Raw genomic sequence first — 57,671 nt, forward strand, 5'->3', positions numbered from 1 at the left:
CTTACGCAACAATCTCTTCGACCTGAGACGCCATGCCGCCATGCTGAACCTCGAGGTAATCCAGCGTCGCAGCGACATGGCCAACGCCGCGTAGTTCCTGGGAGGATCGAACCGTTCGGCGCTCTAGCGCTTTGAAGTGACGCGCCGCGAGTTTTTCGATCTTCGGATCGATCTCATCCTGCCGATTCCAGGGCGCTCCCTGGCAACGCTCCCGCGTCCCGTGCTTCAACTCGGGAGCGTATCGCTTGCGGCACACGTAGTAGCCTGCATGCTTGTTTTTCTCGCTCGCGGGGTGCGACGTGATCATGGAGCCGCAAAGGGAGCACCGGGCGAGCCCTCGGATCAACCATTGTGCCGTGATCGTCGTCGTGCTCGCCTTGCGCCCGTAGCTGCGGCGCCCTGACAGTGCATGCTGCGCCGTGTGCCACATTTGCAGGGTGACGATCGGTTCGTGCGCGTCGACCCATTCAGCGGGCTTCTGTGTCAACTGGCGGTTTTTGTCGGGCCTTACAGGGGTCGTTGCAATCTGTCCGGCGTACATGCGGTTTTTAAGCAATGCCAGGATCCAACGAGAGCGGAAGGCGGAGAGGCCCGGATAGGTGGTTTGGCAATGTCGCGCGATGTCGTTCGCGCTGTGCCCTGCGATGCACATATCGAACATCTGACGCACGATCGGCGCTTTGATCGGATCGATCTCCAATCGGCGCGGCTTATCGTGGACGTCCGCCCCCTTGGCCCGCACGTAGCCGAAGGGGGGCTGGCCCTCTACGAACTTCCCCAGGGCGCGCAGCCGCTTCCGGTTGCCTTCCGTGCGCTCGCGGATGCGGGCCCGCTCCATTTGCGCGATAGAGGCCCACAGCGCCATTTGCGTCTCACCCTCCGGGGTAGACGCGTCGAATCGCTCGGCCAGGGACAGGAAGCGCGCCCCCCGCTTGATGATGTCGCGTACGGCGGAGATCGTGAACACGATGTCACGGGAGAACCGATCGAGCTTCGCCACGATCACGAGATCCCCCGGGCGGACTGCCTTTAGCAGGGCGGCGATCTTCTCTCGCTTCTCTTGTGACTCGACGCCGCCCGATTCCGTCTCCTCAAAGTCAATCGGACCGGGGAGGCGGGCATATTGGCAGTAACGCCGGATCTCCTCGTCCTGCGCGTCGAGCGACGTCCCGGATCGCATTTGCTCCATCGTGGAGACGCGCCGATAGGCGAGGACTCGCGCCGTCCCTGCGTGCGGACCGTTGACCGTGAAAACACGCTTGACCGCGGAAGGATCTTCGATCGTGGGCCCTGCGTTCACGACCGCGGGCGCGTCGGGTGCGGCGTCGAAGAAAGAGACTTCTCCCGGGGGGCTCACGTGCGCGCCCTTCTGCGCCGTGCCGCGCGCCTTGCTGCCCTTGCTACCCTTGCCGCCCATGCCGGGCATGATGCCGTTCTTGGGATCCATGGTCGAGACCTCTCTAACGGACAGGCTCGACTACTGAACAAGCGATCAGCTAAAGTACCGGGCCGCGCGTCGCTCTCAGAGTCGCGTAAGTTGTTGTAATCATTGGAGTAGCGGCCTAGGTGGTACGTAGCAAATGGATCCCTGATCGGGAGCGGGCGCGGAGGCGGGAGCGGGAGCGGGAGCGGAGGCGGGCGCGGAGGCGGAGGCGGAGGCGGAGGCGGGAACGAAAACACTTCAATGCGCGAGCAGCCACTGCGCGAGCGGCGCCCACGCGAGCGCGGGCGCATCCTCTGCGTAAAGCAAATCCGCATGGCCGAAGTCCTCGACCTCGCTCGAGGCCGGAAGGCGGCGCACCACGTGCGTGGTCACGTCCGTGGAGGCCACCAGCGTGGTCGTGTAAAGCCCGTGATCGCCGAAGCCGCCCGCGGCGCCGAGATAGAAGAGCGGCACCGAGATGTCGGCGAGGTGATCCGCGAGCGGCAGGGTCCCGGTCCCGCACCACATGGCATCCCGGTCGGCGGTCTCCACCAGCGACTCGTGCGGCGGCGAATGCGCGAGCCAGTCGCTGATGAGCGCCTCCGACGAATAGCGCAACGTGCTCGGAAACCCATTCTTGTACACGCCGGCCACCAGGTGATACTGGGGCTTCGGCTCATAAAGCAGGAACGTCGCCGCCACGAACCCGAGCATCGCCTCCCGGTTCGTGTAACCCTCGAAGATCGGCGAATCGCCCCAGGGTGCGGAAGCCGCGAGCGCGCCCAGCGGCTGGGCGAACGTGCTGTTGTCGCTGTCCACGAACCCCTGCGCGACCCAATCATACTCGTCGGCCGCATTCGCGCAGGCGTAGAGCCTCAGCGACTCGTCCGCCGGGGAGAGCTTGCCGTAGATATCGATGGGCACGATGCCCTTCACGTGCCGCTGCGCCAGCGGCTTCTGGCTCTCCTCGGCCGCATACAGGTACGTGAGCTGCGCGCCGCTGCTGAACCCGCCCAGGAACAGGCGCGCCTTGCCCCCGCCCGTCAGGGTGCGGAGCGTGCGCGCGAAGGACAGCGCGAGGCCCGTATCCGAGACGGCCTGCGCCACCCCCATGCCGGCGAAATCCGAGAAATCGGTCCCCTCCGCGGGCGCCGTCGTCCACCGCCGATCGACGCCCCACACGTCGATCCCGCGCTTGGCCAGGTACACGGCCAGATCGCGATCGGGCTTCGCGGCAGCGCTGATCCGCGACGGCACGAAGTTCGTGGTGAAGTTCGCGAAATCGCCGTGCATGAGCAGGATGGCCTGCGACGTCGGATGCGCGACGTTGGGCGAATCCTCGCGCACGACCCGGTGCACGCGGATGCGCGCATTGGGGGTGTCCCCCACCTTCAGCAGGAAGCTGTAATGGTACACGTCGCCGACGACCTGCTCGCGCTCCACCAAGCCCAGCAGCGTTGCCGACAGGGCGGCGGAAGCCTCGGCGGTGGCCTGCAGAACCTCGCTGTCGTCGACCGGGGCCGTCTCCGTCGTGCATCCGGCGGCGGCGGCGGTTAGAAGGCCCAGCACGACCGGCATCACGGCGAGGCGCTTCGACCTTTTTTGCGCGTGCGAGGGGGCGAGGGGCGCGACGCCGGACGGCACGACGAAAGCAATCTTCTTCATCATCAATCTCCTTGGCCGATGCGCTCAGCACATTGCATGCCGCGCTCGTTCGGGGGCCAGGAGAGGGAATGGCGGATCGATTGCGTGGAGGCGAATTGCGCAATGCTGCACGAACTGCGCAAGCGTGCTCGACTTGTGCATCGCGGCGTGTATGGAGCGACCGCAGGCACGCTTGCTCGAAGCGCCCGATTGCGGAAATTTTCCCATGAGTATCGTCAATGGTGAGATCCAAACCGAAAGATGGGCCCCACGGAGCAGCGCACCGAGACGACTCTTGGGCGCGCTCCGCATGAGCTCGTACTTGTCCCCCCCTCGGAGACCTCCCGAAGGTCATCGATGCGACGTTGATGCCGACGTACCGACCTCCCCGAGCCCTCCAGCTCGAGATGAACGTAGACACGAACACCTCCCCGAGGACCTTTCCTGACGGTTGATGTAGGCGATTTTACCTCCCAGAGGTCTCTCCCTGGGGGTCGATGTAGGTTTACCTACCTCGCGGAAGTCTCCGGGCGGGGGTCGATGTCGGCTTGCCGACCTCGCGGAAGTCTCCGGGTGGGGGTCGATGTCGGCTTGCCGACCTCGCGGAAGTCTCCGGGCGGGGGTCGATGTCGGCTTGCCGACCTCGCGGAAGTCTCCGGGCGGGGATTGATCTCGGCGTGGCCCCCTGCGCGAGCGGTCCGGAGCGCGCTCGGGGTTCAGGTCTGCGCGTTCGCGCCGGGGTCCGCGGGGGGGAACACCTCGCCCGTCTCCGGGTTCACGTCCGGGCGAAGCTCGCACCTGGCGATCGAGCGTGTCGCGGAAAGACGTTATCGTCCCGTCGAGCGAGCGTGATATCGAGCTCACGCAGCCCCGGAACGACCGTCGAACCCTGCGCGCGGCCATTCCACTTCGCTTCGATGACGAGCGTATCTCGATCATGCGCGACGCAAGTATCCGCATGCAAAGCGAGCCCCCCGAAAACAGGGCGTAGGCTCGCCGACATGCAACCGGGCTGTCGAGGGGGAGAGCCGCGGAAGCGGAATCTGCTTGCATACCGTGGTCTTGGCTAAGCGCTCGCTCCGCGCGATGTCCAGGCAGCAGCACCATCGCGTTGGCTTTGACTGCCGGTACGCGTGATCATGGAGGTGCATGATGCACGCCAGGTCGGGAACGGATCTCGTCCACAGCCAGCCGCTCCTCGACAAGGTGGCGCTTTCCGCCAGTCGAGGAGCGGCGCCCCTCTTGGTCGTGAAGAGTCACCTCAGCACCACCGACCCCGACGAGCTGCTCCCCGCCTTCTCCCGCCTCTACCCGGGCGCAATGCTCCGGCCCCTGGCCGGGAACGCCTTCCGGTGTCATTTCGCGGTCACCTCGGCCGGGCCCGTGTCGTTCGTGGCGGGTGACTGGGACCTCGGCGGCCGGGTCGAGGCCGCCGCCCTCGGCGATCGGTACGCGCTGGTGTTCGCAGGGGAAGGCAGCGGCGACGGGGAGGTGGAGATCCGCAGCCGGCGCCTCTCGATCGCTCCTGGAACGCGGGCCGCGCTCTTCGTTCCCGGGCGGCCGGGGAACATCAGGCTGCCCGTGGGTTCGAAGGGCCGGACCGTCACCATCGAGCGATCGGCCCTCGAAGCGCACTTCGCCATGCTCACGGGCCACGCGAGCCGCGGCGCGATCCCGTTCGACCCCGATCTGGACCTCACCACGGGCGGCGGCGCGACGCTCCACGGGATCGTGCGGCTGCTCCGGGAGGAGATCGAGCGCCCCGCGGTCTCGCCGTTCGTCCGGCCGCGGCTCTTCGACGTGCTCCTCACCGCGCTCGTGACCATTCCTCGCCACGAGGGTTTGCGCCTGCTCGAGCTCCCGCCCCCGCGCGTCGCCCCCGCGGTCGTGCGCCGGGCCGAGGAGTACATCGCGGCGCACGCCGGCGAGGCGATCCGGCTCTCGGACATCGTCGCCGCCGCGGGCGCGCCGGCCCGCTCGCTCCAGGCGGCGTTCCGCGCGGCGCGGGGCATGACGCCGATGGAGTTTCTGAAGATCCGGCGGCTCGAGCAGGCGCGCCACATGCTCCTCGCCCCGCGGCCCGAGACGACCGTGTCCAGCGTCGCCGCCGTCATCGGCTTCCGCAACGCGGGGCGGTTCAGCGTCGAGTACAGGAAGTGCTTCCAGGAGAGCCCCTCCGAGACGCTCGCGTGCGGCCGCGCCTCCGCCGCGCGCTGATCAAAAAACGCAAGGCTGCTCGAAAAGCGCAACGATCTCGCCCCGGCTCCGAGACGGACGTCGCCGGAGCGATCGCGCTTCGCTATCGATTCGTCTCCATGACATACGCCTCTCCATTGCCGGGACGGAGGTCGTGGCTCCGCCGCGCCTCCGCCGCCGCCGTGTTGATCCTGCTTGCCGCGTCTTGCAGCCCTGACACCGTCCCCGAGGGCCAGCCGGCGCCGGCCTCCGCCGCCCCGACGCAAGCTTCAGCGCCGTCGTCGAGCGCCGCGATGCCGAAGGACCTGCGCGCGGCGTACATCGCCGCCGTGCAGGCGAAGGCGCCGGAGGCGTATGCCGCGAGGACAGCGCGTCCGGGGAGCATCGTCGCCGAGAACGAGGCCGCGCGGTTCGTGACGACGATGGATCACGCGGGGGCGGTGCTCACGTCGGACGTCGAGCCGTGGTCGGTCTCGGTGCGGACCGCGGGGCTCGGCTGCGAGGGGGCCGTGGCGCCCGTCTCCGAGGCGGAGCCCGTGGCGGAGGGGAACCGGGTCTCGTACCGGCACGAAGGGCTCTCGGCGTGGTACCTCAACGGGCCGCTGGGGCTCGAGCAGGGGTTCGTCCTCGACGAGGCGCCCGGGTGCGCGGGGACGAAGGTCGTGACGATGGAGGTCGGCGGCGAGCTGCGCGCGGAGCTCGACGATGCGGACGGCGACGGGCGCGGCGAGCGGATCCGGCTCGTCGATGCCGAGGGCCGGGTGGCGCTCACGTATGCGGACCTGTTCGTGAAGGACGCCAAAGGGAAGGAGCTGCCCGCGTGGCTCTCGGTGTCGAAAGGGCAGATCGCCGTTCACGTGGAGGACGCGGGGGCAGCGTATCCGGTGGAGATCGATCCGCTCTTCAGCATCGAGCAAGCGAAGCTCCTGGCGAGCGACGGGGCCCCGAGCGACCGCTTTGGCACATCCGTCGCGCTGTCGGGGGACACGGCGCTCGTGGGGGCGTACGGGGACGATGACAAGGGGGACAACTCCGGCGCGGCGTACGTGTTCGTGCGTAGCGGCGGCGCCTGGACCCAGCAGGCGAAGCTCGTGGCGAGCGACGGCGCGGCGGGCGACGAGTTCGGCAATTCGGTCTCGCTGTCCGGGGACATGGCGCTCGTGGGGGCGTACGGGAACGCAAGTCAAAAGGGTGCGGCGTATGTGTTCGTGCGCGGCGGCGACGACTGGTTCCAGGCGGCGAAGCTCCCGGCGAGCGACGGCGCGGCGGGCGACCAATTTGGCTTCTCCGTCGCGCTGTCCGGGGACACGGCGCTCGTCGGGGCGCGATACGATGACGACAACGGGAACAACGCAGGTTCGGTCTACGTGTTCGATCTCTCCACCTTGACCGAGCAGGGAAAGCTCTTGGCGAGCGACGGGGCCGCAGACGACTACTTCGGCACTTCGGTCGCGCTGTCCGGAGACACGGCGCTCGTCGGGGCGAACGGGGATGATGACACCGGATCGGACGCTGGCTCGACCTACGTCTTCGTGCGCAATGGCGGCGTGTGGACCCAGGAGACGAAGCTCTTGGCGAGCGACGGGGCAGAAGGCGACTACTTCGGGTTTTCGGTCACGATGTCGGAGGACACGGCGCTCATCGGGGCGTTAGAAGCTGAGATCAACGGGGCGGGCGTAGGCGCGGCGTACGTGTTCGTCCGGAGCGGCGGCGTATGGTCCCAGCAGGCGAAGCTCTTGGCGAACGACGGCGCTGCATACGACCGGTTTGGCGAGAGGGTCGCACTGTCGGGCGACATGGCGCTCATCGGGGCCAGTGTACACGCCGAAAACGGACCGTACGCCGGCGCGGCGTATGTGTTCGTGCGGAGTGGCGGCGCCTGGACCCAGGAGACGAAGCTCTTGGCGAGCGACGGCGTGGAGAGCGATAGGTTCGGCGTGTCGGTCGCGCTGTCAGGGAACACGGCGCTCATCGGGGCGTATGGCGACGATGATCTTGGGAGCTCGTCCGGCTCGGCCTACGTGTTCGTACTCCTGCCGGGCAACGGCGCATCGTGCTCGCTTGCATCCGAGTGCGGCAGCGGGTTCTGCGTGGACGGCGTGTGCTGCGACAGCGCTTGCGGCGACGGCGATGCGACCGATTGCCAGGCGTGCAGCGTGGCGGCGGGGGCCGCGGTGGACGGGACGTGCGCGCCGCGCTCGGCCGGCACCGAATGCCGCGCGTCCGCGGGCGCGTGTGACGCCGCCGAGACCTGCGACGGCGTGGGCGACGTTTGCCCCGACGATGCCATGGCGGCGCCGGGGACCGAATGCCAACCGGCCACGGGCGAATGTGATCTCGCAGCGAGCTGCGATGGTGCCGCGCCGAGCTGCCCGACGAACCCGAACAAGCCCGACGGCACGGTCTGCACCGGCGGCACGTGCCTCGCGGGCGCATGCATGGACACGGGAGCGGGAGGAAGCGGCGGCGGTGGTGGCACTGGCGGCGGTGGCACTGGCGGCGGTGGCACTGGCGGCGGCGGTGGCACTGGCGGCGGTGGGACCAGCGGCGACAGCGGCGGGTGCGGCTGCGTCGCGGCCGGCACGACCGAACGCGAGGGAGCGGCCGCGTGGGCCGCGCTCGGGCTCATCGGAATGGTCTTCGCGCGACGCCGCCGCCGGAGCTGACCCGCCCCGCGCGCTGATCCGACCTCGCCGCTTCAACCAGGAGATCCATCGATGACTCACCTTTTCCATCCGCCTCGCGAATCCATGCGCCGCCGTTGCGCCGGCCTCGCGGCGACCCTCGCCATGGCCGCCTGCAGCGCGCAAGACCCCACGTCGCTCGAAATTTCCTCGCCGGAGGCGCTTTCGGTGGCGACCTACGTGGGGCTCACCACGGCTCCGCAATGGGAGGCCGTCCCGCAGCATGGCGACGTCCCGACCGCGCTCTGGGAGGCCGGCATCTCGTTCGCGCGCAGTAGCGATCCCGATATCGTCTACCGTTTTGGCGGTCAGATCGGGGCGTTCCCCACCGATTTCACCGTGAACGACTTCTACTCCCTCGACCTCTCCACGATGACGTGGACGAACCTCGGATCGCCCGAGACCCCCGCCCCGCGGGCCGACACGCTGATGATCCCCGGCCCCTGCGGCAATTGCGTGAGCATCGTCGGCGGCCGGGGCCAGTTCCGGACCGGCTCGGATCACATGTTCCCCGAGATGTGGACCTACCACACGAAGAGTCGTCAATGGGAACTGGCCCCGCAAGAGGAGCAGGGAGATCCATTCGCCATGCGCCGCTCGTCCGCCGCGGTCGTGGGGGTGCCGGCGATTGGCCACCCGAAGAAGAAGAAGACGTTTTATGCGTTCGGCGGCGTGGGCAATACGCTGCCGCGATTCGCCACGACGCCCAGCGGTCTGCGCGACGACCTCGCCATGTACGACGCGGAGGCGGGCTGGCAAATCGTCCCGACCCACGGCGAGAAGCCCGCGCCGCGGGCCTGGCCCGCCGGTGCATATGATCCGGCCACCCATTCGCTACTGATCTTCGGCGGCTACCGCCTCGGGGCGGACCAGGGGCCGGACACGCCGCCCGGTGAGCTCTTCGGTCCGACCAACTACGAGAATGACCTCTGGTCGCTCAGCCTCGATACGTTCACCTGGACCCGGCTCCACCCGGAGGGAGATCTGCCGTCACCGCGCGACAACGCCGTGGTCTTCTTCGATACCGCGCACGGCGGGCTCGTCGTCTTCGGCGGGAGCGGGTTCGACAGGGTTTCGAATGATCTCTGGTTCTACTCGATGGCGGCGAACCGGTGGACCGAGATGACCCTCGATCCCATCGCCCCGATTCCCCCGGCGCGCGTGGGAGGCGTCTCCTTCGTGCGCGAGACGAAGGCGGCCTTCGAGCTCTTCCTCCACGGCGGGTCCTCCTCCGATGGCGGCTCGAGCGCGTTCTTCGACGACCTGTGGAAGCTGACCTGGTCGAAGCGCTGAAAAGAAGTCGACGATGATGAGGACCAGAATGACGAAAGCGTCCATCACACCCCTGTTGCTCGTCCTGCTTTCGGGCGGTTCGCTCGGCTGCGAGCTCATCGCCAAGGTCGACCGCAGCCAGATCGACGTCGGCGCCGGCGGGAGCGGCGGCGCTGGCGGCAATGGCGGCAATGGCGGCGCGGGCGGCGGCGAATGCACCCCCGAGGACGACGAGAACCCCTGCACGGAGGACGTCTGCGAGGACGGCGTGCCCACGCACAAGCCCACGGCGGCCGGGACCGCCCTGCCCGATCAGGTGACGGGCGATTGCCAAGAGGCCGTGTGTGACGGCAACGGCGCCGCGACCCAGCAAGCCGACGACGCCGACCTGCCCGACGACATGAACGAATGCACCAGCGACGTGTGCACCGCGGGCGTGCCCTCGAACCCCCCGCTCTCGGCGGGCTCCGCCTGCGGCGCGGGCCTCGTGTGTGACGGCAACGGCATGTGCGTCGGTTGCAACACGCCGGCCGACTGCGCGGGCATGGACGACGAATGCAAGGCGCGCACGTGCGAGGCCGGGGTCTGCGGCGTGGGCTTCACGCCCGCGAACACGCCCGTGGCCATGCAGGCCTCCGGGGATTGCAGCGCGATCGTGTGTGACGGCAGCGGCGACACCACCACCATCGCCGACGACACCGACCTGCCGCCCGACGACGCGGACCCCTGCAAGGTCCCCGCGTGCAGCGCCGGTCAGCCGGCCGTGGCCGACGCGCCGGACGGCACCACCTGCGCGGACGGCGACGCGTGCACGCAAACGGACACGTGCCAGGCCGGCATGTGCCAGGGCGCGGATCCGCTCGTCTGCGCCGTGAACGAGACCTGCACGGCCGGCGCGTGTGCCTGCCCGAGCGGCTACACCCTCGTCGTCACGACGGTCGCCATGGCGCCCCAGAACGCAGACGCCACGACGGCGGATCTGGATGGAGACGGCAAGCTCGATCTGATCACCATCGAGGTCATTACGGGCCCCAACCTCAGCGTGCGCCTCGGCCTGGGCGACGGCACGTTCGGCCCGCTCGTTCAGTACGCCGTGGGGGAGGGCAACGCGGTCGTCCCGGCGGACGTGAACGGCGACGGCAAGACGGACATCGCCGTCCTCGGCTCCGGCAACCCCGGAAACCTGCGGGTCATGCTGAACCAGGGCGACGGCACCCTCGCCGCGCCCGTGAGTTACCCGACAAACGGGATACCGCACGGCCTCGCGGCCGCGGACCTGAACGGCGACGGCGACATGGACCTCGCCGTCGCGTACTTCGGCGTCAACAACGTGAGCGTGTTCCTGAACCAGGGCGACGGCACCTTCGCGGCCAAGGTCGACTACCCGGTGACGACGAGCGGGACCGGGCCCGCCATGCTCAAGGCCGGGGACCTCAACAAGGACGGCAAGCCCGACCTCGCGTTTTCGCGCGGCGGCGGTGTCTACGTCCTCCTCAATCAGGGGGACGGAACCTTCGGCGCATCGATATCGTACCCGATCACCGCCCAGAGGGCTCGCGCGATGGAGATCGCCGATCTGAACGGCGACGAGATGCTCGATCTGGCCGCGGTCTACACCGACAACGTTTCCTCCTCTGGCCTGGACGTGCTCCTGAACCAGGGCGGTGGCACGTTCGCCGCCCCCGTCAATTATCCCATCGTCGCGAACGCCTATGGCGTCGAGACGGGGGACATCGACGATGACGGCGACCTCGACGTCGTGGTCACCTCGAACAGCTCGAACATGTTCTCGGTGTTCTTGAACCCAGGTGATGGCAATCTCGGTGCCCCGACCACGTCCTCCTATTCAGGTGGCACCTACCGCATGACGGCAGCCGATCTGAACGCGGACGGCCGGACGGACTTCATTGTCGGGTGCGAGGGCCCCGTGAACGTGCTCCTCTCGACCTGCGCGCCCTGACGCGCCCCTCCCGGTGGCGCGTTCACGCGCTCGTCGATGGTCAGCGGCACCTTCAGCGGCCGAGAGCAGGCCCAGGTGCAGGCATTCACGATCAACGCGGGCAGCCAGCCCAAGGGCGCGCTGCCCGGGGAGAGCAAGGTCGATAACGACGGTCGGCCGAACGGTCGCCGCTGAAAACTCGACGATGATGGAAGGATCAGAATGACGAAAGCATCCATCACACCCCTATTGCTCGTCTCCCGCCGGTCCTTCGGTTACGGCGGGAGGGAGGTCCCTCTGCTGCTCCACCGCATCCGCCGGGCGCGTTGGGCGTTCGCCGCCAAGCACCGCTCGCTGCGCGCGCCCGCGGCTCGATGACGGTGAGTCTCCGGTACAGCAGGACCGTGAGCGCCCTGCTCCTCAGGTGCGGCCTTCCGCACTCACTCCCGCGGAAGAGCGACGGAATCGAGGCCGCCTCGCGTCCAGGCTCCGTCGCCTGGCGGAGCCGGCCGAGACCGCGTCCACCGAGCACCGCAACACCGATGGCACCAACATTGAATACGGCGACCCGAGACTCACAAGCCAGCGCTGGCCAGCCCGCGCGGCGACCATGGACGACAACGATACCCAAATGACTTCTTCTCTCATCCGTCGTCATCTCAGCGCCCTCGTGCTCCCGGCCCTGCCGATTATGGAAGGACCCAGAATGACGAAAGCATCCATCACACCCCTATTGCTCGTCGCGGCGTCGTTCGGCGGCGCTTGCGGAGGCGAACCGACGACGCAGGAGCTCGGGCCCGCGAGCGCCCTCCGACAACGATTTCCCGATCAAGCAGCTCAGGTGCTCGACCAGGACGCGCTGATACGCGCCACGGACGCGAGCTTCTCGCTTTCGGACACGTCGGAGGCGAGCGCCTCCTCGCGCGCTCCCGTCACCCTGCCGCGAGAGGGTCACGAGACGATCCGCTTCCGCGGGTTCGGCGGGGTCGAGGTGCGTGTGCACGAGATCGGCACGCAAGGGAAAGGCGTGCTGGCCGACCACGCGGTGGCCTATCCACGCCGAGGAGGCACGTCCTTCTGGACGCGCGTCCCGGAAGGCGTGGAGGAATGGCTCCACCTCGAAGCATCCGCGGTGCACGCTGGAGAAGCGGTGGCGGCATGGCAGCTCGACGACATGACGGCGCGGCAACGAGGCGACCGCGTGGAGATCGTCGACGCGCTCGGCGTGGTGCGGCTCTCGGTCACCGCGCCGGTCGCGTATGCGGCCGAGGGCCGGAGCGTGGGCGTGTGGCTCGTCGCGAAGGGGACGAGCTTCGAGCTGCACGTGGACGCCGATGCAGAGGAGGTGCTGGTCGATCCCCTGTGGGTCCCCGCTGCCATGATGAACACCGGTCGAAGGTGGCACACGGCGACCCGGCTGCCGGATGGCAAGGTGCTCGTCGCGGGTGGAGAGAGTTCCGGGACCGCAACGGCGAGCGCGGAGATCTACGATCCAGCGACAAACACCTGGACCGCGACGGGCTCCATGGCGAAGGCCCGCAGTTCGCACACCGCCACGCTGACCGAGTTTGGCTATGTGCTCGTCGCCGGCGGCGAGGCCGCTGGCGCGCCGCTCGCGTACGCCGAGGTTTACGAACCGATGAGCGGCACCTGGTTCTTTGCGGGCGCGCTCAAGGTTGCCCGGACCCGCGCCACCGCGACCCGGCTCCCCGATGGCCGCGTGCTCGTCGTGGGGGGCACCAACTCGCTCATGGGCGGCGCGCAGAAGAGCGCGGAGATCTACGATCCGCTCGTAAACTTTTGGACCGACGCGGCAGCCCCGACCACGGGCCGTTGGAACCACACGGCGACACTGCTTCCGAATGGCCAGGTGCTCGTCGCCGGCGGCAGCGTCTCTGGGCCGGACGGCGTCGAGCTCTACGACCCGGCGGCGAATGGCTGGTCGGCGGCGCCGAGCATGATCCAGCATCGATCGGAGCATACCGCGACATTGCTCGGCAATGGCCAGGTGCTCGTCGCCGGCGGCTTCGGCAGCGAGCCCCTGGCGAGCGCCGAGCTTTACGATCCGGCCACGAACACCTGGTCGGCCGCGGGCTCGTTGAACCAGGCGCGTTATGCGCAGACGGCGACCTTGCTCGGCAGCGGCGAGGTGCTCGCCACGGGCGGCTGGGGTGGCGGGAAGGTCCTCGAGACCGCGGAGATCTTCGACCCTGCAAGCAATACGTGGAAGCCGGACGGCGCGATGACCGCGGCGCGCGAGCACCACTGCGCGACGCTGCTCGCCAGCGACGAGGTGCTCGTGACGGGCGGCCATGGAGACGCGTCGTTCTCGATGACGAGCACCGAGCTCCGTGCCGCACCATTACCGCTTGGCAGCGCATGCGTTGGTGCGGACGAATGCGCGAGCGGCTTTTGCGCCGACGGCGTCTGCTGCGATACGGCCTGCAGCGCCGGCGCGTGCGACGCATGCACGATGGCCGGCGGCGCTGCGTCGGACGGCGTTTGCGCGTTGCTCACCGGAACGACCTGCGACGATGGCGATCTCTGCACGAGCGATGACACCTGCCAGGCGGGCACCTGCGCGCCGGGCAGCCCGGTCGTCTGCCCGGCGCCCGACGCGTGCCACGAGCCGGGCGTTTGTGAGGTGCTGTCGGGTCAATGTGTGGACACGGCCAAACCCGACGGCACGCCTTGCCCCGGCGGCACGTGCCTCGGCGGGGCTTGCATGTCCGGCGGCTCCTCGTCGAGCAGCGGCACCGGGGGCAGCGGCGGCAATGGCGGCGGCGGCAATGGCGGCGGCGGCGGGGCCGGCGGCGGTGGCACCGGCGGCAACGGCGCGGACGACCCCCTCATCGTGGGCGACGGGTGCGGCTGCGTCGCGGCCGGCACGACCGGACGCGAGGGAGCGGCCGCGTGGGCTGCGCTCGGGCTCATCGGAATGCTCCTCGCGCGACGCCGCCGGAGCTGACCTACCCATCACTGACGCATGGCCGGCGCGTCCAGACAGTCCGGTAGAAGGATGCTTCATGATCTACGCACGCTCTCTCGTTCTCCGCAGGACCCTCCCTTTCCTCATATCAGCGCTCGCCCTCGGGCTCGTCGCCGGTTGCGACGACGACAATGGCAGCAGCAGTAGCAATAGCAGCAGTAGCTCTTCCTCGGGAAGCGGCGGAGCCGGCGGTCAGGACGCCGGGTTCCGCCTCTCGGGCTCGCTGTCGTACGAGTACGTGCCCTTCGACGCCGACCTCGAAAAGCTCGATTATGGCAAGATCGAGAAGCGCCCGATCCGCGGGGCCTCGGTCCGCCTGATCGACGCCGACACCGACGCCGAGATCGCGAAGACGACCTCCGACGACGAGGGCGCCTACAGCTTCGACTACACGGGGGCCGCAAAGGTGAAGCTTTGGGTCTACGCCCAAACAGAAGCCCCCTCGTTGACCGTCGAGGACAATACGTCCGGAGACGAGGTCTACGTGATGGAGAGCAACACGGCCGACAGCGCCGAGGACGCGAAGCTCGACGTCCTCGCCGCCACGGGCTGGGACGGGACCGCGTACACCAAGATCCGCGCCGCCGCACCGTTCGCCGTGCTCGATACGGCCTACACGGCGGCGAGGCGCTTCCTCGACGAGGTCTCCCCGCCCCCTGCGTTCCCTCCGCTCAAATTCAACTGGAGCATCAACAATCGCCCCGAGGAGGGAGACAAAGCCATGGGCCAGGTCGGCACCTCCCATTTTGACGGCGAGGAGCTCTACATCCTCGGCAAGGAGGACGTGGACACCGACGAGTTCGATTCGCACATCATCGTCCACGAGTGGGGCCACTGGTTCGACCAGACGCTCGGCCGTGCGGACACCATCGGAGGCACCCACGGCTCCGGGGACATCGAGGACCCGCGGCTCGCCTGGAGCGAAGGGTTCTGCACCGCCTTGAGCGCGATCATCCTCGATCCGGACACCACGTACACCGACAGCTCCGGGCCCGGGCAGGCGAGCGGCTTCGCGAACGATGTCGAAATGAACGACAACAACGCCGAGTCGAGCCCGGGCTGGTTTTCGGAGACGACGGTCCACGGGGTCGTGTACGATCTCTATGACGGGCCGAACGAGCCCTTCGACCAGGTCAGCGTGGGCATCAAAGGCATCTACGAGGCGCACCAGAGCCAGAAGAACAAGGCCTCGTTCACGACGCTCTTCTCGTTCGTGGCCTCGCTCAAGGAGAACGACCCGCAAGCCGCGCCGGGCATCGACGCGGTCACGTCGTTCTACAACGCAAGCGCCGATTTCGGCATCGACCCCATCGAGGACGAGTGGGGGACGAACGAGACGCATTCAGGCGGCTTCCCCGGGAGCCTGCCGGTCTACAAGCAGGGCGTCGTCGGCAATAGCTACACCGTGGATCTGACCGGCGACGGCGAATCCAATCGGCTCTCCCAGAACGTCTACTACCAGATCGAAGGCGACGGGATGCCCATCACCGTCACCTCCACCAGCCCGAGCAACGTCGACCTGGCGGTGTTCAATGCTGGCGTTCTCGTCACGTCCGACGAAAACCCGAGCGGGGAAGAGAGCCTCACGTTCAATTCGGAGGCAGGGACGATCTACGTGCTCAGCGTGCGTGGGTACAACACGATGCCCGTGTCGTACGCGGCCGACATCACCATCTCGCACTGAAAGAGGAATCGATAATGAAATACATCGGCATCGTGGGGATGGTCGTCCTTCTCGCGGCAGCGGCGTGCGGGACCGAGGGAGCGCGGCCTCCGGCTCCTCCCACACCAAGCACGGTCGCGACCGAGAAGGCAGGCCCATCCGAGCCCACAGCGAAGCCCTCCGCTCCCGTGAACGTGACCGCGACGCTAAAGCCAGGCGCGGCCGATCTGGATGTCGTCTTCGGCGCAGACGGCTCGAACATCACCATCGAGGTCTGGGGGGTGGACGGGCTGAAGCTCGAGGGAGGAGCGAGCCCGGTCTCGAAGCCGTCCGTGAGAAACGGGCAATCCGTCAAGGTGTCCGTTCTCTACGACGCGGGGGCGACCGAGAGTAACCTCGCGATCCGCGTCAGCGGCACCTTCAACGGCCGAGAGCAGGCCAAGGTGCAGTCGTTCACGGTCAATGCAGGTAGCCAGCCCAAAGGCGCGCCGGCCGGGGAGAGCAAGGTCGATAAAGACGGTCGGCCGGTCAAGGTGATGAAGTCGCAATAATGCCCTCCCGCCGGGCTACCGCCGTTTCATGGCGCGGGGCAGCTTGCCAACGGCATGATACGCAGCCCGCGCAGCGGCCCGTGCTTTCCTCATCCGCGCATACGCCGTCTTCTCCGGGGGGCGTTCACGGCAGGAGCCCCGCTTCTCGACACTTCCCCTCCAGGACCTGAGCATTGGTCCCATCACGACGCACGTGATCCCCCCAACGGCTCCAGCACTTTCCGCACTTTTCACCAGACGATCCGGCCTCTCAACACATCTGAGCATGGGTCTCATCTGGGAGCCGCTGCGCTGGGGCGTTGCCCCAGGCCCCAGCAGGGGCTGTCCGCCCCTGCACCCGGACCAGCCAGGGGCTGGACCCAGGACGATGAACTGCGCGGTGCGCAGTTCATCGCACAGGCCCGGTCGAGACCGGCGACGTCTCGACGGCCTGCTGGGAGAACTGCGCACCGCGCAGTTCTCCCACAAAAGGTCCAGCGCTTGCGCTGGTCCGGGTCCAGGGGCGGATAGCCCCGGTGGGGCCTGGGGCAACGCCCCAGCGCAGCGGCTCCCAGATAAATCTCATTGTGTGCCGCTCGCGAGGCGAGGAGCAGGGCTCACCCATCGCAGACGGCGGGCCCCGTCTGGCAGACGACGAAGACCGTCCTCAGCACCGACGCCTCCTGCGTCGCCGCGCCGGCAAAGCGGACCATGCGCGGCGAGTCGCTCGGGCAAGACGCGATGAGCGCGGGGTTTCCACGCGGCGGGTCGACATAACACCAGCCGTTCACCGGCTGGTCGTCCACGACGACGTCGTCCTGGAGGTCGACATTCAAGCAGGCCTCGACGTGCGCGGGATCGCCCGCGATCGGCAGCACCTCGCAGACGCAGTCGGAGGCTGCGCCCGCCACCGCGCCGGCGTGCTCCGGCGCGACGGGTGCAAAACCCTGCGCGGCGTCGCAAGTGCACGCGCCGCCCCCAGCGCGCACATCGAGCACGAAGCAGGAGGCGTCGCCCAAGGCATCGAGGTACGGCACCTCGTCGAGACACAGCCCGCCGAGGCTGGACTCGCCCTCGGCGGGCATGGCGGCGCCCAGCTCGATCGAGCGCGTGAACGACGGGGCCTGGCACGAGGAGTCGACTGGCACCTCGAGGCCGGCCTTCGCGCCGCAGCCGGCAGCAAACGAAGCAAAAAAGAGGGTGAAGAGAGTGTAAGTGGATTTCATTGGCCGCATCGGCGAGCAAGCGTGGTGCCCCGCGACGAATCCACGGAATTTCCGGGCAACGTCGCGGTATGCGCCAACCATGGTAGGCTATCTAGCAACCGAGTACAACAATGGCGCTCTGCGGCAGGCGGGAGCGGAGGCGGAAGCGGTGTGATGAAGTGCTCGGCAATCGGCGCGGATTTCGTTATGGCCGCTCGAACACGGCGACCGCGCTCGGGTAGTCGACGGTCACCCGGAAGTCGTGAAGCGCTGACCCGCCCAGCGCGCCGTCCACCCGTTTATCCATCCACTGCGACATCCACTCGTGAAAATTCGCATCCCGCCGCCGCACGAACCAGACCGGCCCAACCTCGTGACCCGCGACCGTGATCCGCGGGACTTCGATCATCGGCTCCCCGCGGGCGCAAAGGTCGGCGCCCTCGATCACACGCCACTCCGGGTGATCCTGGCGCCACCGGTCGAAGGTGGACTGCACGATGAAGCTCGTGGCGCGCACCACAGGCCCGCCGTCCGCGAGCGCCGCTGCCGCCTGATCCGTGAGGTTCACGGTCGCGCCCGTGTCGAAGAGGAGATCCACGGTCTGGCCGTCGATCTGCGCCTGGATGCGCGGGAAGTTGGTCGCCCGCGTGCCGGCTTCGTTCATGGGAAAGCCGAGCGAGACCCGGTGAGACGCGTCGTGCGCTGGCAGATCGCCCGTGGCGCGGAGGAGGAGCCGGCGGCCCGGGTAATCGAAGGTCCACGTGCGGCCCTGGAACCAGGCCTGGCCGAGCATGCCGTCGCTGGTCTCACGTTCACAAGCCTTCTTGTCCTTCGAGGCCACGCCGAGGTGCCCCCCCAGCACGGTCACCGGGGGAATCGAAGCCTCAGGCTTGAAGGGCGGGAGCCGTACACCCTCGGCCAGCCCCTCGTCGCCCGCGATCTGCTCTGTCGGGAGGCCGAGCCGCTCGACGGCGCTGCGGGTGAGGAAGAGTCCGCCGCCGGTATCGGTGTAGAGGAGCAGCCGGGCCCCGCTGGTGGTGATGGGCTCCACGAAGAACCGGTCGGCCATGAAGCGCGTGGGCAGCGGTAACGGTCTGCCGGGCGAGGGGAGCGCAGGTGGAGAAGGGAGGGCGCTCTGCGGGGGAGGCGCGGGGGCGGCCGGGGCGCAGGCGGTCACGCAGGAGAGGAGCAGCAACGAAGCAAGGCGAAGATGCACACGAGGGCTCATAGCATTCCTCCGCCGCGGGCGAAGGAGGCGGGCGGCGTTATCCCTGTGCTCGGAGCGACGCCGACCCGCGGAGCTTGAGGGCGCGCGCGATGCCGCTGCGCAGCGTGCCCATCGTGACGATGCTCCCGAGGTCGAGGCCCAGGCAGATGAGCGTCTGCGCCACCTCGCGGCTGAGCCCCGTCAGCATCGCCTCGGCGCCGAGCAACTTGAGCGCCCCCGCCGTGCGGAGCAGCGTGCTGGCGACGGCCGTGTCCATCACCTTCACGCCCGTGATGTCGATGATCACGACCTCGGCCCGATGCGCCTGCGCGCCTTCGAGCGCCGTCGTGAGCACCTGCTCGGCCCGCTGCTCGTCGATCGCTCCGATGAGCGGCATGACCATGATCCGGTCCGTGATCGGGATCATGGGCGTGGACAGCTCCAAGAGGCGGGCGCTCTGCGCGCGGATGATCTCCTCCTGCAATCGGGCGCGCTCCTCTTCGCCCCGCGCCCGCTCGGAGAGCTCGTTCGAGAGGCGCTCGTTCGCGTCGAAAAGCTCCGCGGTGCGCCGCTCGACCTCGCTCTCCAGCGCCTCGTTCGAGCGCTTGAGCTCGGCGGTCATCTCCTGGAGTTGCTGATAGAGGAGCGCGTTCGCCACGGCGATCGCCGCCTGCGACGCGAGGAGCGTGCAATGCTCCGTCTGGCGCGGCGTGAACGCCTCCTTCACACAGTTGTTTTCCATGTAGAGGATCCCCCCGAGCTCGCCCTTCTGCACCATCGCCAGGCAGAGGACCGATTTCGGTTTTATCTCCGCGATGTAGGGATCGGCCGAGAATCGGCTCTCCGCGCCCGCGTCGCCGAGGACGATGGGCTCTCTCGTCCTCGCGACGTATTGCACGATGGTCCGAGGCAGGCCCGCGCTCTGCTCGAGCGGCGTCGAGAGGCCGAGCTCCACCCGGTCCGGCTCGACCGAGATCGAGGCCGCGATCACGAGTTGTGTGTCGCGCCCGAGGAGCAGGACCGCCCGCTGCGCGCCGCCAATCTCGATGACGAGCTTCAAGACCTGCTCGACCACCTTGTCGAGCACGAGCTCGGCCGCGATGGCCTGAGCGGACCGGACGACGGCCGCGGCCTCGAAGAGCTCGGCGGCGAAGGCCCTCGTCGTGGTCGTCGTCGTGAGGGAGCGGAGGTTCGCGGCGGCCGTGGTGGCGACGTTCGTCGCGGGTAGCGCCGCAGCCGGGGGGAGCAGGTGCGTATATCGTTCGGCGATGTCGTCCGCCTTCGCCGTGGCCCCCCAGCGTAGATAGGCGTAATGCGCGTCGGACATGTAGATGTGCGCGACCCGGGTCTTGCCCTTGGCAAGGTAGAGCCGCGCGCAGAGCTCGTTCGCGAGGGCTTCCAGCGAGGTAAAACCATTCTCGCGGGCAGCCTCGATGGCCGCGTCGTAGAGATCGATCGCCTCGGCGTCCCGCCCCGAAGCGCGGGCTTCTTCGGCCCGCACGAGCAGGAGCTTTTGCCGGAAGTTCTCGGGACAGCTTTCCGCGAGCCGCGCGAGCTTTTCCTGATGGGGAGCGGCCGCCGCCGCGTACCGCGCCCGCTCCTCGGGCGAGGCGCCCAGAGAGAGCGCATGACTCGCCATGCAGAGGTAGAACGAGAGCTCGGTCGCGAAGTATTGGCCCGCGCTGCTGCCGAGCTGCTCGTCCGCGCGCTTGGCCATTTCGAGCGCGGCCCGGGGATCGCCGTGGAGATAAAAGAGCTGGGCCTTCACCGTGTAATACCAGCACGTGATGAAGTGCGCCCCGGCCGCCTCGTGCGAGGCGACGAAGGCGGCCTCGTCGAACGACTCGCTGGCGAGGGAGGTGCGGCTCGCCGTGCGCCCCGTGAGGGCCGCGAGCGTGTGCTTCGTGATCGTCAGGAAGCCGATGGCCATCGCTTCCTTGGTCCGCTGCGTGAGCCCGAGGAACCGGTCGAGCTCCTCGCGCACCACGGCGAGATCCTCGCCGAGGCTCAGCCGGACGATCATCGTGTAGAAGCAGGCGTGCGACGTGTACACGAAATCGCCCGAGACGAGGTCGGACTCGTAGGCGCGCCTGTAATACGCGATGGCCTCCCGGACCGGCCTCGAGAAATGCAGGTACACGCCGAACACCGTGTTCACCATGGCCGTAATCTCGACGCTGCCGAACCTCTCCTGCAAGGCGAGCGCGAGCCGGCCATAACGATGGGCCTCCTCGTACCGATCCATCCCCCCGGCCAGGATGAAGCCATAAAGGACGTAGCCGTAGGCGGACCCATCCGAATGGCCGTATCGAAGGGAGATCTCGACCTGCTTCAGCGCGACGAGGGCGATGAACGTCGGTCCCTCGTAATAGGCCGGCGAGGTGAGGAAGATCAAAAGCTTCTGGACCGCCCTGCGCTCCGGATCGGTCATCTCCGGGGCGTCCACGAGATCCTCGATACGTCGCTCGCCGAGGATCGCGTCCACCTCCTCCATTCCCCGGGCAAGCAACGCCTTTCGCGCCTCCTCGCCTTCGGGGATCTCCACCCCGAAGCGCGCGAGGCCCCGGAGCCCGGCCTTGATGGCCTCGGGCAGCCGGCCGGCCGTGGTGCAGAGGTTCATGCGCAGGCAATCGACGTGCGCGAGCTCGAGCTTCGTCCGGGCGCGGGCGAGGAGCACCTCGAAGAGCGCGTCCGACACGTCCATGCGGCCATTGATGGCCTCGCATTCGGCTTGCTCCACGTGGAGCCAGTACGCGAGCTCAGGGTCCTCGTCCCAGCTCGACGCGGAGAGGAGCGCGAGCCCTGCCCCGAGATAACCGGCGGCGGCCTGGTACGCGGCGGCCGCCTTGGCCCTCCTCCCGGCCGCGAGGTTCAATCGGGCGAGCGTCGATCGTTCAGCGGGATCGGTGATCAGCTCGGCGCCGATGTCGAGGTGGTTCGTGATATCGAAGAGCTCCTCGCCGACCGCGTTCGCGGCGCGGCCCGCGAGCAGGAGCCGGCCAATGCGGAGGTGCGTCTCGCGCTCGCGGCCATCCCCGAGGAGCGCGTAGGCCGCGTGCTGCACGCGATCGTGGAGGAACCTGTAGGAGACGTCGAAGGCCTCGGTCGCCGACGGATCGGCGGCATCGATGAACCGGTCCTCGGTGTCGAGCTGCAGGACGAGGCCCTCCTCGAGCGCCTCCCAGAGGGCCGCGACCGCCTCGGTCATCGATTGCTCGCCGAGCGTGGCGAGCGTGCGCAGGGTGAACCTGTGCCCGACGCACGCCGCGAGCTTCAAGGCGCGCTGCGTGGAGGGCCTGAGCCCCCGCAGCTTGTGCATCATGAAATCGACGACGTTGTCCGTGATGTTCGCCCGCTGGATACGCTCGAGGTCCCATACCCAGGCGCGAGCGCGCGCGTCGAACGCGATCAGGTCTTGCTTGTGGAGGTCGCGCAGGAGCTGATGAATGAAAAACGGGTTTCCGTGGGTCTTCGTGAAGACGAGCTCCGCCAAGGGCGCGCACGCCTCGGCGTCGGACCCGAGGATATCGCCGATCATCTCCCCGACGGCCCGGGGTGAGAGCGGCTGGAGCGTGAGCGATCGGAGCGCGACGCCCTCCTTGCGGAGCTCGTCCAGGGCCGAAAGGAGCGGGTGTCCGGGCTCGACCTCGTTGTCACGATAGGCGCCGATCACGAGGAGGTAGCGGCTCTGCGGGCCGGAGAGGAGGATCCGGAGGAGCCTGAGCGACGCGGGATCGGCCCATTGCAGATCGTCGAGGAAGATGCAGAGCGGGTGCTCTTCGGCGGTGAACACGCGCGCGAAGCTTTCGAAGACGAGGGCGAACCGGTTCTGGGCCTCCGTCGGCGCGAGCTCCGGGAGGCTCGGCTGCGGCCCGAGCAGCAGAGAGAGCTCGGGGATGAGGTCGGCGATGAGCTGGCCGCTCAGCCCGAGGGCCCTCCGGAGCTTGCCCTGCCAGCGCGCGAGGGCCTCCGCGGGCTCGGTCAAGATGCGCCGAACGAGCTCCCGAAAGGTGTGGACGAAGGGGGCGTAGGGCACGCTTCGGTTGAGCTTGTCGAACTTGCCCGCGACGAAATACGCGCCGGGGCGGCGAGCGATGGCCTTGTGCATCTCGCCGACGAGGACCGATTTGCCCACGCCCGCATACCCGGCGACGAGCAGCCCCTCGGCTTTGCCTTCCCGCGCGCGATCCCACGCGGCGAGGAGCGCCCGCTCGTCGTCTTCCCTGCCATAAAGCCTGTGGGGCACGCGCAGCTCGCCGCCGAGGTCGAGCCGGCCGAGCGCCATGGGCCCGATCCACCCGTTCGCCTCCCATTGCCGCAGGCATTCGTCGAGATCGGCCTTCAGCCCGTAGGCCTGCTGATAACGGTCCTCCGCGGCCTTGGCCAGGAGCTTCATGGTGATGTCGGAGACGGCCTTCGGGATCTCGGGCGCGAGCTCGTGCGGGGGCGTGGCCTGCCGCGCGATATGGCTGTGCAAGAGCTCCATCGCGTCGGTCGAGCGGAAGGGCCGGACGCCGGTGAGCATCTCGTAGAGGGTGACGCCGAGCGAATAAAAATCCGTGCGGTGGTCGATCTGCCGGTTCATGCGCCCGGTCTGCTCGGGCGACATGTACGCGTGCGTCCCCTCGATGAGCTCCGAGCTCGCGGGGCGCTGGGTCTCCTGCGAGACGCGCGCGGCGATGCCGAAATCGATGAGCATGACCTCCCGCGTTCGAGGATTGTAGAGGATATTGGAAGGTTTGGTGTCCTTGTGGATCACGTGGGCGCGGTGCAGGGAATCCAGGATTCCCGCGACCGCGGAGGCGATGTGGAGCGCCGTGCCGACGTCGAGCCGCTTCTCCTCGAGGATCGTGTCGAGCGGCTCGCCGCCGCGGTCCTCCATGACGAGCGCGAGGCCGTTGCTGAGCCGCTCGAGGCCGTAGGCCGTGAGGATGCCGGGGATGTGCAGGCTCTTCAGGATGGCGTACTCGTGCCGGAGCTTCGCGATGTCCCGCGGGGTCGGGTGCTCGTGCTTGAGGAGCTTCACCGCGACCGGGGCGTGATCCGCGATTCTGTGGCCCCGATGGATGATGGTGGTGTCGGTCTCGTGAAGGATATCCGACAGGACGTAGCTGGGAAGACTCGAACGCATGGCATCCTCGACCGAACCCCCTGCAATCGTGGCCGTGGTTGCTCAACACGCGACGAACGGGCACCGACGGCATGGGGATCCCGTCCTCGGGTAGACCAATTCAATCGAAGTCTGTCAAGAAGGAAGCGCCCTCGCGATTCGCTCGGATCGCGGCGGAGATCACGGGGAAAGAGCATCGGCCTGTTTTGGCTGGCCGGCGAAGAGGATGTCCGGGTGTGGGGCGGATGCCCCGCGGCGGTAAAGCGCCAGAAATTTGTCAGTTACTCGCACTTCCCCGCGCGGCATGCGGGAGGCGACGGCGGGACACACGGGGGCACGATATGGCGGCACTCTGCAGCCGCAAATGCTGGACACTCGCGGCTTTCGGCCTCTGCGATGGCTGCCTTGACGGCATCGACCCCGGTGACGCTCACCGCGTCCGAGCACGCATCGAAGCAGGCTCCGGCGACGCCCACGAGCGTACAGTCCGTGTCGGTCGTGCAGGCGCGGTTGGCTTCGACGACGGCCTGAACCGCTTGAATGGCTCGATTCGAGCGCTCGGCGCAGCTGTTCGTGCTCTCGGCTCCGGTCGCGGGGGGGCTCGCGGTCCCGGACGAACTGCAGGCGCCGAGGAGCGCGGTTGCGGTGATCAGGGATCCGGCAAGGAGGGTGGAGACTCGCATGCACGCGAGAACGCAAGCAAGGGCTCCGACTTACACCGCCGACGCGCTGCCCCTTGACCCCCTCCCCCACCCCCGCCTACCGTCCTGCCCCGTGACGCCCGGGCCGCGCTTCTTGCCGTTCCTCTTCCCGGCCCTCGCGTTCGTCGCCTCTCCGCGCCTCGCGGCCGCCGACGAGACCCCTTCCCTCGCCGTCGAACCCGCGCCCGCCGGCGATCGCGCCTTCCTCGTCGAGCACGCCGACGTCCGCGGCCACCTCCTCCCCTCGGCGCGCCTCCTCGTCGATTACGCGCGCCGCCCCCTCGTCCTCCGGAACGACGCCGACGAGCTCGACCCGATCGTTTCAGATCAAACCTTCTTCCACGCCCTCGCGTCCCTCTCGCTCTTCTATCGGGCCACCCTCTCCCTCGACGTCCCCTTCTCCATCGCCCAGGCCGGGAGCGCCCCGCCCTCGGGCGACGCCTTCCCCCGCGCCGGCGTCGGGGCATCATTTGGCGACATACGACTCGGCGCCCGCGTCCGCCTCGCGGGGGGACTCGACGAAGCCGGACAGGGCGCTGCCCTCGGCCTCTCCGCGTCCCTCTGGCTCCCGACGGCCACCGACGGATATGCCGGCGACGGCGCCATTCGCGGGCGCTTCGCGCTCGTCGCGGAGGCCACGGGCAAGCGGCTCCACGGCGCCTTTTCCGGCGGCCTGCGCACCCGCCCGGCCGTCGCATTGCCGGGCGTCTTGCCGACGCGCGTCGCCACCTCCCTCACCTTCGGCCTCGCGGGCGGTTTTTTCGTGGATGGCGCGCGCAGCTTGAGCCTCGGCGGCGAGCTCTCGGCCGAGCTGCCTTTCCTCGGCGGCGCGCGCCTCTTCGATCCCCGCGCGACCGTCGCGCATGCGCTCGTCACGGGGCACTACCGCATCACCGGCGGACCGCTCGAAATCGGGCTCGCGATGGGACCCGGCCTCGGGCGTGGCGCGGGCAGCGCCGACGTGCGCGTGCTCGCGCTGCTCGGGTATGCGCCGGAGAAGGCCAAACCCCCGCCGGATCGGGACGAGGACGGCATTCCGGACAAGAGCGACGCTTGTATCGATCTCGTCGGCGTGGAATCGGGTGATCCCTTGCTGCACGGCTGCCCCGAACCTCCGCCCGATTACGACGGCGACGCCATTCCCGACGAGAACGACGCGTGCCCGCGCGCCGCGGGCGAGGCCACGTTCGTGCGCAAGACGCACGGCTGCCCGAAGGACACGGACGAGGACGGCGTGCCCGACAAGAAGGACGCCTGCCCCACGGAGCCGGGCCCGAAGCCGCCCGAGGGCAATGGTTGTCCGAAGCCGAAGGAGCCGGAGCCCCCGCCCGTCGCGTCGCTCGCCGAGCAGGAAATCGTGATCTCGCAGCAGGTGCAATTCGAGACGGGCACGGCCGTGCTGCGGCCGGAGAGCGACGGCGTGCTCGGCGAGGTCGCGCGGGTGCTCACGGATCACCCGGAGGTCACGCGGGTCGAGGTGCAAGGCCACACGGACGACACGGGCAGCCCCGACGTGAACCGCAAGCTCGGGCAAGACCGCGCCGAGAGCGTGGTCGAATGGCTGGTCCGGCGCGGCATCGCTCGCGGGCGGCTCGTGCCGAAGGGATACGGCTCGGACAAGCCAATCGCGGACAATACGACGGAGGAGGGCCGCAGCAAGAACCGGCGCGTCGAGTTCCGGATCCTCGAAAAAAAGCCGGCGGCGAAGGACGAGGCCAAGCCCGCGAAGGGAGGCGCGAAATGAGCCGCGCGAAGTTTTTCGCGATCGCCGCGCTCGCGATCGCCTCGGTTTCGGGCCCGGGCCGGGCCGAGGAGCCGGGCGAGGACCGGGCCGCGATGGGCCCCGAGGTGCTGCACAACCCGACGCTGGAGCGGACGGCCGAGCAAGGCATTCTCCGCGCCGTTCCCATTTCGATCGAGCTCCCCATCGACATCGCGCTCCGCGCGCGCCGCGTGCTCGTGCATTACCGGCTCTGGGGGGATCCGGACTGGACGGCGCTCGAGCTCCGCCGAAACGGCGCGAAATACGAGGGCGCGATCCCGTGCCTCGAGATCAGCACCGTCACGGGGGATCTCCGCTACTACATCCGCGTCCACGACGCCGAGGGCCGCGTGATCGCCACGGGCGCGTCCCGCGCGCGGCCGTACCTCGTGACCATCAAGCACGACACGGTGCTGGAGCCCGGCCAGGGCAGCGGCGCGAAATGTCCCGATCCGGCCGATTGCCCCGCGGGCCTGCTCGGCTGCCCGAGCGAGCGGGTCGTGGAGATCGCCTGCCAGTCGGACGCCGATTGCGAGGGCGGCACGACGTGCAGCTGGCGCGGGTTCTGCGAACGCGCCGATCGGCGCAAGAACTGGTTCACCCTCGGCGTGCAGCAAGACGTGGGCGCTTTCGCCACCGCGGGCGCTTGCAGCCTGTATTCGCAGGAAAACGAGGGGTTTGCCTGTTTCCGCGCGGACGACGCGCAATACACGGGCACGCCGGTCCAGACGAACGCAAAGCTCTCCGGAGGCCTCGGGCCGACGCGGGTCGTCCTCGGATACGAGCGGCTGATCCATTACGACACGACACTCGGCGTCCGGCTCGGCTGGGCCTTCTTCGGCGAGGGACCGACGCCGCGCGAGGGCACGGCGTTCGTGCCGTTCTCCGTCGCCGCCCGCGCGACGCACTGGTTCGGCGACGACCTCTTCGCCCGCTCCGGGCTCCGGCCTTACGCGTTCCTCACCGGCGGATATGCGATGGTCGACGTGAAGGGGAGCACGGTCGTCCGGGAAAACCCGCTCGCTCCGCCGTACCAGGGCGGCAATGACCTGGAGCAGGAGGTCACGGTCTGGAAACGCGCGGGCGACGGCTTCGTCGGCGCCGGGACGGGCCTCGCATTCGCGTGGGAGAGCCGCCGGGCGGCCTTCGTGGAGGTCGCGGCGCATGCCGTGTTCCCGTTCGGCGCGTTCGTGCTCGCGCCGAGCGCGGGGGTTACACTCGGCTTCTGAAGGGAGGCTCGGATTGTTGCAAGCGTTGCTCCGGAACCTCTGTCTCGGGTGGGCGAGCGCCGTCCTCGTGGCCGGCTGCGCGTCGGACGCATTGACCCCGCCCGAGGCCCGCATCGATACCCCCGGCGCCTTCGTGGCCGTGGAGGGATATTACGAGCCGGGCGAGCTCACGCTCGTCCGCATCCTCGATCGCCTGCAATTCGAGGAGGCGCGGCTCTTGTTCATGACGGTCCACGACGCCCGCCCCGAGACCTACGACGAGGCGCGCGAGCTCGCCAAGGACCACGAGCTCCCGATCCGCGAGCTCATTCGCATCGAGCCGGACACCGTGGTCACGCAATCGCCGCACCGTGTCGTCTGGTTCCGGACGCTCACGGCCAAAGAGCAGGAGCGCGTGCCGTGAAATCGCAAAAGCTCGCCCTCGTCGCGCTCGTCGCTATCGCCCTCGGCGCCCTCGCCGCGCCCCTCGCCTGCACCCGGCACGCCGACATCCGCGACGAACCGGATAGCTCGATCATCGACCGTCCCCCCGAGTTCGACGCCGGCGGCATCCCCGAACTCGACAGCGGCCTCGGCAGCGACGCCTATCCGCTCTGCGCGGATCGACCCACGGGCAAATGCGTCGGCTCGAACGATTTTCCTTGCGGATTCGAGGATTGGGTCCTCGCGACGGCGAAGGCCTGCCAGGAGGCCTCGGGCTGCACGACGAACGGCTGGCTCGAGGTGAAGATGGGCTCCAGCGGGTGCGTCGAGCTGATCGGGATGGAGGAGCCGAACGACGAGGTGGTCGCCTGCCTCGTCGCGGAGATGGGCGCCGTGAAGTGCCCGTGCGGCGAGGGGATCACGAAATACTATTTCGGGGCGGGGAACGTCGGGCCGTGCGGCTCGATGTGAGGTGGTTCGTCACTTCGGAATGGCGCCCTCGCCGGGCTCGAGGTTGTTCATGATGGCCCCGACGTCGCACGCCTGAAGATACGTCGTGAGGACCTCCGCGCGGCGCGGCAAGAACACGTCCGTGAGCGCCTCCGAGAGCGTGCCGTTCTCGTCGATGTGGACCTCGCCGAGCGTGGACGGGAACGAGAGCCCGCAGCCGAGCGACCGATCCGGGCCGAGGAAACGCTGCGGCGCGTGGCAACCGGCGCAGGTGAGCGAGGTCGCGCGGTGCAGGACCGCCTCGGGCGTGAGCGGATCCGTCGGGGGGCAATCCTTGCCGAGCTCGTAGATGTCGAGCCCCATCTGGATCTCGGCCGCGAAATCGGCCCCCGCGACGCCGATCCCGCGCGACGCGTAATCGACGGACGCGTCCCCGGAGACGACGCTCTCGCCCATGTTGAAGTGCTTGCCGGTCCGCATGCGGACCTTGGGGAACTCCTTCTGCGCGAGATCCCAGAGGCTGAAATTGACGAACTCGCTCCGGAAGCTCACGGCGGCCTCCGACGCGTTCGCGCTATCGAAGAGCTCCGGCAGGGGGTTGTTTTTGACGGTGACGGGCTGGAACGTGAGCTTGAACTCCATCGACCCCGGCGGCATGCGCTTCAGGTGATACTCGCGCATCTCCCAGGGCTCCTGCATCTGCTGGCTCACGCGCACCTGGCCGTGCGAGGAGCCGTAAGGATCCTCCTCGCTGGAGACGGCGCCGTAATGGTCGGGGTGGACGACGGGCAAGAAGCCCTGCACGCCCGTGAAGAAGAGCTGTTCGAGCGTGTCGGCGACGACCTCCACGTTCGTCTCGGTCGCGAAGCTCCCCCACGCCTCGGCCACGGGACGGCAGGCCGTGACGACGTCGAAGCCCGACGGGTTCGGCAGCGCCGCCTCGAAGATCAAAAACACGCGATTCGCCGGGTCCGTGCGGCCCGAGGTCTTCGCGTACACGATGCGGTGCTCGCCGCAGTTCGAGCCCGACGTGGGCGTGAGGTCGAAGCGGTTGACGATCGCCACGGGCACGAAGGAGTCGGGGTGGCCCGCCTCGAAGAGCCCCGAGCTCGACGCGAGCGCCCCCTCGGCCCGCGGGCAGAAGAGGGCCGCGCCGTTCTTGAACGCGGCGTTGTCCGGATCGTCGCAATGGGGGTTGTCCGCGAAGACCCCATCGGCCGCGGGGTTCTGCGCATCGAAGAGGCGCTTGACGAGCTCCTCGGGCGTGGTCTCTTCCCCCGCGAGCGTGATGATCTGATTCAGGACGCGGTCGAGGCTGAAGCGCGCGAGCACGGCCGGATCCCGCACCACGAGCGCGCGGCTGTCCGCGGCGATGGAGATGTCCGCATTGCAAACGGGGACGTCGGGGTAGTCGACCGGGGGCTTGTCCGGAGGATCGGGGATGGGGAAATCGGGTTGCTCGCCCGAGCTGCTCGGCACGATCCCACCCTCGCTGTGCCCCCCGCAGCCCACGAGAAGGCCGAGGACCGCCGCCACCGCCAATGGCCGAACACCCAAGCACGAAAGCTCGAAAGCCATGAGTCCCTCCACCCTGGAAAGTAACGAGAATCTTTCGAGAGTATCGGGCCCCACGTCGGGGTCAAGAGCGAGCGCGCGTCAGGACTCGGCCGACGAGGCTGCGGTCGAGCTCTCGTCCGGCTTGGACGAAGCGTCGGGGACGCGGCCGCCAATGGAGACGAGCATCTCGGCGACGGCGGCATGCGTGCGGTCGCGCAGATCAACGACACGCGCCGACTCCTTGCCCGTGGTGATGGGATGGATCGGCTTGCCCACGCGCACGCGCACGAGGCGCATGGAGCCGTCGCCGGTATCGAGGGCGCCCTTCTGCATGAGGTTGCCCGCGCCCTCCAGCGCGACGGGCACGACGGGGACGCCGGCGCGCACGGCGGCATAAAAGCCGCCCATCTTGAACTCCTTGAGGACGCCGTCCTCGCTGCGCGTGCCCTCGGGGAAGATGAGCAAGGGTTTTCCGCGCCCGAGGACCTCCTGGAAGCGCTTGATGACCTCGGCCGCGACGCGCGGCCCGCCTCCACGCTCGACCGGGACGTGCCCCGCGAGCTTGAGGTGCCAGCCGAGGAAAGGAATGTTCATGAGCTCGCGCTTGGCGGCCCACTTGTAATCCCCCGGCAGGACCGCGCCGAGGACGAGGATGTCGAGCAGGCTCTGGTGATTCGAGGCATAGACGTACGCGCCGTCGGTGGGCACGTTCTCGAGCCCCGTGGCGTCGACGTCGATGTGCAGCCCCCGCGCGCTCGACTTGCACCAGCGCTTCATTGCCCAGGTGCTGGCGCGGTGATCGTTCGTGACCGGGCCGAGCGTGAGCGAGATCGTCCCATACCCGACGGTGCGAGCGGTGAAAGGAATCCACTGACGCGCGGCGCGAATGGCTTCTCGGAGCTGCATGGATCAGGCTTCCTAACACCACGCGGGAAGCAATTCCAGACCTGCAAAGTGCGCAAAATGATACGCGGTATGGCAGCTCAGAGTGGGTCCATGATGAGGCCATAACCCACGACCTCTGGCTTGCCCGCTCGCTCGAACTTCACGGTGAAGATTCCCGGCTCGTTCTCGCTCTGCATCACGGCGCGGCGCATCGTGCCCGCCCACTCGGCCCATACGACGGCGCCGGCTTTGCCTTTCCATTTGATCGGGATCCGCTGCAAATCGGCCTCGTCGGCGATCAGCGCCGCGCCGCCGAATCCCAGGCAGAACCAGCGCTTCACCCCGCCCGCCTCGAACGGCGAGACGAGCAGCACGTGCCGGTACTCGCCCTCCTGCCGGTGCGCCGCATAGTTCCCGGGCTGGAGCCCTTCGACCTGCTTGACCCAGCGCACCCCCTTCAAGAGCCCCTCGGGCGCGCGCGCCTCCATGTCCGTGTACCGGACCGCGATCCGATCCTTCACGTACCGCCGCACGACGGCGTGCTTCATCACGCCGTTCCACTCCGTCAGCACGACGTCGTTGAGCCTCGGCTTCACGTTGTCCGGCACCGGGATCACGTAGCCCGGGTGGACCTTGTACGACGGGCCGCCGCCCTTCCCCTCGATGACGAGGTCGTCGCCGTCGAAGCCGATCGCCGTGGCCGCGTAGAGCACGAGCGTCGAGCCGATGCGCGCGTTCGACAGCATGGGCTCGGAGAACGTGAAGACGCGGCGCTGCGGGTCGAGCTTGATCTTGCGCGGGGGCAGGCCGAGCGGGTTCGGCTGCGGCGACTTGGGCTGCGGGGGCTGCGTGGGGCTCGGCGCGATGAACGAGCCGAGCGGCGGCGGATCGGGCGATCCGCTCGCAGCGGGCGTCGCCTCGGTGGTCGTCGACGACCCGCTGCTGCACGCGGCGAGCAGGGCCGCGGCGAAGAGGCCGCGGGCCAGGGGTCGTTCGAGGCCGAACATCAGCCGGGATCTTTGCCGCGTCGCGGCCGGTCTGGCGAGCAAAAAGCGACCGGGGAGGCGCTCGAACCGGTCGATTGGAGCACAAACGATGTGGGGCGCGCGCCTCAGTGAAAGTCGCGTGATCGCGTGGGAACGCCGCGTTTGCCGGGCGCGTCGAGGCGATCGAGGGCCTCGGCGAGGAGGTGAACGACTTCACCCTGCCGCTCGACCCGGCCTCGCACGGCCATGATCTTCGCGTATCGCGCGGCTGCGTAGCTCGCCTCGAAGAGGTCCTTGCGCACGATGACGTTGACCACGCCGGTCTCGTCTTCGAGCGTGACGAACGTGACGCCGCTCGCCGTGGCCGGGCGCTGTCGGCCCACCACGAGGCCCGCGACACGCACGGACTCGCCGGTGCGCCGCTCCTTGATCGAGGCCGCCGTCACCGTGCCCTCCTGCTCGAGCCGCGGGCGCAGGTGCCGCAAGGGGTGGTCGTGCAGGGACAAACCCACCCGCCCGTAGTCGAGCACGAGCTGCTCGGCGGGGCGCATCTTCGGCAGGCCCACGTCCTTCTCTTCTTCGAGCGGCACCTTCGCGAAGAGCCCGTCCGGCAGGCGCGGCGCGCGGGCTCGCCAGAGCGCCTCGCGCCGGCTCGGGACGAGCGCTTCGAGCGCGCCCGCCTCCGCGAGCGCCTCGACCTCGTTCTTCTGCAGGCCCGCGCGCCGCACGAGATCCGCGACGCCCGTGAAAGGCGCCTCCGCGCGCGCCCGGAGCACGCCCTCGGCCCCGCCCCAGCCGAACCCTTTTACGAGGCGCATCCCGAGCCGGATCACGCCCGGATCTTCGAGGAAGTGATCCCAGCCGCTCGACACGACACACACGGGCCGCACGATCACGCCGTGCCGCTGCGCGTCCTGCACGAGGGAAGAGGGGGAGTAAAACCCCATCGGCTGGGAGTTCAGGATCGCGCAGGTGAACGCGGCCTGGTGGTGGACCTTGATCCACGCGGAGGCGTAGACGAGCAGGGCAAAACTCGCCGCGTGGGACTCGGGGAAGCCGTACTCGCCGAAGCCGTGGATCTGCTGGTAGAGCTGCTCGGCGAAGCGGGCCGAGATGCCCTTCTCGGAAAAACCGCGCAGGAGCCGCTCGCGGTGCCGCGCGAGGCGGCCGTGCTTCTTCCACGCGGCCATGTCGCGCCGGAGCTGATCGGCCTCGCCGGGCGTGTAGCCCGCGCCGACCATCGCGATCTGCATGACCTGCTCCTGAAAGAGCGGGACGCCGAGCGTGCGCGAGAGGATCTCGTCGAGGCAAGGGTGCGGCGAGATCGGCGCCTCCTGCCCCGTGCGGCGGCGCAGGTACGGGTGCACCATGCCGCCCTGGATCGGGCCCGGACGCACGAGCGCGACCTCGATCACGAGGTCGTAAAACACCTTCGGCTTGAGGCGCGGCAGCATCGACATCTGCGCGCGGCTCTCGATCTGGAAGACGCCCACGGTGTCGGCGCGCTGGATCGCCTGGTAAACGGCCGGATCCTCGGCGGGGATGCGGGCGAGCGCGTCGATCGGGTCGAAGGGTTCGTCCGGGCGCGCGCGCTCGTGGATCATCGCGAGCGTCTTGCGGATCGCGGTGAGCATGCCGAGGGCGAGGATGTCGACCTTGAAAAAGCCGAGCTCGTCGAGGTCGTCCTTGTCCCAGGGGATGACGGATCGGCCGGGCATACGCGCGGGCTCGATCGGGGCGACGTGGTGGAGCGGCGCGGCCGAGAGCACGAAGCCGCCCACGTGGATCGACAGATGCCGCGGCATGCCTTCGAGCGCGTTCGCCAGGAAAATCACCTGCCGCAGGCGCGCGTCGTTCGGGTCGAAGCCGAGCTCGGCGAGCTTCTTCTCGCTCGTGTCGGCCTCGTGGTAGAGCGCCAGCCCGCTCAGCCGATCGAGCTGATCCGTGGTCAAACCGAAGACCTTGCCGACCTCGCGGAGCGAGCTCTTGCCGCGGTAGCAGATGACCTCGGAGACCATGGCGGAGCGGTCGCGGCCGTACATCTCGTAGATGGCCTGGATGACCTCCTCGCGCCGCTCGTGCTCGAAGTCGACGTCGATGTCCGGAGGCTCGCGCCGCTCGGGCGAGAGGAAACGCTCGAAGAGCAGGCTCGATCGCGCCGGATCGACGGCCGTGATGCCGAGGACGAAGCAGACCGCGCTGTTCGCCGCGCTGCCGCGGCCCTGGCAAAGGATTTTTCTCTCCCGCGCCAGAGATACGATCTGCTGGACACTCAAGAAGTACGGGGCGACGTCGAGCAGCTTGATGAGATCGAGCTCCTTCTCGATCTGCGCCGCGACGCGGGACGGCGTGCCCTCGGGGTAGCGGTCGCGGCAGCCCGCGTAGGTCAGGCGGCGGAGCGCGTCGTCGGGGGTCTCGCCGGGCAAACAGAGGCCCTCGCTCGGGAAGTGGTAGCGGATCTCGGCGAGCGAGAAGCGGCAGCTCTCGGCGACCTCGACGGTGCGCCCGACCCAGGCGGGCTCGTCGCGGAACAGGTTCAGCATCGAGGCGGCGCCGCGCAGGGCGGCCTCGGCGTTCGGGGCGAGCAGGGCGCCGGCCTGATCGAGCGTGGTCTTGTGGCGGATGCAGGTGAGGACGTCGGCGAGGGGCTTGCGGCCGCCGTGGTGGAAGAGCGGGCGCGCGGTGGCGAGGACTGAGAGGCCGTAACGAGCGGAGGCCTTCGTGGTGGCTTCGAGGCGGGGCGCGTCGCCGCGGTCGAGGTGGCGAAAGGTGGCGAGGAAGGCGCGCTCGGCGAAGGCGTCGCGGAGCGGCCCGAGGAGCGCCTCGGTCGCGAGCGCGGGGGTCGCGAGCGGGACGAGGGCGAAGAGGCCGCGGTGCGCCTGCGCGACGTCCTCGACCGTGATGCCCGCCGTGCCCTTCTCGTGGGTCGCATGGGCGAGCGTGAGCAGGCGGCAGAGGTTCGAATAACCCTCGTGATCCTGGGCGAGCAGGACGATGCTGCCGCTCCGGACGCCATCCCGCTCGATCGTGAGCTCAGAGCCGACGATGTACGGTTGTTCGAGCTTCTTCGCCTCCGCGTGCGCCCGCGCCGAGCCGTAGAGGCCGTCTCGATCTGCAATGGCAATCGCGGACAAACCGAGCTCGTGCGCCCGCCGCACCATCTCCTCGGGCTGCGAGGCGCCTTCGAGGAACGAGAACGCCGAGCGCGCGCAGAGCTCGGCGAACGCGGGTTTTTCCGCGGGCCCCTCGGGCGGAGGCTCGGGAGAGCCACCGGAGACGACGGAGAGGGCCGGCCTTCGTCGGTTCATTCGCACCAGCCCTGGAGGTACCCTTCCCCGGTCGTCCGGTCCACGAAGACCCACGCGAGCCCGGCCGCCCGCGACGCCCCCTCGGCCTTCGGCCCCGCCGGCCCCTTCCCGCTCGTGGCGCCCGGCACGAGCCAGGCGACCCCGTAATCCCGCGAGGCCGAAGAGCTCGTCCACCACTCGACCCCGTCGAGCCGCATCACGAACCGCAAGGACTCGATGGCGTAGAGACGATTGTCCACGGCGACGACCGCGCCCTTCGTGATGCGGCCGATCGGGACGGGCGTCGGGAAGAGCCGTGTGGGCAGCGGGACATCGCGATCCTCGGCGGCTTCGAGGTCATCGGCTTTCGCGGGGGCGCGCTTCTGGTCGAGATCCCGGACGGGGACGAGCTTCGAGCGCGCTTCGGGCTTGTGGGCGTGCGTCGCTTCGAGCACGCCCACGCGATCCTGGCCGATCTCGGCGGAGAGCTCGGCGAGCAGGGCCGGCAGGGCGTCCGGACGAACGGCCTTGTCGCGCGAGAGGTCGATCTGGACGCGCCGCGCCTCGACGATCTGCGAGACCTCGAGATGGACGCCGACGGCCGGCGCGAAGAGCTCGGCGCGCTCGAGCTTGGCCCGGAGCGCGCGGTGGAGGTCGCCCGCGTCGGAGAGCGCCGAGGGCAGCTCGATCGAGAGCGAGAGGACCGGCTCCTTGCCTGGATCGCGCAGGCTCGCGATGGAGCGATCGAGCGGGATCGTGAGGGAGAGCGAGAGGCAAGCCTCGCCGCGGGCGCCGAGGCGGGCGGCGAAGCGCGAAGTCATGCCGCGGAGGACGAAGAGGATGGGCTCGACGCTTCCGATCGGGTCGTCAAAACTCGTCTCCTCGACGATCGTGCGCGGGGGCGCGTACGGGACGAGCGGCAGATCGTCGCGGCCGGAGGCGAGATCGAGCACCTCGGCGGCGCGCAGGCCGAGCCTCGGCGTGAGCTCGCCGCGCGGGAGCTTCGTCAGGGCCTCGACCGTGAAGATGCCGAGCCGGCCGAAGAAGGCTGCCGTGTCGGCATCGAGCGGCAGCGCCGTGAGCGGCAGCGGGCCGAGGACACGCGCGCCGGGCTTGGCGACGACCGTCGGGTGCGGGGCTTTTCGCACCACGAGGGCCGATCCGCTGGCGAGAACCGGGCTCGCGGCGAACCGGGCGAGGGCGCGGGCGATGCGCGGACCGTCGGCGATCGCGGCGAAGACCTTGTGGCCGAGCGCGTGGATCCGCTCGCAGAGCTCGTCGAGCAGGGCCTCCTCGCCGCCCACGAGGTGCGCCGCGCCCGTGACGTCGAGGAAGACCGTGTCGAAGGGCGCGTCGCCCGCCGGGCCGCGGCGTTTGTCCTCGTCGGGGTGCTCGGGCGCCAGCCGAACGGCCGCGGTCGTCCCGAGGCTCAAACAAACCTCCGCCACGCGACCGAGCGCCGCGTCGACCTCCGTGAACGAGACGTTCTGGATCGTGAGCTCGGCGAGCGTCGCTTGCGCCTCGGCCACGCGCTGGCCGGGGCGGATCCCGTACCGCCATGCGGCCTCGTCGACGAGATCAAGCGTGGCCGTGGCGCGGTCCTCGGCCTCCCCTCCCCCGTCCGGTTTGCCCCGGGAGAACAGCACGGCGAGCGGGCCGTCCGCGTGGCTCTCCTCGTGGGCGCGTTGCCGCGCGAGCTCGCAGCCGAGCTGGGGCAAGACCACCGCCACGATTCGCCGGCCCATCACCCGATCCTCATGCGCCCATCATGCGCTCTTTCCAAGCTCGATCGACTGCGCCCCCGTCACGCGGCCGCGGCGGTCCTTGGCGACCCGCAGGCCGAGCCGATCCTCGCCGAGCCGCTCGAGCTCGATGCGCATCGCGGCCGGCAGCGGCATCGCGCGGGAGGCGGCCGCGTCCGTGAGCAAGAGGACGGTCGTGTCGCTGCCCTCGACGGCGAGGGCGAGGCGGCGGACGATCGTGACCCACCGGTCGAGCCGGGCCTCGCCGCGGCAGCCGGGCACGCCGGCCGTGTCGACCACGACCACGGAGAAGGCGTGGCAGCCGGCGACGCGGACGGCGACGCGGGCGAGGTCGTCGAGGTTCGGCCGGACGACGAGCAGCCGGTCGGGATCGACGCCGGCGCGGCCGAGGGCGGGCGCGAAAAGAGTTTGTGTGGGGTCGAGCCAGGCGCACCAGGCTCCGCGCGTGTCGCTCTCGCCGCGGAGGCGGGCCTCGGCTTGCGCGGAGGCGCAGAGGGACAAGGCGAGCGTCGTCGAGCGGGCGAGCCCCTGGGGCGCCGTCAGCTCGACGACGGCGCCTCGCGGCAGGCCTCCCTCGGGCAAGGACGCGTCGACGGTGCGGAGGCCCAGGGGCAGGGCCTTGGCGCGCCCGGAGAGGCCCTCGATGGCAGGACGAACGAGGGCGCTCTGGAAGAGCTCCTTGTGGCGGGCGTCGGCGTCCGGGGCGAGGACCGTGGCAGCGGCGCGGTGCATACTGAACACCCTACCAGGTACCTGAACGCGGGCCAAGAAAGATGACACGAACCGGGCGCCCGTGACGGACATAAGCTGTCCGAGCACCGGTGAACTTGTCCGGTGAAGACCGAAATCGGCAGGCGGGGCCCCGGTTCGTGTCCTGGACGACGGATCAGCCGAGGACCACTGAACAGACCGGGCGAGGCGGTCGAGGGCAGGTCAGCGGCGCGCCCGCGCCCCGCGCCCCGCGTTTGCTTCCGCTTCCGCCTCCGCTTCCGCTTCCGCGCCTGCTTCCGCCTCCGCCTCCGCGCTCGCTGCCGCGATCCGCTTCCGCTTGCGCTTCCGCGGCGCGGCCGCTTCCTCTGCCACCCGCGCGCCCGGCGACGCCGCGTGCGCCACGTCCGAGAGGCGCGAAAGGAGCTCGCGGTGCTTCCTCGACCGCCGCCGCACGAGCCAGGGGAACAAAAGCCGCGGGATCAGGAACGCGAACATCAAGACGGCGACCCCGGCCAGCGCCGCGGCGAATCCATCTTTCGTGGTGGTCGCAATGGCCACCGCGACGGGCAATCCTCCGCCGAGCCCGAAGCCGAGACCGATGCCCAGGTACAAGGCCGCGGCGAAATTCGTGTATCGCTCCTCCACGCGTACGAGGGTCTTTCCATTGCGCGACCGCACCGTGACCGACAGTTGCCTCGGCTGCGATTGCGGGTGCACCGTGGGCGTCCAGGTCAGGGTTTTTCCCACGATCTGCACCTGCCCCGCGTCGCCCGTCACGCTGCGAATCACGTCGACGATATCCTCGTGCGAATCGGACGTGATTTCACCCTCGATCTCCTCCTCGAACAGCGTCCGCAGCGGCGCGCCGAGCCACCCGCCTCGGGCTTTCGGCTCCTCGGGCGGCGCATGCTCGACCGCCGCGCCTCGAATGGCCGTGCGCGGAATGCCGAGCTCGCCCGCGTGCCGGACGAGCTCGGCCTCGGTCATCGAGGTCTCGACGGCCTGCGTCTCGGCGTCCTGCTCGGCGAGCTCCAGGGCCCGGCGCAGGATGCGGCGCACTTCGGCCGGGGAGAGTCGACGTTCGCGGAAAGGGTCGTCCATGACCGCGGAAGGATACACGGGTTGATCCGGCCGCGCGCGCGAAGCGTGTCGCCATGCGTCGCGAGCAGCCGGACGGCGGCGGGTTCAGGGCTCGACGCCTTCGGCCTCGGCGCCTTCGCCCGTATCGACGTCTTCGCCCCTGGCCGCGTCGGGCTTCCGGAAGAAGGACTCGACCCACGACCTCGGCAGCTTCTTCGCCGTCGCGATCTTGAGCAGCTCCGCGTAGGTCACGGTCCGCAGGGCGTTGATGCCCTCCTTCCATTCGTCGGTCTCGTTCGTGACGAGTTGCCGATTGCCTTTGGCCGTGGTGCGCACGTCGAGCGCCTCGAGCGCGGCTTTGCTGAGCGTGTCGATCGGGGCCGCGAAGGGCGTGAGCTCGTGATTCGGGCCGAGCTTCTTGGCCTCGGGCAGCAGCACTTTGCGCGTCTTCTCGCATTGGTCGCGCAGCCCCTTGCGCACGAATTGCCCCGGGGCCGCGCTGCCGAAGAACTTCGCGAGCAGCTCCGGCACGAACGCGCGCACGGCGGCGGCGAAGCGCTTCGTGAGCGAATCGAGCCGCTCGTTACGGACCGCGACCACCGCCTCGGCCCGGGTCACCTCTCGGCGAGCAGCGCGCTCCTGCGCGAAGAGGCCCTCCCACTCGCCGATGGCCTCGGCGAAGGGCGGGGCGAGCCCGGCGGCGTCCTCGTCGGCGGCGAGGGCAGACTCGGAGAATTCGAGCTCGTCGAGGAAATAAAGCATACCATAGGTGTTCGGAATCCGGCGCATGCGAAGTGCGCTACCGTACCACGCCCCGTCACGTCAAGCGAAAGTTGCCGCGGACGCTTGCCTACCCCCGTGCGCTCCGTGGAGGGACCCGAAACACGCGTCGCCTGGCGGCGTGCACGTCGAGCCGCCGGGGAGGAGACGCGCGATCTACCGGCGAACAGGCCGTGACCACGGGAGGATCACGTCTCGTCTCGGCGAGGGCGGGCCGCGCGCGGGGGAGGATCAGGGGCGTTTTCGCCGGGTGATTTTCGCGGAGCGGGAGAGAGACGGGTTCGTCTGGCTCCGCTCCGCCGGAGAGTGGAGGAGGATCGCGTCTGGGCGCGGGTCGCGCCGCTCTTGCTGGGCGGTTAGACTACCAGACATGGGCTCGATGGCGACGAAGCTCACCACGTCCTTGGGGCTCGCCCTCGGCTTGGGATGCGTGTTCACGCCGCTCGGCTGCGCGAGCGGCCGACGAGGAAGCGGAGAAGGAGCGGTGCAAGCAGGTCAAGCAGAGCTGTATCGTATACTGTTCCGATACGATACTGGACCAAGGGATTCACGAACCGCATTTTACCCGCTGTCCGAGAGTGTTCGGGAAACGGCATGACGTCGAAGAGAACTGCACCGGCGCCCTTCGCAGGCCAGATGTACCTCCGGAGCGTGTACGCCGTCGCCGAGCGTATCCCCGACGAGCCACGTTTCCCGTACACTCTCCCGTTCGTCCGCGGCCTCGACCTCGGGCTCGATCAGCCGGTCACCTTCTTCGTGGGCGAGAACGGCTCCGGGAAATCGACGCTGCTCGAAGCGATCGCGGACCTCTGCGGCCTGCACGTGGGCGGCGGAGCGAACACCGACGTGCTCGCCAGCTATCACGAGAGCGGCTCCGAGCTTGCCCGCGTGCTGCGCCCGCGCTTCCGTCATCGCCCCCGGGACGGCTTCTTCTTCCGCGCCGAGACGCTCGTGAACTTCGCGACGCTCCTCGAGGAACGAAAACGCGATCCGGATTTCCTCGGCGATCCCTACATGTACTACGGCGGCAAATCGCTGCACCTCCGGTCACACGGCGAGGCGTTCCTCACCGTGTTCCAAGAGCGCGTGCACGAGGGGCTCTTCCTCATCGACGAGCCGGAGGCGGCGCTGTCACCGCAACGCCAGCTCACGCTGCTCTATCTGCTACGTGATCGCGTCCTGCGCGGCCGGGCGCAGTTCATCATCGCCACGCACTCGCCGATCCTGCTCACGTTCCCAGGCGCCGTCATCATCGACTTCGACGACCCCGCATTGCCCCACGTCGCATTGCAGGAGACGAAGCATTACCAGATCACGCGAGGCATCCTGGAGCGTCCGGAGCGGTACTGGAAGGTCGACGGCGGCGACGACTGATTTTTCCACCACCACGAACTTGCCCGCGCGCCGACAGCCACGTTAGGAGCCGCTCGCCCGGAAGAACCCACCGAGGAGAGATCGATGAAGACGAAAGGCAAGAAGGCAGCGAAAAAGAGCGAGGCAGGCAAGAAGGGCGCGAAAGCCGCCGCAGCCGCCGCCGCCCTCGAATCGATCGCGCCGCCGCCCGTCGCGCTCGCGCCGGCGCCCGCAGCAGAGCCGGCCGCGATCGACGAGGATTCCAAAGCGCCCGCCGCCTCCGAGCGCAGGCCCATCTCGATCGAGGAGCGCCGCCGCATGATCGCGCTCGCCGCGTATCGCCGGGCCGAGACGATCGGATTCGGGAAGACCAATCCCGTCGAGGACTGGCTCGTCGCCGAGCGCGAGATCGACGCCATGCTCGTCGGCGGGGTCCACATCTGAGCGAAGGGGAAAAACCTCCCCCGGCGCCACCCGCCGCAGCTGATCCGGGCCGGCTGCGCGAGGTGGCGCTCTTGTTAAAGTCGGAATCTCGTTCGCCCGACTTCACCGGTAAATCAAGAGAAACCGGCTGCACGTTTCGACGCACTGCGCTACCGTCCGGCCGCCATGATCGTCATGAAGTTCGGCGGCAGCTCCGTCGCCAACCGCAAGCAGATCGAGAAGGTGCTCGCGATCGTCCGCGGGCGCGCGGCGCGTACGCCGCTCGTCGTGAGCTCGGCCCACAAGGGCATGACCGACGCGCTGCTCTCGGGCGCGCGCGAGGCCGCCCGCGGCGTCTACGCCCCCGAGCGCGTGATCGAGCGCCAGACCGCGATCGCCCGCGAGCTCGGCTGCGACGACGCTCTGCTCGCGCCGTTTTTCGAAGAGATCTCGGCCCTCTACCGGGGCCTGTCGCTCGTGCGGGAGCTCAGCTTGCGCAGCCTCGACTACGCCGCGAGCTTCGGCGAGCGCATGGCCGTGCGGGTCATCGCCGATTTTTTCACGCGACAAGGTCTGCCCGCCCAGGCCTTCGACGTCTGGGATCTCGGCTTCCTCACGGACGCGGCGTTCGGCTCGGCGCGTCCCCTGCCCGGCTACGAGGCCGCGATGCAGCGCGCGGTGCAGGAGCGCGTGCCGGCCGGCGTCGTGCCCGTCGTGACGGGCTTCGTCGGAAAGACCGAGGCCGGCGACATCACGACCGTCGGCAGGAACGGCAGTGATCTCACGGCGACGCTCGTCGGCGCCGCGCTCACCGCCGAGGAGGTCGAGATCTGGAGCGACACCGACGGCGTGATGACCGCGGATCCGAGCGTCGTGAAGAAGGCCCGCTCGATCTCCGAGATGCGCTTCGACGAGGCCGCGGAGCTCGCCTACTTCGGCAGCCGCGTCCTGCACCCGTCGACGCTCGTGCCGGCGATGCAGAAGAACATCCCGGTCCGCGTGCTCAACACGAACCGGCCCGAGCATCCCGGCACGGTCATCCGCGAGAGCGCGCCCGCGAGCGAGCTGCCCGCGACGAGCATCGCCTACAAGGAAGGGCAGCTCGCCGTGACGATCCTGTCGACGCGGATGTTCGGAGCGGCGGGCTTCCTCGGCGAGGCGTTCCAGGCGCTCGGGCGGCACGAGGTCGTGGTCGACATGATCGCGACGTCGGAGGTGAGCGTGTCGTTCACGACGGACCGCCGCGAGCCCTTGGAGCGCGCCCTGCTGGACCTCCAGCGGCTCGGCGAGGTGCGGGTCGAGGCGGGAAAGACGCTGATGGTCGTGGTGGGCCGGAGGCTCGCGGAGCAAGCGGGGCTCGGAGCTGCTATCTTGCAGGCCGTCGCGGACGCAGGTGTGAACGTGGAAATGGTGAGTTACGGCATGAAGAGCATCAGCCTGACGATGCTCGTGGCCGACAAGGACGTAGGCGCGGCGGCCGCGGTGCTGCACGAGAGGCTCTTCGAGCGCGCTTGACGCCGGCCGCCGTGTGGTCGATTGCAAGGCCATGAAGAAGATCGCCCTCTTCTGGCCCGGCGACGCGCGGGCCAAGCCCAACGAGGTCGCCCTCCCCAGCATCACGGCCGCGACGATCCAGATGGAGCGAGCGCTCGAGAAGCTCGGCCATTCGCCCTACCGCATCGAGGGGTTCCTCTCGAAGCCTCACGAGTCGATCGAAAAACTCGGGCCCATCGACGATCCGATGATCGGCGTGTGCGTGCACTGGTTTTACGGGCCACACACGACGGACGGCGTGGTCGGCAAGGAAAACCCCTTGCTTCTGGCCTCGAACTTCTCGGGCCGCTGGCCGGGCCTCGTGGGCCTCTTGAACACGGGCGCCTGCCTGGAGAGCCTGGATCGGCCGTTCTCGCGGATCTGGACGGACGCCGAGGACTGGACCGCGGACAAGGCGTTCATGGATCGGCTCGATACGTGGTGTCGGACGGGCCGGCTCGCCTGGCCCGAGGACGCGATCCGCGAGCCCGGCCCGGTCGCGCCGGCGGCGGAGGCGATCGCGCGGAAGGTGGCCGCGGAGATCCACAAGCGGCGGGTGCTCCTGCTCATGCTCGGTGACACCTCGATGGGCATGATCAACGGGTATTTCGGCCCGCGGCTCCTGAACAAGCACGGGTTCACCGAGCACAAGATCGATCAGGCCTGGATCATCGATCGAGGCCGCGGCATCTCGGAGAAGCGGATCGACGACGCGCTCCGGTTCGTGAAGGATCGGGGCCTCACGTTCCACTGGGGTGAGAACGGCGCGGCCGATTTCGACGAGCGCGCCACGCGCGAGCAGCTCCGCGATTACCTCGTGGTGCTCGACATGGTGAACGAATACAAGGCCGATTGCCTGGGCTGGCAATACCAGCTCGGGCTCATCCCGCTGCGCCCGCCCTCGGACCTCGCCGAGGGCCTGTTCAACTCGGCCTGCCGGCCCGAATCGAACGGGACGACGATCGCGTGCGCGACCGAAGCCGATCAGGGCAACGCCATCCCGATGGAGCTGATGAAGCGGCTCCTGCGGGAGAAAGGCCTGCACGAGGCGGTGATGTTCCATGACGTGCGCTGGGGCGGGGAGCACGACGGGCGATTCTTGTGGGTGCTCCTGAATTCGGGATCGTGCGGCGCATACGCGTTCAATCACGACAAGGACACGCTGCGCGGCGCGCACAGCTACCGGCAGCCCGCGATGTATTTCCCGACGCCGGGCGGCACGCTCGCCGGCGAGAGTTTGCCCGGGGCGATGACCTGGGCGCGCACGTACATCAAGGAAGGCGCGCTCTGGATGGATATCGGCAAGGGCGAAGTGGTAAAACTTCCGCCGGCGGTGCGTGATGCCTGGTGGGAGGGCACGACGCGCGAATGGCCGTTCATGGCGGCGGACATGGGCATCGGCCGCGATACGCTGATGGCGCATTACCTCTCGAACCACGTGGCCGTGGCGTACGGGGACGTGTTCGACGAGATGGTCGCGCTGTCGCGCGAGCTCGGCTTCAAGGTCCGTATCCTCGCCGATCGGGCGGGCTAGGGCGCCGTCCGCCGCGATTCTTGGCGACAAACGATCCGCCCGGTCGGTAGCCTTTCCAGGAATATCGACCGGGCGTGGGCGAGCGAAACGAGAATGCAGTCCTCGTTTGCGAACGTGCTGCCCTCTCGTTAGCCTTGTCGAGGCGGAAGCGCCTCGGTTCCGCCATTCCGAGCGAGGGTCGATGCAAACAGCCGACGAAGGCCGCGACACGCGGCTCGAGGCCCCCCGCAGTGATCATGCCGAGCCGGGGAGGGCGTGGCGCACCTACGGCCTCTCCATGGCCGTCATGCTCGTGATCGTCCTCGTCCGGTTCTCCCTGGAGCCGTGGCTGGACGGCAATGCGCCCCTCCTCGCTTTGCTCTTGCCCGTGGCCATCGCCGCCGCATACGGCGGGCTCTGGCCGGGCATCATCGCCACGAGCCTTGCCGCGTTCGTCGGGCTCCTGCTTTTCCTGAGTCCGCTCGGCAGCCTGACCATCGATACGCTCGCGGATCAGGCGCGCCTCGCCCTGTTTCTGCTCACCGGGCTCGGCATCAGCGTGCTCACCGAGCGAGCGCGGCGCGCGCGAGAGGCCGCCCTTTCGCGGGATCTCGAAGCGCGTATCCGTGCCGAAGCCAATCGCAATGCGGAGCTCGAACGGCGGGTCGCCGAGCGCGCGGCCGCGCTGGAGGCGAGCGAGCGCGAGGTCCGTTCATCCCTTCGGGCCGCGCAAAGGGCCGAGGAGGCGCTGCGGGAGAGCGAGGCCGTCGCGCGTCGGCAGCTCGACGAGCTCGAAGCGACCTATGCCGCCGCGCCGATCGGGCTCTGCGTGCTCGATCGGGACCTGCGCTGGGTGCGGATCAACGAGCGGCTCGCCGAGATCAACGGCATTTCCCCCGCCGCGCACATCGGCCGCTCGGTGCGCGAGCTCCTGCCGAACATCGCGGACCAGGCCGAGCCGATGCTGCGCAAGATCCTGGACACGGGCGAGCCGCAAAAGGACGTGGAGATCGTCGGCGAGACGCCCGCCCAGCCCGGCAAGAAGCGGATCTGGATGGAGAGCTTTTTCCCGCTGCGGGACACGAGCGGGACGATCGTGGGCGTCAACGTGGTCTGCGAGGAGGTCACCGAGCGAAGGGAGGCCGCGGCGGCCCTCGCCGAGAGCGCGGATCGGCTGCAACTGGCGCTCGACGGGGCGAAGGCCGGGTGGTGGGAGTACAACGCCGAGAGCGATCTCTACACGTGGTCCGACGCCCAGTGCGAGCTCTACGGGCACGACATGAGGAACCGCCCGCTCCGGATCGCCGACTGGCGGAGCCGGGTGCATCCGGCCGACCTGGCGGAGTGCGACGCCGACTTGGCTCGGCGCACGGCGCAGCGGATACCGGACTTCACGTACGAGTTCCGCGTCCTGCACCCGGAGAAAGGCGAGCGCTGGATTCACTCGCTCGGGCGCATCACCTACGACGAGGAAGGAAAGACGGTGCGGATCGTGGGGATCAGCCGCGACGTGACCGAGGAGAAGAAGGCCGCGATCGAGCGCCTGTTCCTGCTGGAGAGCGAGCGCGCGGCGCGGGCCGAGGCCGAGCGGGCGAGCCGGATGAAGGACGAGTTCCTCGCGACGCTGTCGCACGAGCTGCGCACGCCGCTGAACGCGATCCTCGGCTGGACGCAGCTCGTGCAAAGGCCCGGGATCCGGCCGGAGCAGCTCGCCAAGGGGCTCGCGGTGATCGAGCGGAACACGCACCTGCAGGCGCAGCTCATCAACGATCTGCTCGACGTGAGCCGGATCGTGGCAGGAAAGATCCACGTGGAGCTCGAGCCGACGCAGCTCACGCCCGTGGTGGAGGCCGCCATCGAGGCCTGTCGCGCCTCGGCGGAGGCCAAGGGCGTGACGGTGCGGGGGCCGCGAGATCCAGCGCGCATGGCGGTGCGCGGCGATCCGGCGCGTCTGCAGCAGATCGTGTGGAACCTGGTCTCGAACGCGATCAAGTTCACGCCGAAGGGCGGGCACGTCGAGGTGTCGATGGCGCAGGAGGGCGAGCGCGCCGTGATCTCCGTGCAAGACACGGGTCAGGGCATCGCGCCGGAGTTCCTTCCGTTTCTGTTCGAACGATTCCGCCAGGCCGACTCGTCGATGGCGCGGCGGCACGGCGGTCTCGGCCTGGGGCTTTCCATCGTGAAGCGCCTGGTCGAGCTGCACGGAGGCGTGGTGCGCGCGGAGAGCGAGGGTCCCGACAAGGGCGCGACGTTCAAGGTGGAGCTGCCCTGCGTGGCCGGCGAGCGCAGTCGCGTGCCCTCGCAGCTGCCCCGGAGCGCGCCCACGAACGATCCACGAAACCTGCAGGGCGTGGCCGTGCTCGTGGTGGACGACGAGGCCGATTCACGGGAGCTCGTGAAGCGGGTGCTGGAGGAGCACGAAGCAGTCGTGTGCACGGCAGCCTCGGCCGCAGAGGCGCTGGACGTGTCGGCGTCGCGGTCGATCGATCTCATCGTGAGCGACATCGGCATGCCAGGCATGGACGGATACGCGCTCCTGCGGGAGATCCGGGCCCGCCGGAACGGGCACGGAAAAGACGTCGTCGCCGTCGCAGTGACCGCATTCGCACGGCCAGAGGACCGAGAACGCGCGCTCGCCGCAGGCTACCGGGCGCACCTCGCAAAGCCGTTCGAGCCCTCCGAGCTGGTGTCGCTGCTCGCAGGGCTGCGCGAGGCGAGTTAGGCAGGCGTTGCGCCGGGGTTTCACCCCGGGCCCGACCAGGGGTTGTCCACCCCTGGACCCGGACCAGCGCAAGCGCTGGACCGGTGGTGCATCGACCGCGATGCGGTCGATGCAAAGGGGAATTCGATTCAGCGTCGTGCCTCGCCCGCGCGCCGCGCGCGATCGAGCGCGACGGCGGTCACGACGATGCCGCCCGTGACGATGTCCTGCACCCAGTTCTCGATGCCGAGGTAGGTCGATCCCGTGCGGATCACGGTCATCAGGAGGGCGCCGAAGAGCGCGCCCGCGACCGAACCTTCGCCGCCCGCAAGGGAGCCGCCGCCGATCACCACGGCCGCGATGACCTCGAGCTCGAGGCCGATCGAGTCCGTCGGATCGCCGACCGTCAACGTCGAAAACTCCATCACGCCCGCGAGCCCGGCGAAGAGGCCGGCGAGCCCGTAGACGAGCCATTTCACGCGCTCGACGCGCACGCCGCAGAGCCGCGCCGTGGCCTCGTTCGACCCGATGGCCACGATGTGCCGCCCACCTCTCGTGTACACGAGCATCGCGGCCACGAGCGCGGAGGTGGCCAGCATGATCCACACGCCCGGTGGAAACAGGGCCCATCCATAACCAGGCGGGAGCGGCGCGACGAGGGCCTCGATACCCGAGGCCGGCGCATCGATCTTCTGCTCCTCCGCGAGCCCCTTCGCGAGGCCACGCAGCGCCCGCATCGTGCCGAGCGTCACGATGAACGGCGTGATCCGGAGCGTCGTCACGAGCGCGCCATTCAGGAGCCCCGCGACGAGCCCGCTCGCCATGGCCGCCGCAACGGCGAGGATCGCGGGCGCGCCCTCGCGTAAGCAGAGCGCGCAGACGACCGTGGAGAGCGCGACGTTCGACCCGACGGAGAGATCGATCCCGCCGAGCAGGATCACGAGCGTCATGCCGCTCGCGGCGATCCCCACGACCACGGTCTGGCCGGCCATCGTCGTGAGGTTCTCCGCCCGCGTGAAGGAGCCGCCCGCGACGATCGCGAAGATCACGTAGACGACGACGACGGCCACGAGCGGGCCGAGGAACGGGTACTTACGCAAGTACTTCATGAGGCGCCTGCTTGCTCCAGCATCACCGCGCGGACGTCGAGCTCACCGACCGGCCGCGCCGGGCCGAGCTCGCCCTTGTGCATGACCGCGATGCGGTCCGCGATCCCCACGAGCTCCTCGGCCGAGCTCGACACGACGAGCACGGCCTTGTTCGATTCACACGCGAGTCGGTCGATGAGCGCGTAGATCGCGGCGCGCGCGCCCACGTCCACACCGCGCGTGGGCTCGTCGAGCAGGAGCACGTCGACGTCGTGGTAGAGCAGTCGAGCGAGCGCGACCTTCTGCTGGTTGCCGCCGGAGAGCGACGAGGTGGGCGCGTCGGGCCCCGCGCAGACGATGCCGAGCTTCTCGATGAAGCGCGCGGCCGCCACGCGCATGCGAGAAGGCGCGACGAACCCGAGCGGGCCGAGGCCGAAGAGCCGCGAGAGCGTGACGTTGTCCGCGATCGTGAGCCCGAGCGCGAGGCCTTCGCCGCCGCGATCTTCGCTGAGGAGGCCCACGCCCTGCGCGAGCCGGGCCGCGGGCGAGGCCGGGCCGACGTACGCGCCCACGCGGACCTCACCGCGGCGCACACGTTCGAGGCCGAAGATCGCGCGAAGAAGCTCGGTGCGGCCCGAGCCGACGAGGCCGGCGATGCCGAGCACCTCGCCGCGGCGAAGCTCGAAGCTCGCGCGCACGGGCAAACCCGCGCCCGCGAGATCCCGCGTCGAAAGGACGACGTCGCCGGGGACACGCGGCGATCGGGGGTAGAGCTCCTCGATGGATCGACCGGCCATCATGGTCACGATGTCCGCGGGCGTGGCCTCGGCGACGCGGCCGGTCCCGGCCGTGCGGCCGTCGCGGATGACCGTGAAGCGGTCGGCGATGCGGCGGATCTCGTCGAGGTGGTGCGAGATGTACACGACGGCGAGGCCGGCTTCGCGGAGGCGCGTGACGACGGAGAAGAGGGCCTCGACGTCGTCGGCGCCGAGGCTCGACGTGGGCTCGTCGAGCAGGAGCAAGCGGCAACGCGGCTCGGTGATGGCGCGCGCGATCTCCACGAGCTGCCGCTCTCCCGGGCCGAGGTCGCGCACGAGCGCGTCGGGCCGCAGGCGATGTTTCTTCGCGCCCGAAGGATCGATCGCGAGGAGCGCGCGCGCCGCGATCGCCCGCGCTTCCTCGCGCCGGAGGACGCCGAGCCGCGTGGGCTCGCCGCCGAGCAGGACGTTCTCCTCCACGGTCATGTGCGGGCAAAGCGCGCGCTCCTGGCTGACGAGGCGCACGCCGGCCGCGCGGGCGGCGGCGGGATCTTTCGGCGCGTAAGGCGCGCCGTCGAGCGTGAGCGTCCCGCCGTCCGGCCGCACCGCGCCGGCCAGGATCTTCACGAGCGTGCTCTTGCCCGCGCCGTTCTCGCCGAGCAGCGCGTGCACCTCGCCCGCGCGGACCTCGAAGTCCACCCCCGCGAGCGCGACCGTCGCGCCGTAGGCCTTCGCCACGCCGCGCGCGACGAGGCCGCTCACTTGCCGAGCCACGGCGCGAGATCGGGCGCGACGATCGCCTTCGTCTCCGGGTTGTCGAGGTTCGCCTTGTCGACGACCACGGCGCCCGTGTCGATGCGCGGCGGCACGGGCTTGCCCGCGAGGACGTCGGCCATCGTGCGCACCGACTCGTAGCCGATCTTGAAGGGATCCTGCACGACGAGCGCGTCGACGTGCCCGTCCCGGAGCGCGCTCACGAGCTTGTCCGACGCGTCGAACCCGACGAACTTGATCTTCCCGGCGAGGCCCGCCTTCCGGAGCGCGAGCAGCATTCCGAACGTGGTCGACTCGTTGGGGCAGAAAACACCGTCCACGCCGCCGCTGCCGGCGTTCTGCGCGGCGAGCAGGCTCTCGGCCTTCTTGAAGGCGCTCTCCGTCGTGGCGCCGCCGTACTGGTTGTCACTCACGACCTGGATGTCCGGCATCTTCCGGATGGCCTCGAGAAAGCCCTCCTCGCGCTTCTGCGTGCTGGCCGAGCCCTCCTGGTAGCGGAGCACCGCGATCTTGCCCTTCTGCCCGAGCAGCGCGGCGAGCTTCTCGCCGGCGAGCCGGCCGGCCGCGAGGTTGTCGGTCGCGACGAAGCTCTTGTGCGAAGTGCCCGCGAGATCCGAGTCGAAGATCACCACGGGGATGTTCGCCTTCACCGCGCCCTCGACGGGCTTTTCGAGCGCCTTGTCGTTGAGCGGCGCGAGCACGATGCCGCTTACGCCCTGGGCGACGAAGCTCTGCACGACATCGATCTGCCCCTTGAGATCGTCCTCCGCGAGCGGGCCCTTCCACACGATCTCCACGCCGATTTCGCGCGAGGCTTTGACGGCGCCCGCGTGCACGGCCTTCCAGAACTCGTGCGTCGTGCCCTTGGGGATGACGGCGATCTTCTTCGCGCCTCCCTCCTTGCGGCTACACGAGAGCAGGAGCAGCGTCGCGACGAGCACGAGGGCGAAACGAAGGGTCCGGCCAACCATGGGCGCGGAGTATAATCGGCCAGGATGCAAGACCGTCACTATCTCGGGATCGACGTGGGTACCGGCAGCGTACGCGCCGCCCTCTTCGACGGCCAAGGACGCAAGCTCGGGATCGGCGTGCGTCCCATCTCGCTGCACCGCCCCGCGCCGGACTTCGTCGAGCAGTCGTCCGACGAGATCTGGACGGCCGCCTGCGAGGCCACGCGCGCGGCGCTCCGCGAGGCGGGCGATCGTCCCGAACTCGTGGTCGGCGTCGGGTTCGACGCGACGTGCTCGCTCGTGCTGCTCGACGGCGAAGATCGCCCCGTGACCGTGAGCCCCACGGGCGACGATCGCTGGAACGTGATCGTGTGGATGGATCACCGCGCGATCGAGCAGGCCGCGCGCATCAACGCGGGCGGCCACGAGGTCCTGCGGTACGTGGGCGGCGTGATCTCGCCGGAGATGCAGACGCCGAAGCTCGTCTGGCTCCGGGCGCACCTCGCGGCGAGCTACCGGCGCGCGGCGCGCTTCCTGGATCTGCCGGATTTCCTGGCCTATCGCGCCACGGGGAACGACGTGCGATCGCTCTGCACCACGGTGTGCAAGTGGACGTACCTCGGGCACGAGCCCGGCGCGGACGGGAGCATCGGGCGCTGGGACGACTCGTATTTCCGCTCGATCGGCCTCGGCGACCTCGTCGACGAGGGGTATGCGCGCATCGGAAAACGCGTGCGTCCGATGGGCGAGCGCGCCGGCGGTTTGACCGAGCGCGCCGCGGCCGAGCTTGGCCTCCGCGCGGGGACGGCCGTGGCGGTGCCGCTCATCGACGCGCACGCCGGCGGGCTCGGTTTGCTTGGCATCCCAACGAACGGCGTGGCGCCCGACGAGGCCGCGATGGAGGAGCGGCTCGCGCTCATCGGCGGGACCTCGACGTGCCACATGGCCTCGTCCCGCGAGGCGCGCTTCGTGCCGGGCGTGTGGGGCCCCTACAACTCGGCGATGATCCCGGGCCTCTGGCTCACGGAGGGCGGGCAAAGCGCGACGGGCGCGCTGATCGATCACGTCGTGCATTCGCACGCGCGAGGGCCGGAGCTCGCCGAGGAAGCGCGGCGGCGCGGCACGACGGTGTACGCGCTCTTGAACGAGCGGCTCGACGCGCTCGCTGCGAAGCACGCCTTTCCCGCAGCCATCACGCGCGACGTGCACGTGCTGCCGGATCACCACGGAAACCGGTCGCCGCGGGCCGATCCGACGCTCAAGGGCATGGTGAGCGGGCTCGGGCTCGAGGACGACGTGGACGCGCTTGCGGTCCTGTACCTCGCGACGATCCAGGCGCTCGCGCACGGGACGCGGCACATCCTCGCGGCGATGAACCGCGCGGGCTATCGGATCGATGTGCTCTACGCGACGGGCGGAGACACGAAAAACCCGGTCTTCGTGCGGGAACACGCGGACGTGACGGGCTGCCGCGTGATCCTCCCCCGCGAGCCCGAGGCGGTCCTGCTCGGCGCGGCGATCCTCGGCGCCGTGGCCTCGGGGGATCAGCCGACCGTGCTCGCGGCGATGGGCGCGATGAGCGAGGCCGGCGCGGTCGTCGCGCCCACGGGCGGCGAGGTGGCGCGCTTCCACGACCGGAAACACCGCGTGTTCTTGCGCATGTACGAAGATCAGATGGCGTACCGCGCCCTCATGCGCGAAGACGCGTGACGAGAGGACAGGGAACCGGATGGATTGGCGCGAGCGTTTCGCGGACAAGATCACGACAGCCGAAGGCGCCGTGCGGGCGATCCCCAAGGGACGCCGCATCCTCATCGGCTCGGGCGCGGCCGAGCCGGCGCGGCTCGTCGAGGCGATGACCGAAAAAGGGACGCACCTCGAAGGCAACGAGATCGTCCACCTGCTCACGCTCGGCCCCGCGCCGTACGTGAAGCCGGGGCTCGAAAAACGCTTCCGCCACACGGCGTTTTTCATCGGCGCGAACGTGCGCGACGCGGTGGCCGAGGGGCGCGCCGACTTCATGCCCGTCTTTCTGTCGGAGATCCCGCAGCTCATCTGCTCGGGCCGCGTGAAGATCGACGTGGCGCTCGTGCAGGTCTCGCCGCCGGACGAGCACGGCTACGTCAGCCTCGGCGTGTCGGTGGACATCGTGCGCGCCGCGATCGACACGGCCGATCTCGTGCTCGCCGAGGTGAACCCGCGCATGCCGCGGACCCACGGTGACTCGTTCTTGCACGTGGATCGCATCGCCCACCTCGTGCCCGTCGACGACGAGCTCCCGGAGCGCGAGGCCGAGCCGCTCGACGAGGTCGACCGGGCGATCGGCCGCCACGTGGCGAGCCTGGTGCCGGACGGCGCGACGCTGCAGATGGGCATCGGCAAGATCCCGGACGCGGCGCTCGCCGCGCTCGAAGGCCACCACGATCTCGGCATCCACACGGAGATGTTCTCCGACGGCGTGATGCACCTCGTGCAAAAAGGCGTGATCACCTGCCGCAAGAAGACGCTCTTGCCCGGGAAGATCGTGACCTCGTTCGTGATGGGCAGCCGCGCGCTCTACCGCTGGGTGCACGACAACCCCTTCCTCGAGATGCGCTCGTCCAGCTTCACGAACGACCCGTTCACGATCGCGCGGAACGACCAGATGATCGCGATCAACGCGGCGCTCGCGATCGATCTGACGGGCCAGGTCGCGGCCGACACGCTCGCCGGGCGGTTCTTCTCGGGCATCGGCGGCCAGGTGGATTTCATCCGCGGCGCGGCGCGGAGCCGCGGGGGCAAGCCGATCATCGCGATGCGCTCGACGGCGAAAAAAGGCGCGGTCAGCCGCATCGCGGCGACGCTCGAGGCCGGCGCGGGCATCGTGACGAGCCGCGGCGACGTCCATTACGTGGTGACCGAGCACGGCATTGCCGATCTCTGGGGCAAGAACATCCGCCAGCGCGCGCTCGCGCTCATCGACATCGCGCACCCGGATCACCGCGCGGATCTGCTCGCGGCCGCGAAGCAGCGTCGCTACGTTTTCCTCGATCCCGCCTGATTCCCCTGCCGGAAGAAGCGCCGAGATCTGGAATTTGGCCCTCCCGGGGCGATACGTCTAGGCTCGGCGCACTTCCTGCTCGGCAGGGGATCACATGCGTGGAACAAGGCGAGCCATTCGTATTGCGGTGCTCTTCGCCGCGCTCGGGACGATGTCCGGGACGACCGACGTGGCCTCTGCGGGCCAGGCGGAGTCCCGCGGCCCCATCGATTCCGACGGCGACGGCATCTCGGACATTTCCGACAACTGCCCGCGTGTCGTGAATCCGTCGCAGTCCGATTGTGATGGCGACGGGAGCGGCGACGCGTGTGACGCGGCGAGCGTGATCTCCGAGCAAAAGGTGAACGTCACGCCCGACATGGAGAGCTGCCTGCAGTACAAGTTCCACGGCTGCGCCGGGGCGAAGCGGGCGATGGTGCAATACCAGTGCCTCGCGCACGGGACCTCGTGGACCGAGAATCGCTGGTGCACGAGCGGGCAGGTGCAGCGGAGCAACACGTCGAGCTTCCAGACGTGGGAGTATCATCTCCGCAACGTGCCGTGGCCGTCGTGCAATGAGTGATTGATCAGGGCGCGGCCGGGGTGCTGGCCTCGCCGGCCTTCCTGGCGCGCGCCTTTTTCTTCGCCGGGGCCGCTCGTTCGAAGAGCGCCGCATGGAGCCCGCGGTGCCCGTCGTCCTCGGCCGCCTTGGCGCCGCGCTTCAAGCTCGCGAATGCCGTCTCCCACGCCTGCTCCAGCGCATCCCGCTTCGCCATTGCGTCCGCGCGGGCCTTTTCGAGCTTCACGATGGGCTTGAGGACGGCCTCGACCTTGCGCGCGGCATTGCCGGCCGCCTTGGCCGCCTCGACGGTTTGCGGGGAGAACGAGGCCTTCTTTTTGAGAATGGCCTTCTCCAGGCCGAGGAGGACCTTGGCCTCCCTGGCGTACCCGAGGTCCTTGACCTTGTGGGGCGCGGCGACGCCGAAGGGCTTGAATGGATTGGCGCGAGGCAATCCGTCGGCCGGCAGCACGTTCGCGAGTGTATCGACCGAATCGTCTTGATCGACGTCGGCCTCGGCGACCTTCTCCTGCTGCGCGCGCAGGGCGTCGCTCGCTTTGCGCGCGGCGGCGTCGGCGGCGCTGTAATCGGCGTGGACCTTCTGAAATGCGGCGACCCGCGCGGCGATGGGGGCCGTATCGACGGATGCGGCGGCGCTGAGAACGGCGTCGCCCGCTTCGACGCGCGTCCCGGGGCTGCCTCCGCTCTGGATGGTGGGCATGGTTCCTCCGACCCTTTTCAGGGATGTCCGGATTGGAACGGATCGCGAAGACCGGCGCAAGGGGATCGTGGGGAGGATCGGTGCGGTCCCCCGCTCCCTCCGCCATCTCGTGCGGACGACCCACCGGGACGCAGGGTACCCGAGCCGGATGCTTCGGAGCGCCGACCGGGACACAGGGTACCCGAGCCGAACGCTTCGGAGCGCCGACCGGGACGCAGGGTACCCGAGCCGAACGCTTCGGAGCGCCGACCGGAGCCCGGGTACCCGATCCGAACGCTGCGGCTCGACGACCGGGGCGCTGGGAACCCCATCCGAACGCCTGGTTCTGCCTCCTTGCCCCTCCGGTCGTGAGCAGTCAACGAGCCGTCAAGAAGATCCCCTCAATAACGGGCGCAGCAAGGATGGACTGCCATGACTGCCGATACGGTACCGTCTGGAGCGGGTCGTGGACGAGCGCGACGAGCTCAAGCTCCCCGCCCCTCGGCGGCTTGGCAGTTCCCTTGATGGAAAACGCATTGGATAGCTTCCGGAAGTCTCGCGCGACGATCCAGTGTCGCGGGTTGTACCCCTCCTCGTTCCAGTAAGAGATCAACAAGACCAGAAGGAACTTCTCCGGCTCGCTCAGCAGGTTTGCCGTTTGCACGTCCACGAGCGTCTGGACTTCAACGCGAGACACGAGTTTCGCAGATCGCTCACCGACCAGACTCGCAATGGCACTGCGCATCTTGTTCGGTTCTATCCCGTCTTCCGGTGACCACCACTCACGTAGCTTGGGCTCGGACACCTCCAGACCCAACCAGTCTCGGACCATACGAAGGCACGCGAGACCACAGTCCATGGTTTCGCTCTGCGCGTGATGGGTGAAAAAGTCTCGTCGACTTACATTGCCATGCGACTTTCCCATTTTTTCCCCTCCCCTTGAAACACGGCTGCGCCACGCGTCGAGTCGATCGAACGCGTCGATCTCCCGCCAATGCGCCTCCCAATCCTCCCGGCGCTCTTCGTCGCTCGGCCAGCCGGGCTTTTGCGCGAGGACTTGCTTGCGGAGCTCATCGGCCATGCGGATCCCGGCGGCAGCGCCGTGTTTCCTCTTCCAATCGCGCCAATAGAGCTCCTTGCCGCGCGCGGCGGCGGCCCAATCCTGGCGGGCGAACCGGCGGAGCTCCTCGGCGTCGTGCACGAGGAGCACCGTACCACGGATGGAGGAGAGGAGGCTCGAAGGCGGGAACTACGTCATTCGCCGCCCGGCGCGGGGGCCGGGTTGGGGTCGGCGGTCGGGGCTTCGTCGTCGTTCGAGCTGCCGAACTTGAACGTATTGCGCGCCCAGACCGAGAGGTCGTCGAAGAGCGAATACGCGACCGGTGTGGCGAGCAGGGTCAAGAGGAGCGCGAGCGACTGGCCGCCGATGATGACGAAGCCCGTCGCGCGGTTCGTGCCCGCGCCCGCGCCGCTGGAGGCGACGAGCGGGATCATGCCGGCCACGAACGCCGCCGTCGTCATGAGGATCGGCCGGAGACGATCCTTGTTCGCGAGCAGGATCGCTTCGAGCCGTGGCAGGCCCTCTTCGCGCAGCTTCAGCGTGTGATCGATCTGGAGAATCGAGTTCTTCTTCACGACGCCGAAGAGCACGAGGATGCCCAGCATCGAGAAGATGTTCAGCGATTGCCGGAAGATGATCACGCTGAGGATCGCGAACGGCACCGTCAGCGGCAGGCTGAGCAGGATCGTGATCGGGTGCAGCCACGACTCGAACTGCGCCGCGAGCACGAGGTACATGAAGATGAACGAGAGCAGGAAGGCGAGGCCGAAGTTCCGCGCCGCGCGGCCGAGCTCGCGGGACCGGCCCGTCGCGCTCGCCGAGTAGCCAGGCTCCATCCCGAGATCCTTCGCCGCCTTGTCGAGCGCCTCGATGACCGTGCGCTCCGAGAAGCCCTTCTGCAGGTTGCACATGATCATGACCTGCCGCTGGCGGTTGTAGCGGTCGATCTTCGACGGGCCCGAGCCCTCCGTGAACGACACGAGGTTCTCAAGCGAGACCGTGCCGAGCCGCGTCGAGGGCACCGTGAGGCGCTTGAGCCCCTCGACGTTCGAGCGGTAGCTCGGCACCGCGCGGGCGTGGACCTCGTACTGCTCGCCCTTCTCGTTGTAGTTCGTCACCTCGTAGCCGCCGACGAGCAGGCGCAGCGAGCTCGCGATGTCGGAGACGCTCACGCCGAGATCCGCCGCCTTCTCACGATCGATGTGCGCGCGGAGCTCGGGCTTGCCGAGGATGAGCCCGGTGTCGGCGTCGACGACGCCCGGCAGCGTCTTCATCTTGGCGAGCAGTGCCTCGGCGTAGGACGCGATCTTGGTCATGTCCGGGCCGGTGATCTGGTACATGACCGGGTAGTTCGCGCCGCCGCCCATCGAGTTCACGGGGCCGATCGAGATCCGGTACTCCTTGCCGTACCTCGGCAAGAGCTCCGCGCGCGCCTTGTCGATGAGCTCCTGTTGCGAGAGCTTGCGCTGGTCCGCTGGGACGAGCTTTACGTACAGGCTCGCGAGGTTCGGGGTCTTCTGCGCGTCGTCGCCGACGGTCGTGATCGCGTACGCGACGCCCTCGATCTTCTCGAGATCCCCGACGATGCGCGTCGCGATGAGGCGCATCTCGTCGAGGCTCGTGCCCTCGTGCGCGCGGATGCTCGCCTGGAACTGCGACTCGTCCTCGTCGGGGAGGAAGTTCGCATTGGCGCGGCCCGCGAGGATCGGGATCGAGAAGAGCGCGACGACGCACGAGACCACGATCACCCAGCGGTGCGACATC

The 57,671-nt window shown here is 68.9% G+C and carries 38 protein-coding genes (1 of these 38 running past the window's edge); 19 read left to right on the plus strand and 19 right to left on the minus strand.

All coding sequences use genetic code 11. From position 1 onward, the window contains the following. Window position 1 precedes the first annotated feature (1 nt). Together QHF83_RS19340 and QHF83_RS19345 are read right to left on the minus strand one after the other, a co-directional pair. The gene (locus QHF83_RS19340; protein WP_282419344.1) at window positions 2–1,447 is read right to left on the minus strand and encodes a recombinase family protein; all 1,446 of its coding nucleotides are present in this window, start codon (window positions 1,445–1,447) and stop codon (window positions 2–4) included. 234 nt (window positions 1,448–1,681) lie between these two features. Then, a complete protein-coding gene (locus QHF83_RS19345) occupies window positions 1,682–3,088 on the minus strand; it encodes a hypothetical protein (RefSeq protein WP_282419345.1) in 1,407 nt (468 codons plus the stop codon). 1,128 nt (window positions 3,089–4,216) lie between these two features. Between QHF83_RS19345 and QHF83_RS19350 the strand changes: the two genes are divergently transcribed. The 7 genes from QHF83_RS19350 (at window position 4,217) to QHF83_RS19380 (ending at window position 16,361) form a co-directional block, all read left to right on the plus strand. Then, window positions 4,217–5,284 carry an AraC family transcriptional regulator gene (locus QHF83_RS19350; protein WP_282419346.1) on the plus strand — a complete coding sequence of 356 codons (1,068 nt, stop codon included), beginning with the start codon at window positions 4,217–4,219 and terminating at the stop codon, window positions 5,282–5,284. Between the two features lie 98 nt (window positions 5,285–5,382). Continuing rightward, window positions 5,383–7,929 carry an MYXO-CTERM sorting domain-containing protein gene (locus QHF83_RS19355; protein ID WP_282419347.1) on the plus strand — a complete coding sequence of 849 codons (2,547 nt, stop codon included), beginning with the start codon at window positions 5,383–5,385 and terminating at the stop codon, window positions 7,927–7,929. Window positions 7,930–8,013: 84 nt separating this feature from the next. Continuing rightward, a complete protein-coding gene (locus QHF83_RS19360) occupies window positions 8,014–9,240 on the plus strand; it encodes a kelch repeat-containing protein (RefSeq protein WP_282419348.1) in 1,227 nt (408 codons plus the stop codon). Between the two features lie 28 nt (window positions 9,241–9,268). Next, complete coding sequence (locus QHF83_RS19365; RefSeq protein ID WP_282419349.1) at window positions 9,269–11,179, plus strand: VCBS repeat-containing protein; 1,911 nt, start codon at window positions 9,269–9,271, stop codon at window positions 11,177–11,179. A gap of 685 nt (window positions 11,180–11,864) precedes the next feature. Beyond that, entirely contained in the window at window positions 11,865–14,126 is a 2,262-nt protein-coding gene (locus tag QHF83_RS19370; RefSeq protein ID WP_282419350.1) for a kelch repeat-containing protein, read from the plus strand. Between the two features lie 58 nt (window positions 14,127–14,184). Further along, a complete protein-coding gene (locus QHF83_RS19375) occupies window positions 14,185–15,831 on the plus strand; it encodes a hypothetical protein (RefSeq protein WP_282419351.1) in 1,647 nt (548 codons plus the stop codon). A 14-nt stretch (window positions 15,832–15,845) separates the two neighbouring features. After that, a complete protein-coding gene (locus QHF83_RS19380) occupies window positions 15,846–16,361 on the plus strand; it encodes a hypothetical protein (RefSeq protein WP_282419352.1) in 516 nt (171 codons plus the stop codon). A 596-nt stretch (window positions 16,362–16,957) separates the two neighbouring features. On the opposite strand, the gene QHF83_RS19385 is transcribed toward QHF83_RS19380, so the two are convergent. From QHF83_RS19385 to QHF83_RS19395, 3 genes are all read right to left on the minus strand, one after another. Next, window positions 16,958–17,566, minus strand: a complete 609-nt coding sequence (locus QHF83_RS19385; RefSeq protein ID WP_282419353.1) for a hypothetical protein — start codon at window positions 17,564–17,566, stop codon at window positions 16,958–16,960. 184 nt (window positions 17,567–17,750) lie between these two features. Further along, entirely contained in the window at window positions 17,751–18,761 is a 1,011-nt protein-coding gene (locus QHF83_RS19390; RefSeq protein WP_282419354.1) for a hypothetical protein, read from the minus strand. A 49-nt stretch (window positions 18,762–18,810) separates the two neighbouring features. Beyond that, window positions 18,811–23,883 (minus strand): AAA family ATPase, encoded by a 5,073-nt coding sequence (locus QHF83_RS19395; protein WP_282419355.1) that lies wholly within the window; start codon window positions 23,881–23,883, stop codon window positions 18,811–18,813. A 753-nt stretch (window positions 23,884–24,636) separates the two neighbouring features. Between QHF83_RS19395 and QHF83_RS19400 the strand changes: the two genes are divergently transcribed. The 4 genes from QHF83_RS19400 to QHF83_RS19415 are packed head-to-tail and all read left to right on the plus strand — an operon-like array spanning window position 24,637 to window position 28,448. Further along, window positions 24,637–26,307 (plus strand): OmpA family protein, encoded by a 1,671-nt coding sequence (locus tag QHF83_RS19400; protein ID WP_282419356.1) that lies wholly within the window; start codon window positions 24,637–24,639, stop codon window positions 26,305–26,307. Beyond that, window positions 26,304–27,554, plus strand: coding sequence for a hypothetical protein (locus tag QHF83_RS19405; RefSeq protein ID WP_282419357.1), 1,251 nt, complete (start codon window positions 26,304–26,306; stop codon window positions 27,552–27,554). Before QHF83_RS19400 ends, QHF83_RS19405 begins: the two co-directional genes overlap by 4 nt. A 13-nt stretch (window positions 27,555–27,567) precedes the next feature. Next, window positions 27,568–27,957, plus strand: coding sequence for a hypothetical protein (locus tag QHF83_RS19410; RefSeq protein ID WP_282419358.1), 390 nt, complete (start codon window positions 27,568–27,570; stop codon window positions 27,955–27,957). Continuing rightward, on the plus strand, window positions 27,954–28,448 hold the full coding sequence (locus QHF83_RS19415; RefSeq protein ID WP_282419359.1) for a hypothetical protein: 495 nt from the start codon (window positions 27,954–27,956) through the stop codon (window positions 28,446–28,448). Before QHF83_RS19410 ends, QHF83_RS19415 begins: the two co-directional genes overlap by 4 nt. 9 nt (window positions 28,449–28,457) lie before the next feature. Here QHF83_RS19415 and QHF83_RS19420 read toward each other — a convergent pair whose 3' ends face one another. The 8 genes from QHF83_RS19420 to QHF83_RS19455 all read right to left on the minus strand — a co-directional run bounded on the left by QHF83_RS19420 (window position 28,458) and on the right by QHF83_RS19455 (window position 39,485). Next, window positions 28,458–30,005 (minus strand): hypothetical protein, encoded by a 1,548-nt coding sequence (locus QHF83_RS19420; protein WP_282419360.1) that lies wholly within the window; start codon window positions 30,003–30,005, stop codon window positions 28,458–28,460. A 78-nt stretch (window positions 30,006–30,083) separates the two neighbouring features. Continuing rightward, complete coding sequence (locus QHF83_RS19425) at window positions 30,084–30,890, minus strand: lysophospholipid acyltransferase family protein (RefSeq protein WP_282419361.1); 807 nt, start codon at window positions 30,888–30,890, stop codon at window positions 30,084–30,086. A 77-nt stretch (window positions 30,891–30,967) separates the two neighbouring features. Further along, the gene (locus tag QHF83_RS19430; protein WP_282419362.1) at window positions 30,968–31,876 is read right to left on the minus strand and encodes a hypothetical protein; all 909 of its coding nucleotides are present in this window, start codon (window positions 31,874–31,876) and stop codon (window positions 30,968–30,970) included. A gap of 104 nt (window positions 31,877–31,980) precedes the next feature. Further along, entirely contained in the window at window positions 31,981–35,163 is a 3,183-nt protein-coding gene (locus tag QHF83_RS19435; protein ID WP_282419363.1) for an error-prone DNA polymerase, read from the minus strand. Further along, entirely contained in the window at window positions 35,160–36,887 is a 1,728-nt protein-coding gene (locus tag QHF83_RS19440; RefSeq protein ID WP_282419364.1) for a DNA polymerase Y family protein, read from the minus strand. Before QHF83_RS19440 ends, QHF83_RS19435 begins: the two co-directional genes overlap by 4 nt. A gap of 21 nt (window positions 36,888–36,908) precedes the next feature. Next, window positions 36,909–37,637 carry a recombinase A gene (locus tag QHF83_RS19445; RefSeq protein ID WP_282419365.1) on the minus strand — a complete coding sequence of 243 codons (729 nt, stop codon included), beginning with the start codon at window positions 37,635–37,637 and terminating at the stop codon, window positions 36,909–36,911. Window positions 37,638–37,838: 201 nt separating this feature from the next. Then, a complete protein-coding gene (locus QHF83_RS19450; protein ID WP_282419366.1) occupies window positions 37,839–38,717 on the minus strand; it encodes a hypothetical protein in 879 nt (292 codons plus the stop codon). 84 nt (window positions 38,718–38,801) lie between these two features. Next, window positions 38,802–39,485 (minus strand): hypothetical protein, encoded by a 684-nt coding sequence (locus QHF83_RS19455; RefSeq protein ID WP_282419367.1) that lies wholly within the window; start codon window positions 39,483–39,485, stop codon window positions 38,802–38,804. 585 nt (window positions 39,486–40,070) lie between these two features. On the opposite strand from QHF83_RS19455, the gene QHF83_RS19460 reads away from it, so the two are divergent. From QHF83_RS19460 to QHF83_RS19480, 5 genes are all read left to right on the plus strand, one after another. Next, complete coding sequence (locus QHF83_RS19460) at window positions 40,071–40,850, plus strand: AAA family ATPase (protein WP_282419368.1); 780 nt, start codon at window positions 40,071–40,073, stop codon at window positions 40,848–40,850. 84 nt (window positions 40,851–40,934) lie between these two features. Continuing rightward, window positions 40,935–41,273, plus strand: a complete 339-nt coding sequence (locus QHF83_RS19465) for a DUF2934 domain-containing protein (RefSeq protein ID WP_282419369.1) — start codon at window positions 40,935–40,937, stop codon at window positions 41,271–41,273. Between the two features lie 165 nt (window positions 41,274–41,438). Beyond that, entirely contained in the window at window positions 41,439–42,767 is a 1,329-nt protein-coding gene (locus QHF83_RS19470; RefSeq protein ID WP_282419370.1) for an aspartate kinase, read from the plus strand. A gap of 31 nt (window positions 42,768–42,798) precedes the next feature. Beyond that, window positions 42,799–44,319 (plus strand): hypothetical protein, encoded by a 1,521-nt coding sequence (locus tag QHF83_RS19475; RefSeq protein ID WP_282419371.1) that lies wholly within the window; start codon window positions 42,799–42,801, stop codon window positions 44,317–44,319. A gap of 181 nt (window positions 44,320–44,500) precedes the next feature. After that, window positions 44,501–47,020: an ATP-binding protein gene (locus QHF83_RS19480; protein ID WP_282419372.1), complete on the plus strand. Its 2,520-nt coding sequence runs from the start codon at window positions 44,501–44,503 to the stop codon at window positions 47,018–47,020. 128 nt (window positions 47,021–47,148) lie between these two features. Here the strand turns inward: QHF83_RS19480 and QHF83_RS19485 are convergent, their stop codons facing one another. From QHF83_RS19485 to QHF83_RS19495, 3 genes are read right to left on the minus strand one after another with little or no spacing between them, the layout of a single operon-like run. Further along, window positions 47,149–48,108: an ABC transporter permease gene (locus tag QHF83_RS19485; RefSeq protein ID WP_282419373.1), complete on the minus strand. Its 960-nt coding sequence runs from the start codon at window positions 48,106–48,108 to the stop codon at window positions 47,149–47,151. Next, complete coding sequence (locus QHF83_RS19490) at window positions 48,105–49,607, minus strand: sugar ABC transporter ATP-binding protein (protein ID WP_282419374.1); 1,503 nt, start codon at window positions 49,605–49,607, stop codon at window positions 48,105–48,107. The genes QHF83_RS19485 and QHF83_RS19490 overlap by 4 nt, the downstream gene beginning before the upstream one ends. Next, on the minus strand, window positions 49,604–50,590 hold the full coding sequence (locus QHF83_RS19495) for a substrate-binding domain-containing protein (protein WP_282419375.1): 987 nt from the start codon (window positions 50,588–50,590) through the stop codon (window positions 49,604–49,606). Before QHF83_RS19495 ends, QHF83_RS19490 begins: the two co-directional genes overlap by 4 nt. Window positions 50,591–50,614: 24 nt before the next feature. Between QHF83_RS19495 and QHF83_RS19500 the strand changes: the two genes are divergently transcribed. The 3 genes from QHF83_RS19500 to QHF83_RS19510 all read left to right on the plus strand — a co-directional run bounded on the left by QHF83_RS19500 (window position 50,615) and on the right by QHF83_RS19510 (window position 54,171). Further along, complete coding sequence (locus QHF83_RS19500; RefSeq protein ID WP_282419376.1) at window positions 50,615–52,279, plus strand: FGGY-family carbohydrate kinase; 1,665 nt, start codon at window positions 50,615–50,617, stop codon at window positions 52,277–52,279. A 19-nt stretch (window positions 52,280–52,298) separates the two neighbouring features. Further along, complete coding sequence (locus tag QHF83_RS19505) at window positions 52,299–53,609, plus strand: acetyl-CoA hydrolase/transferase C-terminal domain-containing protein (RefSeq protein ID WP_282419377.1); 1,311 nt, start codon at window positions 52,299–52,301, stop codon at window positions 53,607–53,609. A gap of 94 nt (window positions 53,610–53,703) precedes the next feature. Beyond that, window positions 53,704–54,171 (plus strand): thrombospondin type 3 repeat-containing protein, encoded by a 468-nt coding sequence (locus tag QHF83_RS19510; protein WP_282419378.1) that lies wholly within the window; start codon window positions 53,704–53,706, stop codon window positions 54,169–54,171. A 4-nt stretch (window positions 54,172–54,175) separates the two neighbouring features. On the opposite strand, the gene QHF83_RS19515 is transcribed toward QHF83_RS19510, so the two are convergent. The 3 genes from QHF83_RS19515 to QHF83_RS19525 all read right to left on the minus strand — a co-directional run. Then, window positions 54,176–54,868 carry a hypothetical protein gene (locus QHF83_RS19515; protein ID WP_282419379.1) on the minus strand — a complete coding sequence of 231 codons (693 nt, stop codon included), beginning with the start codon at window positions 54,866–54,868 and terminating at the stop codon, window positions 54,176–54,178. 355 nt (window positions 54,869–55,223) lie between these two features. Beyond that, window positions 55,224–56,048, minus strand: a complete 825-nt coding sequence (locus tag QHF83_RS19520; RefSeq protein ID WP_282419380.1) for a cysteine peptidase family C39 domain-containing protein — start codon at window positions 56,046–56,048, stop codon at window positions 55,224–55,226. A gap of 53 nt (window positions 56,049–56,101) precedes the next feature. Then, window positions 56,102–57,671 carry the 3' end of an efflux RND transporter permease subunit gene (locus QHF83_RS19525; RefSeq protein WP_282419381.1) on the minus strand. It continues 1,622 nt past the right edge of the window, so 1,570 of the gene's 3,192 nt are visible here — the last part of the coding sequence; its start codon lies beyond the right edge, outside the window; its stop codon occupies window positions 56,102–56,104.

Origin of the sequence: Polyangium sp. 15x6, assembly GCF_029960785.1 — a bacterium.
Lineage (GTDB): Bacteria > Myxococcota_A > Polyangia > Polyangiales > Polyangiaceae > Polyangium.

Bases quoted from the DNA above. Each gene is read 5' to 3' on its own strand.
- QHF83_RS19340 (WP_282419344.1), bottom strand. From the start codon at position 1,447: ATGGATCCCAAGAACGGCATCATGCCCGGCATGGGCGGCAAGGGTAGC.
- QHF83_RS19345 (WP_282419345.1), bottom strand. From the start codon at position 3,088: ATGAAGAAGATTGCTTTCGTCGTGCCGTCCGGCGTCGCGCCCCTCGCC.
- QHF83_RS19350 (WP_282419346.1), top strand. From the start codon at position 4,217: ATGATGCACGCCAGGTCGGGAACGGATCTCGTCCACAGCCAGCCGCTC.
- QHF83_RS19355 (WP_282419347.1), top strand. From the start codon at position 5,383: ATGACATACGCCTCTCCATTGCCGGGACGGAGGTCGTGGCTCCGCCGC.
- QHF83_RS19360 (WP_282419348.1), top strand. From the start codon at position 8,014: ATGCGCCGCCGTTGCGCCGGCCTCGCGGCGACCCTCGCCATGGCCGCC.
- QHF83_RS19365 (WP_282419349.1), top strand. From the start codon at position 9,269: ATGACGAAAGCGTCCATCACACCCCTGTTGCTCGTCCTGCTTTCGGGC.
- QHF83_RS19370 (WP_282419350.1), top strand. From the start codon at position 11,865: ATGACGAAAGCATCCATCACACCCCTATTGCTCGTCGCGGCGTCGTTC.
- QHF83_RS19375 (WP_282419351.1), top strand. From the start codon at position 14,185: ATGATCTACGCACGCTCTCTCGTTCTCCGCAGGACCCTCCCTTTCCTC.
- QHF83_RS19380 (WP_282419352.1), top strand. From the start codon at position 15,846: ATGAAATACATCGGCATCGTGGGGATGGTCGTCCTTCTCGCGGCAGCG.
- QHF83_RS19385 (WP_282419353.1), bottom strand. From the start codon at position 17,566: ATGAAATCCACTTACACTCTCTTCACCCTCTTTTTTGCTTCGTTTGCT.
- QHF83_RS19395 (WP_282419355.1), bottom strand. From the start codon at position 23,883: ATGCGTTCGAGTCTTCCCAGCTACGTCCTGTCGGATATCCTTCACGAG.
- QHF83_RS19405 (WP_282419357.1), top strand. From the start codon at position 26,304: ATGAGCCGCGCGAAGTTTTTCGCGATCGCCGCGCTCGCGATCGCCTCG.
- QHF83_RS19420 (WP_282419360.1), bottom strand. From the start codon at position 30,005: ATGGCTTTCGAGCTTTCGTGCTTGGGTGTTCGGCCATTGGCGGTGGCG.
- QHF83_RS19425 (WP_282419361.1), bottom strand. From the start codon at position 30,890: ATGCAGCTCCGAGAAGCCATTCGCGCCGCGCGTCAGTGGATTCCTTTC.
- QHF83_RS19430 (WP_282419362.1), bottom strand. From the start codon at position 31,876: ATGTTCGGCCTCGAACGACCCCTGGCCCGCGGCCTCTTCGCCGCGGCC.
- QHF83_RS19435 (WP_282419363.1), bottom strand. From the start codon at position 35,163: ATGAACCGACGAAGGCCGGCCCTCTCCGTCGTCTCCGGTGGCTCTCCC.
- QHF83_RS19440 (WP_282419364.1), bottom strand. From the start codon at position 36,887: ATGGGCCGGCGAATCGTGGCGGTGGTCTTGCCCCAGCTCGGCTGCGAG.
- QHF83_RS19445 (WP_282419365.1), bottom strand. From the start codon at position 37,637: ATGCACCGCGCCGCTGCCACGGTCCTCGCCCCGGACGCCGACGCCCGC.
- QHF83_RS19450 (WP_282419366.1), bottom strand. From the start codon at position 38,717: ATGGACGACCCTTTCCGCGAACGTCGACTCTCCCCGGCCGAAGTGCGC.
- QHF83_RS19455 (WP_282419367.1), bottom strand. From the start codon at position 39,485: ATGCGCCGGATTCCGAACACCTATGGTATGCTTTATTTCCTCGACGAG.
- QHF83_RS19460 (WP_282419368.1), top strand. From the start codon at position 40,071: ATGACGTCGAAGAGAACTGCACCGGCGCCCTTCGCAGGCCAGATGTAC.
- QHF83_RS19465 (WP_282419369.1), top strand. From the start codon at position 40,935: ATGAAGACGAAAGGCAAGAAGGCAGCGAAAAAGAGCGAGGCAGGCAAG.
- QHF83_RS19470 (WP_282419370.1), top strand. From the start codon at position 41,439: ATGATCGTCATGAAGTTCGGCGGCAGCTCCGTCGCCAACCGCAAGCAG.
- QHF83_RS19475 (WP_282419371.1), top strand. From the start codon at position 42,799: ATGAAGAAGATCGCCCTCTTCTGGCCCGGCGACGCGCGGGCCAAGCCC.
- QHF83_RS19480 (WP_282419372.1), top strand. From the start codon at position 44,501: ATGCAAACAGCCGACGAAGGCCGCGACACGCGGCTCGAGGCCCCCCGC.
- QHF83_RS19485 (WP_282419373.1), bottom strand. From the start codon at position 48,108: ATGAAGTACTTGCGTAAGTACCCGTTCCTCGGCCCGCTCGTGGCCGTC.
- QHF83_RS19495 (WP_282419375.1), bottom strand. From the start codon at position 50,590: ATGGTTGGCCGGACCCTTCGTTTCGCCCTCGTGCTCGTCGCGACGCTG.
- QHF83_RS19500 (WP_282419376.1), top strand. From the start codon at position 50,615: ATGCAAGACCGTCACTATCTCGGGATCGACGTGGGTACCGGCAGCGTA.
- QHF83_RS19505 (WP_282419377.1), top strand. From the start codon at position 52,299: ATGGATTGGCGCGAGCGTTTCGCGGACAAGATCACGACAGCCGAAGGC.
- QHF83_RS19510 (WP_282419378.1), top strand. From the start codon at position 53,704: ATGCGTGGAACAAGGCGAGCCATTCGTATTGCGGTGCTCTTCGCCGCG.
- QHF83_RS19515 (WP_282419379.1), bottom strand. From the start codon at position 54,868: ATGCCCACCATCCAGAGCGGAGGCAGCCCCGGGACGCGCGTCGAAGCG.